Source organism: Pseudomonas sp. WS 5011 (assembly GCF_012985775.1).
GTDB classification, from domain to species: Bacteria; Pseudomonadota; Gammaproteobacteria; order Pseudomonadales; family Pseudomonadaceae; genus Aquipseudomonas; species Aquipseudomonas peli.
Genome location: NZ_JAAQXA010000012.1, coordinates 1 through 55,847, shown reverse-complemented (window position 1 = coordinate 55,847; position 55,847 = coordinate 1). Strand labels below are relative to the sequence as shown.

The 55,847-nt window shown below is 61.1% G+C and carries 55 protein-coding genes and 2 pseudogenes (1 of these 57 running past the window's edge); 27 read left to right on the top strand and 30 right to left on the bottom strand.

Annotation, left to right across the window (positions count from 1 at the left end):
• Positions 1 to 31 carry the end of a TIGR02444 family protein gene (locus HBN63_RS14105; RefSeq protein WP_170049863.1) on the top strand. The gene continues 434 nt to the left of window position 1, outside the view, so 31 of the gene's 465 nt are visible here — the last part of the coding sequence; the start codon falls outside the window, past its left edge; its stop codon occupies positions 29 to 31.
• Here HBN63_RS14105 and HBN63_RS14100 read toward each other — a convergent pair.
• Positions 28 to 933: an AlgP family protein gene (locus HBN63_RS14100; protein ID WP_170049862.1), complete on the bottom strand. Its 906-nt coding sequence runs from the start codon at positions 931 to 933 to the stop codon at positions 28 to 30. The two genes, HBN63_RS14105 and HBN63_RS14100, sit on opposite strands and share 4 nt — an antisense overlap.
• 112 nt (positions 934 to 1,045) lie before the next feature.
• Here HBN63_RS14100 and HBN63_RS14095 point away from each other — a divergent pair, with 112 nt between their 5' ends.
• Positions 1,046 to 1,690, top strand: a complete 645-nt coding sequence (locus HBN63_RS14095; RefSeq protein WP_170049861.1) for an FKBP-type peptidyl-prolyl cis-trans isomerase — start codon at positions 1,046 to 1,048, stop codon at positions 1,688 to 1,690.
• Between the two features lie 12 nt (positions 1,691 to 1,702).
• On the opposite strand, the gene rsd is transcribed toward HBN63_RS14095, so the two are convergent.
• From rsd to HBN63_RS14060, 8 genes and pseudogenes are all read right to left on the bottom strand, one after another.
• A complete protein-coding gene (rsd, locus tag HBN63_RS14090; RefSeq protein ID WP_090254640.1) occupies positions 1,703 to 2,176 on the bottom strand; it encodes a sigma D regulator in 474 nt (157 codons plus the stop codon).
• A 196-nt stretch (positions 2,177 to 2,372) separates the two neighbouring features.
• Positions 2,373 to 2,915, bottom strand: a complete 543-nt coding sequence (locus HBN63_RS14085; RefSeq protein WP_160086695.1) for a DUF3833 domain-containing protein — start codon at positions 2,913 to 2,915, stop codon at positions 2,373 to 2,375.
• Between the two features lie 22 nt (positions 2,916 to 2,937).
• Positions 2,938 to 4,188 carry a heme biosynthesis HemY N-terminal domain-containing protein gene (locus HBN63_RS14080; RefSeq protein ID WP_170049860.1) on the bottom strand — a complete coding sequence of 417 codons (1,251 nt, stop codon included), beginning with the start codon at positions 4,186 to 4,188 and terminating at the stop codon, positions 2,938 to 2,940.
• Entirely contained in the window at positions 4,185 to 5,390 is a 1,206-nt protein-coding gene (locus tag HBN63_RS21930; RefSeq protein ID WP_345940489.1) for a uroporphyrinogen-III C-methyltransferase, read from the bottom strand. Before HBN63_RS21930 ends, HBN63_RS14080 begins: the two co-directional genes overlap by 4 nt.
• A gap of 33 nt (positions 5,391 to 5,423) precedes the next feature.
• Positions 5,424 to 6,179, bottom strand: a pseudogene (locus tag HBN63_RS21925) (uroporphyrinogen-III synthase); the annotation flags it as partial.
• Positions 6,176 to 7,114 carry a hydroxymethylbilane synthase gene (gene hemC / locus HBN63_RS14070; RefSeq protein ID WP_090254630.1) on the bottom strand — a complete coding sequence of 313 codons (939 nt, stop codon included), beginning with the start codon at positions 7,112 to 7,114 and terminating at the stop codon, positions 6,176 to 6,178. The pseudogene HBN63_RS21925 and the gene hemC, both read right to left, overlap by 4 nt.
• A 223-nt stretch (positions 7,115 to 7,337) precedes the next feature.
• Complete coding sequence (locus HBN63_RS14065) at positions 7,338 to 8,084, bottom strand: LytTR family DNA-binding domain-containing protein (protein ID WP_090254627.1); 747 nt, start codon at positions 8,082 to 8,084, stop codon at positions 7,338 to 7,340.
• The gene (locus HBN63_RS14060; protein WP_170049858.1) at positions 8,081 to 9,163 is read right to left on the bottom strand and encodes a sensor histidine kinase; all 1,083 of its coding nucleotides are present in this window, start codon (positions 9,161 to 9,163) and stop codon (positions 8,081 to 8,083) included. Before HBN63_RS14060 ends, HBN63_RS14065 begins: the two co-directional genes overlap by 4 nt.
• Positions 9,164 to 9,417: 254 nt before the next feature.
• On the opposite strand from HBN63_RS14060, the gene argH reads away from it, so the two are divergent.
• The 5 genes from argH (at position 9,418) to HBN63_RS14035 (ending at position 15,729) form a co-directional block, all read left to right on the top strand.
• Entirely contained in the window at positions 9,418 to 10,812 is a 1,395-nt protein-coding gene (gene argH, locus HBN63_RS14055; RefSeq protein ID WP_170049857.1) for an argininosuccinate lyase, read from the top strand.
• Positions 10,813 to 11,014: 202 nt separating this feature from the next.
• Positions 11,015 to 11,779 (top strand): endo alpha-1,4 polygalactosaminidase, encoded by a 765-nt coding sequence (locus HBN63_RS14050; RefSeq protein WP_170049856.1) that lies wholly within the window; start codon positions 11,015 to 11,017, stop codon positions 11,777 to 11,779.
• A gap of 227 nt (positions 11,780 to 12,006) precedes the next feature.
• Positions 12,007 to 12,276: a hypothetical protein gene (locus tag HBN63_RS14045; RefSeq protein ID WP_170049855.1), complete on the top strand. Its 270-nt coding sequence runs from the start codon at positions 12,007 to 12,009 to the stop codon at positions 12,274 to 12,276.
• Positions 12,277 to 12,452: 176 nt separating this feature from the next.
• Positions 12,453 to 12,698 carry a TIGR02647 family protein gene (locus HBN63_RS14040; protein WP_090254617.1) on the top strand — a complete coding sequence of 82 codons (246 nt, stop codon included), beginning with the start codon at positions 12,453 to 12,455 and terminating at the stop codon, positions 12,696 to 12,698.
• A 175-nt stretch (positions 12,699 to 12,873) separates the two neighbouring features.
• The gene (locus tag HBN63_RS14035; RefSeq protein WP_170049854.1) at positions 12,874 to 15,729 is read left to right on the top strand and encodes a class I adenylate cyclase; all 2,856 of its coding nucleotides are present in this window, start codon (positions 12,874 to 12,876) and stop codon (positions 15,727 to 15,729) included.
• Positions 15,730 to 15,738: 9 nt separating this feature from the next.
• Here the strand turns inward: HBN63_RS14035 and rnk are convergent, their stop codons facing one another.
• The 4 genes from rnk to HBN63_RS14015 form a co-directional block, all read right to left on the bottom strand.
• Entirely contained in the window at positions 15,739 to 16,149 is a 411-nt protein-coding gene (gene rnk / locus HBN63_RS14030; protein WP_090254613.1) for a nucleoside diphosphate kinase regulator, read from the bottom strand.
• Between the two features lie 118 nt (positions 16,150 to 16,267).
• On the bottom strand, positions 16,268 to 16,438 hold the full coding sequence (locus HBN63_RS14025) for a DUF1289 domain-containing protein (protein ID WP_170049908.1): 171 nt from the start codon (positions 16,436 to 16,438) through the stop codon (positions 16,268 to 16,270).
• 16 nt (positions 16,439 to 16,454) lie between these two features.
• The gene (gene cyaY, locus HBN63_RS14020; protein WP_090254611.1) at positions 16,455 to 16,787 is read right to left on the bottom strand and encodes an iron donor protein CyaY; all 333 of its coding nucleotides are present in this window, start codon (positions 16,785 to 16,787) and stop codon (positions 16,455 to 16,457) included.
• Positions 16,788 to 16,839: 52 nt separating this feature from the next.
• The gene (locus HBN63_RS14015) at positions 16,840 to 17,880 is read right to left on the bottom strand and encodes an AraC family transcriptional regulator (protein ID WP_170049853.1); all 1,041 of its coding nucleotides are present in this window, start codon (positions 17,878 to 17,880) and stop codon (positions 16,840 to 16,842) included.
• 413 nt (positions 17,881 to 18,293) lie between these two features.
• Between HBN63_RS14015 and HBN63_RS14010 the strand changes: the two genes are divergently transcribed.
• Genes HBN63_RS14010 through HBN63_RS13985 form a run of 6 tightly spaced genes read left to right on the top strand, consistent with a single transcriptional unit; the run spans position 18,294 to position 22,834 of the window.
• Positions 18,294 to 18,419 (top strand): lipoprotein, encoded by a 126-nt coding sequence (locus tag HBN63_RS14010; protein WP_090387640.1) that lies wholly within the window; start codon positions 18,294 to 18,296, stop codon positions 18,417 to 18,419.
• A gap of 9 nt (positions 18,420 to 18,428) precedes the next feature.
• Positions 18,429 to 19,676 (top strand): diaminopimelate decarboxylase, encoded by a 1,248-nt coding sequence (gene lysA, locus HBN63_RS14005; RefSeq protein WP_170049852.1) that lies wholly within the window; start codon positions 18,429 to 18,431, stop codon positions 19,674 to 19,676.
• Between the two features lie 5 nt (positions 19,677 to 19,681).
• Positions 19,682 to 20,512, top strand: a complete 831-nt coding sequence (dapF, locus tag HBN63_RS14000; RefSeq protein WP_170049851.1) for a diaminopimelate epimerase — start codon at positions 19,682 to 19,684, stop codon at positions 20,510 to 20,512.
• On the top strand, positions 20,509 to 21,207 hold the full coding sequence (locus HBN63_RS13995; protein WP_160086671.1) for a DUF484 family protein: 699 nt from the start codon (positions 20,509 to 20,511) through the stop codon (positions 21,205 to 21,207). Before dapF ends, HBN63_RS13995 begins: the two co-directional genes overlap by 4 nt.
• A gap of 38 nt (positions 21,208 to 21,245) precedes the next feature.
• Positions 21,246 to 22,142: a tyrosine recombinase XerC gene (gene xerC, locus HBN63_RS13990; protein WP_160086669.1), complete on the top strand. Its 897-nt coding sequence runs from the start codon at positions 21,246 to 21,248 to the stop codon at positions 22,140 to 22,142.
• Entirely contained in the window at positions 22,139 to 22,834 is a 696-nt protein-coding gene (locus tag HBN63_RS13985; RefSeq protein ID WP_170049850.1) for an HAD-IA family hydrolase, read from the top strand. Before xerC ends, HBN63_RS13985 begins: the two co-directional genes overlap by 4 nt.
• 152 nt (positions 22,835 to 22,986) lie before the next feature.
• Here HBN63_RS13985 and sutA read toward each other — a convergent pair whose 3' ends face one another.
• The 4 genes from sutA to glnK form a co-directional block, all read right to left on the bottom strand.
• Positions 22,987 to 23,316, bottom strand: coding sequence for a transcriptional regulator SutA (gene sutA, locus HBN63_RS13980; protein ID WP_160014953.1), 330 nt, complete (start codon positions 23,314 to 23,316; stop codon positions 22,987 to 22,989).
• A gap of 258 nt (positions 23,317 to 23,574) precedes the next feature.
• Positions 23,575 to 24,825, bottom strand: coding sequence for an ammonium transporter (locus tag HBN63_RS13975; protein ID WP_160086665.1), 1,251 nt, complete (start codon positions 24,823 to 24,825; stop codon positions 23,575 to 23,577).
• Positions 24,826 to 24,903: 78 nt separating this feature from the next.
• A complete protein-coding gene (locus HBN63_RS13970; RefSeq protein ID WP_160086663.1) occupies positions 24,904 to 26,217 on the bottom strand; it encodes an ammonium transporter in 1,314 nt (437 codons plus the stop codon).
• Positions 26,218 to 26,253: 36 nt separating this feature from the next.
• Complete coding sequence (glnK, locus tag HBN63_RS13965; RefSeq protein WP_021700071.1) at positions 26,254 to 26,592, bottom strand: P-II family nitrogen regulator; 339 nt, start codon at positions 26,590 to 26,592, stop codon at positions 26,254 to 26,256.
• Between the two features lie 426 nt (positions 26,593 to 27,018).
• Between glnK and HBN63_RS13960 the strand changes: the two genes are divergently transcribed.
• Both HBN63_RS13960 and HBN63_RS13955 read left to right on the top strand, forming a co-directional pair.
• A complete protein-coding gene (locus tag HBN63_RS13960; RefSeq protein WP_170049849.1) occupies positions 27,019 to 27,288 on the top strand; it encodes an accessory factor UbiK family protein in 270 nt (89 codons plus the stop codon).
• A 39-nt stretch (positions 27,289 to 27,327) separates the two neighbouring features.
• A pseudogene (locus HBN63_RS13955) lies at positions 27,328 to 28,825 on the top strand (YifB family Mg chelatase-like AAA ATPase).
• 56 nt (positions 28,826 to 28,881) lie between these two features.
• On the opposite strand, the gene HBN63_RS13950 reads toward HBN63_RS13955, so the two are convergent.
• Both HBN63_RS13950 and HBN63_RS13945 read right to left on the bottom strand, forming a co-directional pair.
• The gene (locus tag HBN63_RS13950; RefSeq protein WP_090254586.1) at positions 28,882 to 29,670 is read right to left on the bottom strand and encodes a gamma-glutamyl-gamma-aminobutyrate hydrolase family protein; all 789 of its coding nucleotides are present in this window, start codon (positions 29,668 to 29,670) and stop codon (positions 28,882 to 28,884) included.
• A gap of 338 nt (positions 29,671 to 30,008) precedes the next feature.
• Entirely contained in the window at positions 30,009 to 30,938 is a 930-nt protein-coding gene (locus HBN63_RS13945; protein WP_170049848.1) for a LysR substrate-binding domain-containing protein, read from the bottom strand.
• 138 nt (positions 30,939 to 31,076) lie between these two features.
• Between HBN63_RS13945 and HBN63_RS13940 the strand changes: the two genes are divergently transcribed.
• Positions 31,077 to 32,474, top strand: coding sequence for a NorM family multidrug efflux MATE transporter (locus HBN63_RS13940; protein WP_170049847.1), 1,398 nt, complete (start codon positions 31,077 to 31,079; stop codon positions 32,472 to 32,474).
• Here the strand turns inward: HBN63_RS13940 and HBN63_RS13935 are convergent.
• The 5 genes from HBN63_RS13935 to HBN63_RS13915 form a co-directional block, all read right to left on the bottom strand.
• Entirely contained in the window at positions 32,455 to 33,375 is a 921-nt protein-coding gene (locus HBN63_RS13935; protein WP_160086653.1) for an SdiA-regulated domain-containing protein, read from the bottom strand. The two genes, HBN63_RS13940 and HBN63_RS13935, sit on opposite strands and share 20 nt — an antisense overlap.
• An 88-nt stretch (positions 33,376 to 33,463) precedes the next feature.
• A complete protein-coding gene (locus HBN63_RS13930; protein WP_160086651.1) occupies positions 33,464 to 33,811 on the bottom strand; it encodes a NirD/YgiW/YdeI family stress tolerance protein in 348 nt (115 codons plus the stop codon).
• Between the two features lie 84 nt (positions 33,812 to 33,895).
• Entirely contained in the window at positions 33,896 to 34,831 is a 936-nt protein-coding gene (locus tag HBN63_RS13925; RefSeq protein WP_170049846.1) for an SdiA-regulated domain-containing protein, read from the bottom strand.
• Positions 34,832 to 34,944: 113 nt separating this feature from the next.
• Entirely contained in the window at positions 34,945 to 35,610 is a 666-nt protein-coding gene (locus HBN63_RS13920; RefSeq protein ID WP_170049845.1) for a fumarylacetoacetate hydrolase family protein, read from the bottom strand.
• A gap of 279 nt (positions 35,611 to 35,889) precedes the next feature.
• Complete coding sequence (locus HBN63_RS13915) at positions 35,890 to 37,284, bottom strand: FAD-binding oxidoreductase (RefSeq protein ID WP_170049844.1); 1,395 nt, start codon at positions 37,282 to 37,284, stop codon at positions 35,890 to 35,892.
• Between the two features lie 185 nt (positions 37,285 to 37,469).
• On the opposite strand from HBN63_RS13915, the gene serA reads away from it, so the two are divergent.
• A complete protein-coding gene (gene serA, locus HBN63_RS13910) occupies positions 37,470 to 38,699 on the top strand; it encodes a phosphoglycerate dehydrogenase (RefSeq protein ID WP_167146271.1) in 1,230 nt (409 codons plus the stop codon).
• Positions 38,700 to 38,835: 136 nt separating this feature from the next.
• Here the strand turns inward: serA and HBN63_RS13905 are convergent, their stop codons facing one another.
• On the bottom strand, positions 38,836 to 39,324 hold the full coding sequence (locus tag HBN63_RS13905) for a DUF523 domain-containing protein (protein ID WP_170049843.1): 489 nt from the start codon (positions 39,322 to 39,324) through the stop codon (positions 38,836 to 38,838).
• A gap of 221 nt (positions 39,325 to 39,545) precedes the next feature.
• Here HBN63_RS13905 and HBN63_RS13900 point away from each other — a divergent pair, with 221 nt between their 5' ends.
• Complete coding sequence (locus HBN63_RS13900; protein WP_345940488.1) at positions 39,546 to 40,103, top strand: DUF6160 family protein; 558 nt, start codon at positions 39,546 to 39,548, stop codon at positions 40,101 to 40,103.
• A 152-nt stretch (positions 40,104 to 40,255) separates the two neighbouring features.
• Here the strand turns inward: HBN63_RS13900 and HBN63_RS13895 are convergent, their stop codons facing one another.
• Positions 40,256 to 40,879 carry a 2OG-Fe(II) oxygenase gene (locus HBN63_RS13895; RefSeq protein ID WP_170049842.1) on the bottom strand — a complete coding sequence of 208 codons (624 nt, stop codon included), beginning with the start codon at positions 40,877 to 40,879 and terminating at the stop codon, positions 40,256 to 40,258.
• 84 nt (positions 40,880 to 40,963) lie between these two features.
• Between HBN63_RS13895 and HBN63_RS13890 the strand changes: the two genes are divergently transcribed.
• A complete protein-coding gene (locus HBN63_RS13890) occupies positions 40,964 to 41,731 on the top strand; it encodes a hypothetical protein (protein WP_170049841.1) in 768 nt (255 codons plus the stop codon).
• Here HBN63_RS13890 and HBN63_RS13885 read toward each other — a convergent pair whose 3' ends face one another.
• Positions 41,732 to 42,664, bottom strand: coding sequence for an alpha/beta hydrolase (locus HBN63_RS13885; RefSeq protein WP_170049840.1), 933 nt, complete (start codon positions 42,662 to 42,664; stop codon positions 41,732 to 41,734). It abuts the gene before it with no gap.
• 85 nt (positions 42,665 to 42,749) lie between these two features.
• Between HBN63_RS13885 and HBN63_RS13880 the strand changes: the two genes are divergently transcribed.
• Together HBN63_RS13880 and HBN63_RS13875 are read left to right on the top strand one after the other, a co-directional pair.
• Entirely contained in the window at positions 42,750 to 43,358 is a 609-nt protein-coding gene (locus HBN63_RS13880; RefSeq protein ID WP_170049839.1) for a DUF6436 domain-containing protein, read from the top strand.
• 155 nt (positions 43,359 to 43,513) lie between these two features.
• Positions 43,514 to 45,013, top strand: a complete 1,500-nt coding sequence (locus tag HBN63_RS13875; RefSeq protein WP_090254556.1) for a methyl-accepting chemotaxis protein — start codon at positions 43,514 to 43,516, stop codon at positions 45,011 to 45,013.
• Here the strand turns inward: HBN63_RS13875 and HBN63_RS13870 are convergent.
• Positions 45,003 to 46,031, bottom strand: coding sequence for an AraC family transcriptional regulator (locus tag HBN63_RS13870; protein ID WP_170049838.1), 1,029 nt, complete (start codon positions 46,029 to 46,031; stop codon positions 45,003 to 45,005). The two genes, HBN63_RS13875 and HBN63_RS13870, sit on opposite strands and share 11 nt — an antisense overlap.
• Positions 46,032 to 46,146: 115 nt before the next feature.
• Here HBN63_RS13870 and HBN63_RS13865 point away from each other — a divergent pair, with 115 nt between their 5' ends.
• From HBN63_RS13865 to HBN63_RS13840, 6 genes are all read left to right on the top strand, one after another.
• Entirely contained in the window at positions 46,147 to 48,522 is a 2,376-nt protein-coding gene (locus HBN63_RS13865) for a penicillin acylase family protein (RefSeq protein WP_170049837.1), read from the top strand.
• 16 nt (positions 48,523 to 48,538) lie between these two features.
• The gene (locus HBN63_RS13860) at positions 48,539 to 50,032 is read left to right on the top strand and encodes a M20 family peptidase (protein WP_170049836.1); all 1,494 of its coding nucleotides are present in this window, start codon (positions 48,539 to 48,541) and stop codon (positions 50,030 to 50,032) included.
• A 143-nt stretch (positions 50,033 to 50,175) separates the two neighbouring features.
• On the top strand, positions 50,176 to 50,319 hold the full coding sequence (locus HBN63_RS13855; RefSeq protein ID WP_170049835.1) for a hypothetical protein: 144 nt from the start codon (positions 50,176 to 50,178) through the stop codon (positions 50,317 to 50,319).
• 646 nt (positions 50,320 to 50,965) lie between these two features.
• Complete coding sequence (locus HBN63_RS13850) at positions 50,966 to 51,220, top strand: hypothetical protein (protein WP_170049834.1); 255 nt, start codon at positions 50,966 to 50,968, stop codon at positions 51,218 to 51,220.
• A 946-nt stretch (positions 51,221 to 52,166) separates the two neighbouring features.
• On the top strand, positions 52,167 to 54,365 hold the full coding sequence (locus HBN63_RS13845; RefSeq protein ID WP_170049833.1) for an OsmC domain/YcaO domain-containing protein: 2,199 nt from the start codon (positions 52,167 to 52,169) through the stop codon (positions 54,363 to 54,365).
• Between the two features lie 71 nt (positions 54,366 to 54,436).
• The gene (locus HBN63_RS13840; RefSeq protein WP_170049832.1) at positions 54,437 to 54,688 is read left to right on the top strand and encodes a TIGR03643 family protein; all 252 of its coding nucleotides are present in this window, start codon (positions 54,437 to 54,439) and stop codon (positions 54,686 to 54,688) included.
• Positions 54,689 to 54,704: 16 nt separating this feature from the next.
• Here HBN63_RS13840 and HBN63_RS13835 read toward each other — a convergent pair whose 3' ends face one another.
• On the bottom strand, positions 54,705 to 55,643 hold the full coding sequence (locus HBN63_RS13835) for a sensor domain-containing diguanylate cyclase (protein ID WP_170049831.1): 939 nt from the start codon (positions 55,641 to 55,643) through the stop codon (positions 54,705 to 54,707).
• The coding region (locus HBN63_RS21695; RefSeq protein ID WP_223181879.1) for a hypothetical protein at positions 55,640 to 55,847 on the bottom strand (208 nt) is incomplete at its 5' end. The genes HBN63_RS21695 and HBN63_RS13835, both read right to left, overlap by 4 nt.

Below are 55,847 nucleotides of genomic sequence, written 5' to 3'. Positions count from 1 at the left end.
GCGCATCGCGGCGGCACACCTCAGCGCTTAAACAGCGCTGGGCGGAGTGCTGCCATTGCTGCCATTGCTGCCGGCAGGTGCGGCAGGCGCTTCGGCAACCACTGGTTTGGCAGCAGCGGGCTTAGCGGCCGCTTTCTTCACAACCGGCTTGGCTGCAGGTTTTGCAGCAGGCTTGCTGGCAGGTTTAGCCGCCGGAGCCTTTTTCACCGCAGGTTTAGCAGTTGCCTTGGCAGGCTGTACCACCGGCTTGCTCGCTTCAGGCTTGGCCGCGCTGGCTGCTGGTTTTTTTGCCGCAGGTTTGGCGGGTGCCTTGGCTGCTGGCTTAGCCGCGACGGGAGCCTTGCTGACAGCCTTGGCCTGGGCTTTCGCAGCAGGTTTGGCGGGCGCTTTAGCCGGGGCCTTGGCAGCTGGCGCAGCAGCTTTAGTAGCACGTTTAGCCGCTGGCTTGCTGGCTGCGGGTTTGGCCGGAGCTTTAGTTGCGGCTGGCTTGGCAGCCGGTTTGACCAGAGCGGCCTTAGCCGAACGGCTATCGAGCGCTTTGCCTACGGCTTCTTTAACCTTACCAACGCCCTGGGCCAGCTTCAGGCTTTCCTGTGCGTCGCGCTTAAGGCTGGCGATGTAGGTACGGGTTTCACTTTGGCGGTCTTTCAGGGTATCGAGCAATTGCTCCAGCTCAGCCACGGCTTCTTTACCTTTGGCCTGCGCCTTGGCTTTGCCGGCTACCGCTGAATCCTGCATTTTACTGCGGGCTTTATGCAGTTTTTCCTGGGCCTTGCCGCGTTGCTTTTCCAACTTGGCGAGCAACTTCTCGGCATCAACCAAAGCACGCGTGCAGGCATCTTCAAGATGCTCAAGCAGGCTGCTGGAAAGTTGCTGCAGCAGGTGCAGCGGGGTACTCACTGATTTCTTCTTTGCATTCTTTGTTGCCGACATGACACGCCTCCTGGCGGATGAAGATGGCGTCATACTAGACCTCCTTTTGTCCGCCTTGCCACCTCGCCGCACCTGGCTGGCATAATCGGCGCATCTTCGCCGGAGAACCCCCATGCCACGTTTTGCCCTGTTATTGCTCTGCCTGCTCGCGCCCTTGTCTCAAGCAGACGAGCACGCCCACGACCTGGCTTACAGCTTGGGGGTAAAACTCGGCGAGCGACTGCGCGACGAAGTACCGGATCTGGAACTGCAAGCGCTGCTCGATGGCCTGCGCCAGGCTTACCGCAATGAGCCGCTGGCAGTGGATGCCAAACGCATCGAAAGCCTGCTGGCCGAGCATGAAGCGCAACTGGCTAACGCGCCTGAGCGCGTTGAAAAAGCCAAGACGGCCGAACAGCGCTTTCTCGCCATGGAAAAAGCCAAGGCCGGTGTACGCGTACTGCAGGATGGCGTATTGATGCAGGAGCTGCGCGCCGGCAATGGCCGCAAACCAGGCCCGAAGGATCGTATTCAGGTGCGCTATATTGGCTTCTTGGCGGATGGCAGCCAGTTTGATGAAAGTCAGACTGCGCAGTGGTTTCGCTTAGACAGCGTGATCGCAGGATGGCGCAGTGCGCTGCAGCAGATGCCAGTCGGCGCACAATGGCGTTTGGTGATTCCATCGGCGCAAGCGTATGGCGAAGAAGGTGCGGGGGATTTGATTCCACCCTACTCGCCCCTGGTGTTCGAGCTGGAATTGCTCGACACCAAGGAGTAACGCGTCGGCGTATCAGAGGGCAGGCGTGGCCTGTTCCTGATGGGCGTTATGCAGGACTTCGATCAAGCAGTCCTCCAGCTCAAACCGCTCGTGCAACAACTGCCCCAAGCGTTTCAGCTCGTCGATCAGCGAGACCGAGTCATGGCAATCGCCATTGTCACAACGGTCGTTGAACGCCAGCGCCACTTCGGTGATGACCTCAATGCGCGGGTAAATCTGCTTGGCCAAATCGAGGCCACGCTGGTCACCAAAGGCCTTGGCTTCGCTGGTCAACTGTTCGTACACCTCGAAATGGCCAGCGGACACATAGTCAACCAGGATTTCGCAGAAGTGCTGCAGCGGCTCTGCGTTGGCGCTTGGAGCTTGCGGTGAACTGTTGATGGCCGCGTAGGCACTCACCAATTCCTTGCGCTCTTGCAGCCAGCGGTCGATCAGCAGGTGAACTCCACCCCAACGTTCCTGGGCGTTCTGACAACTCTCGAGCATGATGACCTCTACTTCCCTATTGCTATTAGTGTTGTACGCCCGCATCGAGACAGTTTTTTGTCAGTCCGTGCAAGGTCTGGGAAGACAGCCGCGAAACGGCAACTTTCCGGCGGTATCTGTGAGCCAGATTATTCCCGCCGGCCTGGGCCTTCAAGGTAGCGCCGGAGAAAATTTCATACAAGCGTTTAACCGGCGACTATTCGGCTTTACCCGCCACGGCGGGCTTGTAAAAGCTCAGGGTGACCTGACCCAGATCGATCCCCCACTTCGACATCCGTGCGCGGTTGAGCATCACCTGACCATCCATCAGGAACATCCAGTCATCAAAATCAACCACATAGGTTGAGTCATCGACCTTTAGCCGCAGTTTGTAACGCCAGTGCAAGGCGTTGCCGGCCACTTCACCGATAGCCTCGCCAACCACATCGTCTGCCGTGCCACGCCAGCTGCCGTCAGCCTGTTTTTTAAGGGTCCAGACGCGCCGCTCGGTGCTGCCATCGCTGTAGGTAAAGCGCTCATCCAGCACGCCTACATCGCCATCCCAGGTGCCGGTCATGGCCACATGGAAGCGCTTGACCACTTCGCCGGAGCGGTTCTGGAACATCCCCCAGGCCTGCATATCACCCTTGAAGTAATCGCTCAGCTCTAGGCGCGGCTGCTCATTGGCGTAATCACTCACCTGCGGGCCGGCGCACCCTAGCAACAGTGCCATCAGACAACCCATCAACAACGTTCGCATAAGCACCTCGGGCAACAGTTATTCAGTTCTCAACGGACAAGGCCGGCGTGCACAAACGTGCGTCGAGCAAGCGCAGGCCTTCCTGATACAGGCTATTGCTGCGCTCCAGCTCACCCAGTTGCGCCAAGAGACGAGCCAGCTCGGCACATGTTTCCGGGTGACGCTGAAAGGCCAGACTGGTTTCCAGATAATCCTTGGCCTTGCCCCATAATTGACTGTGCAGGCACAACCGCCCCAACGTCAGCAACAACCCGGCATCCTGCGGGTGTTGCTTCAGCCATGCTTCGGCGGCTTGCAGCTGCTTGCCCAAATCACTGCCTCGCAGCAAGCCGTACAGGCGCACCAGAGCGGTGTCGTAGTGCTGTTTCAAGTAAGAGCGCAGCAGCGCTTCAGCCTCAGCTTCCGCACCCAACAGGCGCAGTTGCTCGGCGTAAATCGCCAGCAGTTCGGGCTCCTGATGCTGTGCGGTTGGCATGGCCTGCCATGCGTGCTGCAACGCCAGCAGTGCGGCAGGCGCCTCGCCATCAGCCGTCTGCGCAGCTTGCAACAAGCGGCCACGCCAGGCCTGACGCTCAAGCTCGCTCAACTCGGCATTGCCCAGGGCTTTCTCCTTGCGCAACTCTGGCAGCAGGCCGAGCAACGCTGACCAATCGCCCGCCTGCAGATACAGCTGCTGCAGCTGACGCAAGACTAGGTGATGGTGCGGATGACGCGAGCGCATGACCTGCAGGGTATCCAGCGCATCCGCCGTCTGGCCGCGCGCCAGCTGTAATTCGGCGTGCTGCAGCGCAATCGCCAGCTCAGCCTGCGGCTGGCGATTGAGCGCCTGCTCCAACAAGTCATCGCTATCACTGTGATGCCCCAGCTGATGCGCAGCCTGCGCGGCGCCGAGGTAGTAGCTCAACGGTTGCGGCGAGTCGTTGGCCGCCTGTTTAAGATGACGCAAAGCACGTGCCCAGCGACCTTCGGCAAGATCGAGAAAGCCCTGCTCAGACGCCAGCCGCACGCGACGACGTTTGTGCAAGCGTGACCACGGGTTGAGCAGGCCCCCCGATGTCACCAGCAACCTCACGCTCAATCGCAGCAGATAAACCAGCAGCCAGAGCGCCAGCGCAAGAGCGACAAATGCCCACAGGCTGGACTCATATCGAAAGCCCTGGAAAGCAATCAGTACATAGCCCTTGTGCTCCGCCAGCGGCAGACCGAACAGCACCAGGCTGGCGACACCAACAACCAGCGCCAGGATCAGCAGCAACCAATAGAAGCGCTTCATTGCAGCGCCTCCTGCAGTTGCGCCTCAACATCATCGGTGGCAGCAGCGGCGGGCTCAGCATCGACCTGCTGCTGGCTGCGCGCGGCCTGCTTGGCCTGGAGATAGGCTTGCACGGCATTCAGCGTCTGGCTGAGGTCCGGTGGCGTCACTGCAATCGGGCGCTCAGCTAATTCATCAATGCGCGCACGCAGGGCGCGGCTGTTGGGGTTGTCCACATCGAAGTGCGCGTCCAGCACCTCACGCGCCTGCTGCAGGGCTTGCTGGTACACCGCCGTCTGACCGTGCAGTGCGCCCCACTGCGCCTGCTCCAGTGCCAGACTGAGAGCCAGACGCACTTGGGTCAGGCTCTGCCCGGCGAGCACAGGGCGGATATTGCGGTCGGCGTTGAAATCGATACGGAAGTATTCCGACAAGGTCTGCAGGCCGCGCTGCCACCACTGCGGCTCCATGACACCTTCGTCAGCCAGCTCGCTGAGCACACCGCCCTCACCGCTGAAACTCGGGGTCAGGGCATTGAGTTGTGCCACCTGATCGCGCAGAGCGCCCAGTTGCAGAAACAGCCCGGTACGGTCTGGGTTGGCGGTCGAACGCAACGCTTGCAGGCTCTTGGCTAATTGCTCGCGGGCAGCAAATGCGGCGGGATCATCCTGTTCGTGGAGGATTTCATCGGCAGCCTGCACCAGCGCGGTGGCGCTGTTGATGTCCTGCAACGCTGACAGGCGCAGGCTGGCCAGGCGCAGCAGATGCTCGGCCTCGGCCAGGCGCCAATCCTGCCGGCTGGCACCCAGCACGGTTTCCAAGCGCTGGTTGAGCAGCTGCTGGTCGCCCTGCAGCTGTGCCAACAGGCGGCGACGGGTTTCCAGCTCCTCGACACTGGGCAGCTGATCGAGGCGAGCCTCTAATTGCTTACCCGTCTGCGCCAGGCTTTGCGCTTCACTGCGCGCGTCCTGCAACTGGCCTTGCTGTTGTTGCTCGCGAGCGTCCAGCGCCTGCAACTGCCAAAGCCCCCAACCGCCTGCACCGGCACCGGCCGCCGCAACCAGTAAAGCCAGCAGTGCCAGGCCGTTGCCACGCGAAGCGGGTTTGCCCGCAACCGCTGTGGGTGTAACGGGTTTCGCCGCAGCCTGCACAGGCTCGGACGGCTGTTGGCTCACATCGTGATCCTGCGGGGCTTGCTCTTTCGGAGTAGTTGCTTCGCTCACGTATCCATCCTTTGCGTCAGAGATCGGGGCAGGTTGCGCCTGCAAGGCTGCCAGCAACGCCGCGGCACTCGCGCCGCGGCAGTCCACAACAAATTGTGCACCTGCCGCACGGGCCATTTCGGCCACTCGCGGGCTGGGTACAAACAAGGGTAGCTGGGTCAGCTCGGCCCAAGCTTCAGCGGCCAGCTCGCGCAAATGCACAAAGCCCTGCCCACTGCTGACCACCAGCGCGTTCAGGCGTTCAGCTTGAATGCGTTCGGCGAGCGCAGCCGGCGGATAATCCGGCAGCACCCGGCGATACAGTGGCAGATAGTCCACCTGCACGCCTTGGCCGCGCAAGCGCTCGGCAAGTAACTCTCGGCCACCCTCGCCACGCAGGATCAACACCCGTGGACTGGCGGTCGCCGTCAACGCCTGCTGCAGTTGCGGCAGGGCGAGCAGCGCCTCGCTGTCATCGGCCTGCTCTGGATAGTGCACCTGCAGGCTTCGCTCGCGGAGAATTTGCGCAGTGGCTGCACCGACGCTGAACCAGGGCTGCTCGGCAGACACTGGCGTTTGGTAGCGATCCAACAGATCAAGCACCAGCCGCGCCGCCGGCTTGCTCACCACGATCACCGCGCTATAGCGCTGCAGATCGACAAGCGTGGCGCGCTGCTCGGCACTCTCGCTCAGCGCCTCAATGGCCAACAACGGCAAGCTGCTGCTGTAGATGCCCTGCTCGGCCAAGGTTGCCGCCAGCGCGGCCGACTCCTGGGCCGGTCGCGTCAGCAGCAAACGCCAGCCCGTCACTCGGCAGCGGCCTCGCCGTAAACGGCTTGCAGAATGGCCGCAGCTCCCTGGGCCAGCAGGGCTTCAGCCACCTGCACACCCAGCTGTTCGGCTTGCGCTAGCGGGGCACGGTTTTCCGCCCGCAGCAGCAAACCGCCATCCGGCTGGCCGACCAGGCCGCGCAACCACAGCTGCTCGCCCTCGAGCACCGCGTAGCAGGCGATTGGCACTTGGCAGCCGCCGTTCAGATGCTTGTTCAGTGCGCGCTCGGCGGTCACCCGCAGTGCGGTATCACGGTGATGCAGAGGCGCCAGCAGGGCATGGATCTCGCTGTCGGCCGTGCGGCACTCGATGCCCACCGCGCCCTGACCACCCGCTGGCAGGCTGTCTTCAGCGCTGATCGAGGAACGGATGCGCGCTTCGAACCCAAGGCGAATCAGGCCGGCTGCAGCAAGGATAATGGCGTCGTACTCGCCGGCATCCAGCTTGGCCAGACGGGTGTTGACGTTGCCACGCAGGAACTGGATTTTCAGATCCGGGCGGCGCGCCAGCAGCTGGGCCTGACGGCGCAGACTGGAGGTGCCGACCACGCTGCCTGCGGGCAAGGCATCGAGGCTGGCATAGGTGTTGGAAACGAAGGCATCGCGCGGATCTTCACGCTCGCAGATGCAGTACAGGCCCAGGCCTTCGGGGAAGTCCATCGGCACATCCTTCATCGAATGCACGGCGATGTCGGCCTGGTTCTCCAGCATCGCGGTTTCCAGCTCTTTGACAAACAAGCCCTTGCCGCCAATTTTCGCCAGCGGCGCGTCGAGCAGCTTGTCGCCACGGCTGACCATGGGCACCAGGCTGACCTTGAGGCCAGGATGCGCCTGTTCCAAGCGGGCTTTGACGTGTTCGGCCTGCCACAGGGCCAGGGCACTTTTACGGGTGGCGATGCGGATTTCGCGAGACATGGGCAATTCCAGAAAACGAACTGCCGGGGATAATAACAGGCTGGCCCAGATCAGGCCTGCGACCCTAGCTGCTAAAGCTCCTTAGCAACCAGTATCGGATCTGGCGAGCTAGAGTGAGACAAGGCGGAAACAGGCGAGGAAGCGGAGTTTACTGTTGTAAATGAGCATTCCGAGCCTGTTTCCAACGTAGGATCGCCGACGCGCAGCAGATCCAGCAAGAACGCTAAAGGTTGTGCATCAGCTTGCGCACCCCGGCCACATGCCGGCGGCTGACAATCAGCGCTTCCTCGTTCATGCCCTTGAGGAACAGCTGGAAATGCCCAAGCGGCGTGCGTTGCAGACGTTCAATGCGCTCACGAGCAACCAGCGCATTGCGGTGAATGCGCACAAAGCGATCACCAAACTCGTCTTCCAAGGCTTTCAGCGGCTCATCCAGCAGCACTTCACCGCCCGCATGACGCAGGGTTACGTATTTATGGTCGGCAATAAAGTAGATCACCTGATCCAGCGGAATCAGCTCGATGCCTTTGCGGGTGCGTGCACTGATGTGGCTGCGCGGGCCGCCACCGCTGTCTACTGCAGGACGGGTCAGGGCGGCGAGTTGCACTCGGTTGGGCCGCTCGGCTTTCTTCAGCGCCTCACTGAGGCTTTCTGCGCGCACCGGTTTGACCAGATAGCCAACGGCGCTGACCTGAAAGGCTTCCAAGGCAAATTCATCATGAGCGGTGCAGAAAATCACGGCTGGCGGCGCCTCGCGCTCACATAGCCTTGCTGCCACCTGCAAGCCATCCAGGCCCGGCATGCGGATATCCAGCAACACCACATCCGGCCTCAGGCTGTCGATCAGGCTCAGGGCCTCCTCGCCGTTGCTGGCTGCGGGTTCAAGCACGCGATAGCCATCGAGTTCGCCCACCATGCGGCTTAGGCGCTCTCGGGCCAGGGGTTCATCATCGACAATCAGGACATTCATAATGCACGGGCTTCCTGCTTGGGTCTCGCACAAGGATAGCGTAGACAAGTGAAGTGGCGTCCGTCACGGCGCTCTACGCTGAGACTGGCCCGCGGCCCGAAAAGTGCCACCAGCCGCGCATCGATATTGGTCAGCGCCTGATGGGTACCGCGCGACGGCGGCTCCTCGCCTAGTTGTTCGTATGGATTGCTCACGCACAGCTGGAATACCCCATCGTGATAACTTGCTTCGACCCGCACCAGGCCACCCTCAATGCGCGGCTGAATGCCGTAGATCAAGGCGTTTTCCAGTAAAGGCTGCAACGTCAGTTGTGGAATCGGCAGATCGTCCGGCACATCAACAATCTCCCACTGCAACTGTAGACGCTCGCCGAGCCGATAGCGCTCAATCGATAAATATCGTTGCGCCAGCTCCAGCTCTTCACGCCAGGGCACCAGACTACCGGGCTTGGCCAGGCTGGCACGGAACAAGTCGGAGAGATCGAGCACCGCCTGCTCGGCCTTGTACGGATCGACCACCACCAGGCTGGCGATGCTGTTCAGGCTGTTGAACAGAAAGTGCGGGCGGATGCGCGCCTGCAACGATTCGATGCGCGCGCGCAGCTCGGCCTGCTCCTGCTTGCGCCACTGGCTCTGCAGGTAGAAATAGCGCAGCAGCAACGCCGACATGATCAGGCTGATCAAGGCATGGCGCAGATACAGGTTGACCTCGCCGGTACGCGGCAACGGCCCACCCAGCTCGTAATAGTCCGCCACGGCAGTACAGATCAGACTCAGGGTGACCACAATCGCGCAGCACAAGGCGCCGGCCGTAGCTGCCGGCATGCGCGCCATCAACGGGCGCAGGCGGCACAGCACGGCAGCCGAGAGCAGCACAATCCACTGCACAAACAGCGACGTCAGCGCCAGGCGCACCCAATCGAAGCCCGGCAGCATCGGCTCGGACAACACCAGCACCAGCACCAACAACTCAGCCAGCAGCACCATGCTCAGCAGCGCTTCTGGCTGGCAAAGCTCGGGCACAAAGAAGTCATCGACCAGTGGTGGTTGTTTTTCTGATGAAGCGCTTTTTATTTTCATCGCCGCAGTTTCCGCGTGAGCCACGCCAGCAGCAAGATAGACAGCTGCGACCGGGCAAAATAAAGCACCGAAATGCGCCCGCCGCGATAAAACTGTGAACGGCGCAACATTGCTCTAGTGCAGCCTAGCTGCGCCCACCGACAAAGCGACGCGGCGAATTTGCCGGCCAGCCTGTTATTATCGGCGCACTTTTCCGTCTTGCCGGCCGCCCCAGCGCGGCCAGCCCGTTTTAGCGCACCAGCCGAGCGAAGCCCATGAGCACTGAAAAAACCAACCAATCCTGGGGCGGCCGCTTCAGCGAGCCAGTCGATGCCTTTGTTGCCCGCTTTACCGCCTCCGTCGAATTCGACAAGCGCCTGTATCGCCACGACATCATGGGTTCCATCGCCCACGCCACCATGCTGGCCAAGGTCGGCGTGCTGAATGATGCCGAGCGCGACGCCATCGTCGACGGTCTAACGCAGATTCAGGGCGAGATCGAAGCCGGCCAGTTCGACTGGCGCGTCGACCTGGAAGATGTGCACATGAACATCGAAGCGCGCCTGACCGACCGCATCGGCGTGACCGGTAAAAAACTGCACACCGGGCGGAGCCGCAACGACCAAGTAGCTACCGATATCCGCCTGTGGCTGCGCGACGAGATCGACCTGATCCTGGCCGAGATCACCCGCCTGCAGCAGGGTTTGCTGGAGCAGGCCGAGCGTGAAGCCGAGACCATCATGCCCGGCTTCACCCACCTGCAAACCGCCCAGCCAGTGACCTTCGGCCACCACCTGCTGGCCTGGTTCGAAATGCTCAGCCGCGACTACGAGCGCCTGGTCGATTGCCGCAAACGCACCAACCGCATGCCGCTCGGCTCGGCGGCGCTGGCCGGCACCACTTACCCGATTCAGCGCGAAGTCACTGCTCAGTTGCTGGGTTTCGACGCCGTTGGCGGCAACTCGCTGGATGGCGTGTCGGATCGCGACTTCGCCATCGAATTCTGCGCTGCAGCCTCGATTGCCATGATGCACCTGTCGCGCTTCTCCGAAGAGCTGGTGCTCTGGACCAGCGCGCAGTTCCAGTTTATTGATCTGCCGGACCGTTTCTGCACCGGCAGCTCAATCATGCCGCAGAAGAAAAACCCCGACGTACCGGAGCTGGTGCGCGGCAAGACTGGCCGGGTATTCGGCGCGCTGATGGGCCTGCTGACCCTGATGAAAGGCCAGCCGCTGGCCTACAACAAGGACAACCAGGAAGACAAAGAACCGCTGTTCGACGCCGCCGACACCCTGCGCGACTCGCTACGCGCCTTTGCCGACATGATCCCGGCGATCAAACCCAAGCACGCGATCATGCGTGAAGCTGCACTGCGCGGCTTCTCCACCGCCACCGATCTGGCCGACTACTTGGTACGCAAGGGCCTGCCGTTCCGCGATTGCCACGAAATCGTCGGTCATGCGGTGAAATACGGCGTCGAGTCCGGCAAGGATCTGGCCGAGATGAGCCTGGAAGAACTGCGCCAGTTCAGCGAACAGATCGAACAGGACGTGTTTGCCGTGCTGACGCTGGAAGGCTCGGTCAATGCTCGCAACCATATCGGCGGCACCGCACCGAATCAGGTAAGAGCAGCGGTGGCGCGCGGCCAGGCGCTACTCGCCTTGCGCTAAACCCTACGGGCGCGACCCCGTCGCGCCCTTATTCGCTGCCGGCATAAGACCTGAACTGACAATGCCAAAAAAACAGCGTCAATTTGCAAACAGCCCTGCAAAATGCGAACAAACCCGCCGCCAGCCGCTGGCGTACTCTTTCCTGCAGGCCAAATACTTTCCTCCACGCCACCAGACACTCGTCTGCGCACTGGAGAAAGCCATGAAAATCTTCCAACGCTTACTCGCAAGCATCGGCACGCTCACCCTCGCCGCCTGCGTCAGCGCTACACCCATCGTTATTCCCAGCCAGGCAAGCTGGCACTGGCAACTCAGTGGCAAACTGAAAACCCCCGAGCGCCAGGTTTACGACATTGACCTGTTCGACACCTCAACAACCACCATCACCAACCTGAAAGGCCAGGGTCGTATCGTGGTCTGCTATTTCAGCGCAGGGAGCTGGGAAGACTGGCGCAGTGATGCCGCCCAATACCCTAAAGAAGCGCTGGGTGCACAACTGGACGGCTGGCCGGGCGAACGCTGGCTGGATATCCGCCATCCCGCTGTTCGCACACTCATGGCCAAACGCATACGTTTGGCGGCCGAAAAAGGTTGTGATGCTGTCGAACCGGACAATGTGGACGGCTACAGCAACGGCAATGGCCTGGGGTTGAGTGAGGCAAACCAGATCGACTACAACCGCTGGTTAAGCCAGCAAGCGCATGAGCATAACCTGGCAATTGCATTGAAAAATGCAGTTGAGTTGATCCCCGCCCTGGTCGATGACTTTGACTTTGCCCTCAACGAAAGTTGCTATGCCTACAAGGAGTGCGAGGCGTACCGTTTATTCAGGCAGCAGGGCAAAGCTGTTTTCATCGCGGAATACCGCTCTCACAACAGCAACATGTGCAGCAAAGCTTCCGCCTCTGGTTACCAGTTGCAGTTCTTCAAGCGCGCCTTGAACGCCGTGGGCTCACCCTGCAAGTAATAGTCCCGCGCGAAAAACAGCGTACTGGCGTCTAGCGCTGCACACCCGTATGCGGTGATCGCCCGATCACCGCAACCCACCGCGCTGAATGTGCGTGCACCCGTGCATCAGCATTGACGCTGGCGATGCCTGCCCGCAAAAGCAATTCATCCACGCTCTGCCTGCACCCGGTCACTCGCCTTTACGCCCACACATGGCACACTGTAGGCCCCACCAAGGAGCCGCACATGAGCGAGCAAGAAGACGAAGATTTTGCCCAGGACACCCTGATCCAGGCCATCGAAAACCAGCTGGAAGCCGGCGAACCGGCCTTCGTCCAGGCGGTGCTGAACAAGCTGAGTCTGGTCGGTTACGAGCGCGACGAGATTATCGAGCTGATGGCCCTGGTGCTGGCCGATGAAATTGACGTCATGCTGCGCGATGACCGCCCCTTCGATCTCGCCCGCTATGAGCAAGGCCTGCGCGCCCTGCCCGAGTTGCCCGAACAGGCACCGTAATCAGCGCCGAAAAATTTACCCCACAGCACGCCAACTTCTGGCAGCATCAGGTCACAGCAGACTGCCTGGCGCTTCACTACACTGCTTCGCAGGCTGCCTGTTGTTTCAGCCGATTTACCGCAGCGGGTGCTGCAGCCGCCGGCCGCAGCTCACTAAAACAAGAAGCTGGAGTACTTATGGCCTTTACCCCTGAACTGATTGCCGAACTGGAAATCCTCGCGCTGTTTAACCTGGGCACCACTCAGGAAGGAATCAAGGTTCACCACACTGCCACCCCCTCGGCGATTGCCGCTGCCCAACGCCTGCATGACAAAGGCCTGATCAACCAGCCAGACGGCGGTTATCTGACCAGCCTGGGGCTCGACGCCGCCGAACACGCGCAAGTTCTGCTGACCATTCTCAATGTGACTGAAGCGGCCTAAGAAGCACCTGAAAACCTCGCTCACTGGCCCAACCGAAACGGCTTCTAAGACAACCCAGCCTGCGTCGCAACGGCTTTCTCAAGCTGCCCGTGACGCAGGCGATAACCCTGTATCCGCCGCCGTCCGCCAGCCGCCTGGCCAGGCATGATCACGCACCGCCCTGCAGAGCCTGAGCATGAGCCGTACCGAGGAAATTCGCCCAGACATTGAAGACGGTATCGACCGCAAGGTACTGACGCAGCTGCGTGCGCGCTTCCTCAAACTCAACCAAGGCCGCCTGCAACGCGCCATGCAGGCGCTGTCGACGCGCCAGCAACTGGTGCTGAAGCTGTTACCACTGCTGTTCCACGTCAATCACCCGTTGCTGCCCGGCTACGTTTCCGGCCTGACCCCAGCCGGCCTAAGCGGCTTTGAACCGGATGACGAACTGTTGTCCGAAGTGCAGCGCCTGACCCGCTCGTTCGCCTACAAGCCCTACCGCGGCAAACAGACACTGCCAATCCACGGCCTGTTTTTGATGGGCAGCCTGGGTACCGTGGCTCAGGCTGAGCAAAGCGACATGGACCTATGGGTGTGCCACGCCAGCGACCTCAGCCCGCAACAGCTGCATGAGCTGAACAAAAAGTGCGCGCTGCTGGAAAGCTGGGCGGCCACCTTCGGCGCAGAAGCGCATTTCTTCCTGATTGATCCCGCGCGTTTCACCCAAGGCGAACGCGAGGCGCAGTTGACCTCGGACGACTGCGGCACCACCCAGCACTATCTGCTACTCGACGAGTTCTACCGCACTGCCATCTGGCTCGGCGGGCGTACGCCGCTGTGGTGGCTGGTTCCGGTATATGAAGAACAGCGCTATCAGCACTACACCAGCACCCTGCTAGCCAAGCGCTTTATCCGCGCCGAGGACGTGCTCGACCTCGGCCATCTGGCGCGCATTCCGCCGGAAGAATTTATCGGCGCCGGCATGTGGCAATTGTTCAAGGGCATCGAGTCGCCCTACAAGTCGGTGCTCAAGCTGCTGCTTACAGAGGTTTACGCCAGCGAACACCCAAAGGTCGAGTGCCTGTCGCTGCGCTTCAAGCAGGCGGTGTTCGCCAATCGCCTGGATGTCGATGAGCTAGACCCCTATATCGTGGTCTACCGGCGCCTGGAGGAATACCTCAAGGCCCGTGGCGAGCATGAGCGCCTGGAGCTGATCCGCCGCTGCCTGTACCTCAAGGTCGATAAGAAGCTCAGCCGCCCACCGCGCAATAACCGCAAAAGCTGGCAACGTCTGCTGCTGGAGCGCCTGACCCGCGACTGGAACTGGGACAGCCGCCAACTGGCGATGCTCGACAGCCGCAGCCAGTGGAAGGTGCGCCAAGTCAGTGCCGAGCGGCGCATGCTGGTCAACGAGCTGACCTACAGCTACCGCTTTCTCTCCGAGTTCGCCCGCAGCGAACACGCGGGCAGCTCGCTCAACAGCCGCGACCTGGGCATCCTCGGCCGCCGCCTGTATGCCGCCTTCGAGCGCAAGGCGGGCAAGATCGAATTTATCAATCCAGGCATTGCCCCGGACCTCGCCGAAGACACCCTGACCCTGGCGCAGAACCCCAGCCCGGACGAGCCCAATGAAACGCTGTGGGCGCTCTACAGCGGCAGCGTCAACGCTCAGGACCTGGAAGACTTTTCACCGCTCAAACGCTCGCGCGAGCTGGTTGAACTGCTCGCCTGGTGCCAGCGCAATGGCGTAATCGACAACAGCACACGGCTGTCTTTGCACCCAGGCGCCAGTGACCTGACCGAGTATGAGCTGTCCAACCTGCTCAACAGCTTGCAGCAGGTGGTGCCATTGCCCTTGCCGGCTGTCGATGAGGCGGCGCTGCTCAGCGCCAGTGTAGCCAGCGAGGTGCTGCTGCTGGTCAACGTTGGCGTCGACCCGCTCAGGCAGTTCAGCCAGATGAACATGCACATGACCACCGAGCGCACCGATGCACTGGGCTATTCCGGGGTGCGCGAGAACCTGATTCTGACCATCGACCAGGTCACCCTGAACAGCTGGAACGAGCTGCTGGTGACCCGCTATGACGGCCCACATGCGCTGCTCGACTGCCTGCGCGACTTCCTCAACGCCCTGCCCGCCCGCGGTAGGAAGCCGAACCTGCGCGTACGCTGTTTCTGCCGCAACCGCGCCACGGCGATTGCCGAGCGGGTGGAAGAGCTGTTCCGCGAAACCCTGGGTAGTTTCAGCAGCGATCAGGCCAACCGCTACCTGCTGCAGATCAAACAGCAGTATCACCTGCTCGAATTGAAACCTGGCCATGTCAGCCACACCAGCCTGAAAGACCTACCCACCCTGATCGAGCACCTGGGTGAGGAGCTGCCCGGCTACAGCGAACTGCACCTGGACCGCAGCGCCCTGGAAGGGGAAGACCTGGCGCTGATTCTGCCCGTGGGACGGCCGCAGTGCATTCAAGTGTTCTACCGGTTGAATGAAGCCAGCGCCACGGCTGAGCTGAGCGTGCTCGATGAACACAACGCCCTGTGGCGCCAGCAGATGCCGTTCCGCGATGAGCAGAGCCTGCTGACCCCGCTGCAACGTTTTCTGCAATCGGTGCTGTACCGGCGCAACGCCTTGCTGCCGCTGGATAACCTGCCGGCGCATCAGCCGCTGGAGGTGCTGTATTACCAGGTGCTACCGGACGCACCTTTGCGCGCCCAGCGTTTGGAACGCCGGCCGCCGCCACTGTCACCGATCAGCCACCCATTCTATGACGTACAGGCCATCGTCGAACCTGGCGATGGCAAGCGCTCACACGTCACCCTGTACTGTAATCACCGCGAATTTTCCGAGCTGGAGTACGCTGGCGACCTATACGCCGCCGTGGCCCAGCACATCCTCGCGCAGCGCCGCGATGGTGCGCGCTACCCCTGCTACATCACCGACCTTGATCTGTCGGCAGTGCTGGGCGAAGGGCACATGCAGAGCGTGCATTACCTACGCTACAAGAGCCGCTTGGAGGCGGCACTCAATCAAGCCCTGCAAAAGGCCTGACCGGCCTACTCAAGCGCGGCTGTATTCACCCGCCGCTTCCGGCTGATATTCCACCGCCAGCAGGGTCAGCTTGAGCACTTTGCCGCCGGGCGCGGCCCAGTCGATATGCTGACCCACGGACAGCCCCAGCAGGGCCGTGCCGACCGGCGCCAGCACCGACACACAGCCTTCGCCGCCGGCGTCCTGCGGGTAAACCAGGGTCAGGTGGTAATCCTTGCCGCTGCTTTCCTCACGGCAATGCACCCGCGAATTCATGGTCACCACCCCGGCCGGCACCTCGTCGTGGCCAACCACATCGGCGCGGTCCAGTTCGGCCTGCAACGCGATGGCACTGGGGCCGAAGTCGTCCAGGCTGTCGAGCAGATGCTCCAGGCGCTGCAGGTCAAGACGGGTGATGGTGAGCGAAGGTGCGCTGGTCATGGTGCGGGTATGTCCCCTTTACGGATCGTGAAAAAAGCAAAACCCCATCACTAAGACGGGGTTTTGCAAGGCTTGGGCTGACCGTACCACAGCTAGTCAAATAAACAAGACCGCCCGGTCAAGGTGCCGCGCTACGCTGTTGCAAGCGCGCTTCAGCAGCCGCGCAGATGCTGCGTTTGCCCGCCATATCGGCTTTGCCCCAGTCGAGAATCTCTTGCAGCGAACGGCCACAGCCCAGGCAGATATCCTGATCATCCAGACAACACTGGCGACGGCAGGGCGAGGCGATCTCCTGGCCCGCGCCGTCAGAGTTCTTCGAACTCAAGGTCGGCACCGGATTGTTCCAGGGTGATACGCGCCAGCATTTCGCCCAGCTGCTCGTCGCTGCTGTCGCAGATCCAGCGCTCGCTGGCCTGGTCGTAATCGAAGTGGAAGCCGCCCGAACGCGCCGCCAGCCACAGCTGACGCAGCGGCTCCTGACGACTGAAGATCAGCTGAGTGCCGTTTTCAAAACGCACAGTCAGCACCCCGGCGGAGTTTTCCAGGTCGAGGTCCAGGTCGCTGTCATCGAAGATATCTTCCACCGCCTGCTGGGTGGCATCGACCAGATCGTGAAAGCGGGCTTCGGTCAAACTCATTACGACTTACCTCAAAAAATTCAGCGACTGCAAAAGTCTTGGGCTGCGGTGATTAATGTTCTTTCAAGCTACGGCGATATTCGCCCGGGCTTTGCCCGGTCCAACGACGAAACGCGCGGGCCAGTGAACCGGGCTCACTGAAGCCAACCAGGAAGGCGATTTCTGCCAGTTCCAGCGCCGGGTCGCGCAGGTAATGCAACACCAGTTGCTGACGGGTTTCATCCACCAACTGATTGAAGGATAACCCGGCTTCGCGCAAACGCCGCTGCAGGGTACGCGGACTGAGCGCCAAACGCGCGGCGATTTGCTGCAGGTCGGCGCCCACTTCCGGCAGCTGGCGGGACAATTCCAGGCGCGCGCGATCGAGCACGCTATGGCCCTGCTGAATCTCGCCAAGCAGGCGATCAGCATAGGCATCGAGCATCAAGCGCACCTGCGCATCGGCCTGACCGAGCGGCGTGGCGAGCAGGCGCTTAGGGAATACCAGGGCGTTATCGGCCTGATCGAACAGCACCGGACAACGGAAGATCCGCTGGTACTCGGAGCTATCCGCCGGGGCCGAATGCTGGAAACGCACCTCGGTCGGAGGAATATCCAGGCCGCTGATCCAGTGGCCGAAGGTTACCCAACCGGCCAGAGTTTCCTCGCTGAGCTGACGTTTCTGTTGCGGCAATAGCGGCTGCCAGCTGTGCGCCACCTGCGGCTCCAGCCCTGCACGCGGCGGCTCATCGGCAAGATCAACCTGGCCCAGGTTACCGACCAGCGCGGCATAGCGCGCTTGGCGATGCAACGCGTCGGCGAGGGTCGCGCAGCTCATGATCAGATAACCCAACACGCCGTAATAACCGGGACGCACCGCCTCACCCAAATGCAGGCCCAGCTGCTCATCGCCGGTCAACCGCACGCCATGGCCGAGCAGCTCTAGATAAGTGCTGGCGGCAATGCGCTGATCTCGCTGAGCAAGAATCTGCGGGCTGAGCTGCACCCGTTCCAGCAGCTCTGCACTGTCGACACCGTGGCGCGTCAGGTAATCGAGCAAACCTTGCAGGTAAGCAACGGAAACCGAGCTGCTCACGGGTACGGGGTTGTCCATCCAGTCTCCTGATCGCTGGCGATGGGTGCAAAGCGAGGGTCTGTTCCCGTTTCGTTCGCGGCCGCGCCGGAGCTAGTTTTAGCGCGAGGCAAGGCACGAGACACGAAGTTTGGTTGTTCCAAATGAGTGTCGAGAAACGCAGCATCGCGCTAAAACTAGCCCGGCCCTTCGGGTTGCGCGAAAAATCTCGCCATGCGGTGTTGGAGGACTTGGCAAGGGAACACCATTACCTGCGTCCTCCGCCTAGCCTGGCGAGATTTTTCGTGGCAACGCGGCTCGTGACGAAATGGGAACAGACCCTAGCGCCAAAGATACAGGCAAAGCCCCGCCCGACGGGAACCCCGGCGCATAGGCAAGGCGCCGGGGGGTCGGTATACTCCGGCGCAATCATGCTTTATTACAAGGATTCCACCATGAAGCGGTTATTTACTGCCTTTGTCGCGATGCTTGCCGTCAGCGCCCTGCTCGCTGGCTGCGGCCAGAAAGGCCCGCTGTACCTGCCGGAAGAAAGCCAGCCAGCGCCTGCGCAAACCGAATAAGGACAGCTCATGAACGCCTTCAACTACCGCGACGGTGCGCTGTTCGCGGAAGGCGTGGCGTTGTCCGCCATCGCCCAACGCTTCGGTACGCCGACCTACGTTTACTCGCGTGCGCACATCGAAGCGCAGTACCGCGCCTATGCCGATGCCCTGCAGGGCATGCCGCATCTGGTGTGCTTTGCGGTTAAAGCCAACTCCAATATCGGCGTGCTGAATGTCCTGGCGCGCCTAGGTGCCGGTTTCGACATCGTCTCCCGTGGCGAGCTGGAACGCGTACTCAGCGCCGGCGGCGAGCCGAGCAAGATCGTCTTCTCCGGCGTTGGCAAGAGTCGTGACGACATGCGCCGCGCCCTGGAAGTGGGCGTGCACTGCTTCAACGTCGAGTCCACTGACGAGCTGGAGCGCCTGCAAGTGGTGGCCGCCGAGTTGGGCAAGACTGCGGCGATCTCGCTGCGGGTCAACCCGGACGTCGACGCCGGCACCCACCCGTATATCTCCACGGGCCTGAAAGAAAACAAATTCGGCATCGATATCGAGCAGGCCCCGGCCGTTTACGCCCGCGCCGCTGCGCTGCCGAACCTGCAGGTGGTTGGCGTCGATTGCCATATCGGCTCGCAGCTGACCACGTTGCCGCCGTTTCTCGATGCCCTCGACCGTTTGCTCGCGCTGATTGATCAGCTCGCCACTGACGGCATCCACATCAAGCACCTTGATCTGGGTGGCGGTCTCGGCGTGCAATACCGCGACGAGCAGCCGCCACTGGCTGGCGACTACATCAAGGCCGTGCGTGAGCGCATTGCCGGTCGCGACCTGGCCCTGGTGTTCGAGCCGGGCCGCTCGATCGTCGCCAACGCCGGCGTACTGCTGACCCAGGTCGAATACCTCAAGCACACCGAACACAAGGACTTCGCCATCGTCGATGCGGCGATGAACGACCTGATCCGCCCAGCCCTGTACCAGGCCTGGATGGACGTGGTCGCAGTTCAGCCGCGCGACAGTGCGCCGCGCAACTATGACATCGTCGGGCCGATCTGCGAGACTGGCGATTTCCTCGCCAAAGATCGCCAGCTGGCCCTGGCCGAAGGTGACCTGCTGGCTGTGCGCTCCGCGGGTGCCTATGGTTTTGTCATGAGCTCCAACTACAACACCCGCGGCCGCGCCGCCGAGGTGATGGTGGATGGCGATCAAGCCTTTGAAGTGCGTCGCCGTGAGACGCTCAGCGAACTCTTTGCGGGCGAAAGCCGCCTGCCGGAGTAGTGGCGATGTTATTGCGCTTTACCAAGATGCACGGCCTCGGCAATGACTTTATGGTCCTCGACCTGGTCAGCCAGCACGCGCATATCCAGCCGAAGAACGCCAAGCAGTGGGGCGACCGCCACACCGGCGTGGGCTTCGATCAGCTGTTGCTGGTCGAGCCGCCAAGCAACCCGGACGTGGACTTCCGCTACCGCATCTTCAATGCCGACGGTTCGGAAGTGGAGCAATGCGGTAACGGTGCGCGCTGCTTCGCCCGCTTCGTGCTGGACAAGCGCCTGACGGTGAAAAAGCAGATGCGCGTGGAAACAAAGGGCGGCATCATCGAACTGGACGTGCGCAACGACGGGCAGATCAGCGTCAACATGGGCGCACCGCGCCTGGTGCCAGCCGACATCCCGTTCCAGGCCGAACAGCAAGCACTGAGCTACAGCGTGGCCGTCGACGGTCAGACCGTTGAGCTGGCTGCCGTATCCATGGGCAACCCGCATGCCGTACTGCGCGTCGACAACGTCGACAACGCGCCCGTGCACAGCCTGGGGGCAAAACTCGAACACCATTCGCGCTTTCCGCAGCGGGTGAACGTCGGTTTCCTGCAAGTGGTCGACCGCCAACGCGCCAAGCTGCGTGTCTGGGAACGTGGCGCCGGGGAAACCCAGGCCTGCGGTACCGGCGCCTGTGCAGCGGCAGTGGCGGCAATCAGCCAGGGCTGGATGGACTCACCGGTGCAGATCGAACTGCCCGGCGGCAAACTGAGCATCGAGTGGGCAGGTCCTGGCCAGCCCGTTATGATGACCGGACCCGCAGTACGTGTGTACGAAGGACAGGTTCGCCTATGACCGACAAGCAGGATTCACCCAAGCCATTGGATTCGGAAACGGTTGCCGCTTATCTGCGTCTGCATCCGGAATTCTTTATCGACCACGACGAGTTGATCCCCGAGCTGCGCATTCCGCACCAGCGCGGCGACACCGTATCGTTGGTCGAGCGCCAGGTGAAACTGCTGCGCGAGCGCAATATCGAAATGCGCCACCGCCTCTCGCAACTGATGGACGTGGCCCGCGACAACGATCGTTTGTTCGACAAGACCCGCCGCCTGGTGCTCGATCTACTCGACGCCAGTAGCCTGGAAGAAGTGGTCAGTTGCGTGGAAGACAGCCTGCGCCGCGAGTTTCAGGTGCCTTTTGTCAGCTTGATTCTGTTCAGCGATACGCCCATACCGGTCGGCCGTTCAGTCAGCAGCGCTGAAGCGCATCAAGCCATCGGCGGCCTGCTGGCGGGTGGCAAAACCATTTGCGGCGTGCTGCGCGAGCATGAACTGAACTTCCTGTTCGGCAACGAAGACGGTGCCCAGGTGGGCTCAGCGGCGGTGGTCAGCATCAGCCATCAGGGCCTGCATGGCGTGCTGGCGATTGGCAGCGCCGATCCGCAGCATTACAAAAGCTCGCTGGGCACGCTGTTCCTCGGTTACATCGCCGAAGTACTGGCACGCGTCGCTCCAGGCTTTGCCACACCTTTGCGCTCGGTGCGCTAGCGCTAAACATTGCACCGACCGCACCGCAGGGAGCTTCCATGCAAGACCTCTTGGACGCCTACCTTGAACACCTGCGCAGCGAACGTCAGCTATCCCCGCACACCCTGATTGGCTATCGCCACGACCTCAGCACGCTGTTGGCGCTCTGCACCCAAGAGCAGATCGACAGCTGGCGTACGCTCGATACCCCACGCCTACGCCGCATGGTCGGTCGCCTGCACATGCAGGGCCAGTCCAGCCGCAGCCTGGCGCGCCTGCTCTCGGCCACCCGTGGCCTCTATCGTTATCTGATTCGTGAGGGCCACTGCGACAGCGATCCAGCCAGCGGGCTGACGCCGCCCAAGGGCGAGCGCCGCTTGCCAAAGACCCTGGACGCTGACCGCACCGCACAACTGCTCGACGGCGCCTTGGAAGATGACTTTATCGCCCGCCGCGATCAGGCCATGCTAGAGCTGTTCTACTCGTCAGGCTTGCGTCTGTCGGAGCTGGTGAGCCTCAACCTCGACGGCCTCGACCTGCCCGCCGGATTGGTAAGGGTTATCGGCAAGGGCAACAAGACCCGCGAGCTGCCGCTTGGGCGCATGGCACGTGAAGCGATGCAGCAGTGGCTGCCACTGCGTGCGCTGGCGAACCCGAGCGACGGCGCGGTATTTATCAGCCAGCAGGGTCGGCGCATCGGTCCCCGCGCGGTGCAACTGCGCGTGCGCCAGGCCGGTGTACGCGAGCTGGGGCAGCACCTGCACCCACATATGCTGCGCCACAGCTTCGCCAGTCATATGCTCGAATCATCCCAGGACCTGCGCGCCGTGCAGGAGCTGCTCGGCCATGCCGACATCGCCACCACCCAGGTTTATACCCACCTGGATTTCCAGCACCTGGCCACTGTTTATGACCAGGCCCACCCAAGGGCTAAACGCAAAGGCAACACAGAATGAGCATTCAGCTGATCACTTTCGACCTCGACGACACTCTGTGGGATGTCACCCCGGTGATGCAGGACGCCGAAGCGGCGCTGCGCAACTGGCTGGCAATGCACGCGCCGCGCCTGGGTGCGGTGCCGGTGGAGCATCTGTGGTCGATTCGCGCCACCTTGCTACAGGCCGAGCCGATGCTGAAGCATCGCCTCAGCGAACTGCGCCGGCGCATTCTGCTGCATGCCCTAGCAGACGCTGGCTATGCGCACGCGGATGCGCAGGCGCTGGCCGAAGCGGGCTTTCAGGTATTTCTCGCCGCGCGCCATCAGGTCGAACTGTTTGCCGAGGTGCATCCAACCCTTGAAGCCTTGGCCAATCGTTTCCAGCTCGGGGTCATCACCAACGGCAATGCCGACGTGCGCCGCCTGGGTCTGGCCGACTACTTCCAGTTCGCCCTGTGCGCCGAGGAGCTGGGAGTCGGTAAGCCCGATCCGAAACCTTTTACCGAAGCCCTGAAACGCGCTGGAATCGCCGCCGAACACGCGGTACATATCGGCGACCACCCCAGCGATGACATCGCCGGAGCCAAGGCCGCCGGGCTGCGGGCGATCTGGTTCAACCCGCAGGCTAAGACCTGGAGCGACGCGATTACGCCTGATGGCGAGATCCGCAGCCTGGCCGAACTGCCGGCGCTGCTGCACAGCTGGGCATAGGCTGCAGACGCGCGGCGCTGGCCGACGATGAACGGTGGATGGATAAAGCGCCATCCACCCTACAAAGCCATCTGCCTGCCTTAACAAGGCATCGCGCAAAAAAAAAGCCCGCACGCGGATGGCATGCGGGCTTTTTGTTTTACAGCAGGCCCTTAGATAGGGCGGCTGCCGTACTTGCTGTCCGGCTTTTTGGGCGGATCAGAGACCACATTCGGCTCGACTTCCTGCACCTTGCCACCACGGGAGAGGAACTCTTCCATGGCGCGGGCCAGTGCATCACGCTCTTTCTGCTTGGCTTCGATGCTCGGCAGTTCTTCTACGTCGACGGCGGCTTTGGCTTTTTTGCCTTTGCTGGCGGGTACGACTTCGTCGTCACCATCGCCATCATCGCTGCTGTCGCCATCATCGGCGGCAGCCAGCTCCTCGCCTTCGTCTTCGTCTGCGCCTTCTAATTCGTCGTGTTCCAGATCTTCGTCGCTCATGTTCCAACCTCATGACTTGCGAAAAGCAGAGTAGTTATAGCCCAGCTGCGTCAGCTTTCTAACGTCGCTGATAAAAAATCCCGTGGCCTTGCCTAGGGCTGAGCGCCGCGCATCGGCGAACTGCGCTCAACGGCGCGCATTCTAGGGTCTGTTGCCGCTCCATCACAACCGCGCACACGCTGAAAAACCACAACCTTTAATGGGCATTCAGAAAAAACAAAGGGCGCCCTAAGGCGCCCTTGTCGAAACCAGAGGAAATCAACGCTTGGTGAATTCCGGGTAGGCTTCCATACCGCATTCGGCGATGTCTACGCCTTCGTACTCTTCTTCCTCGCTGACGCGCAGACCAATCACCAACTTGATGATGGACCAGACAATCAGGCTGCAGACGAAGACCCAAGCGAAGATCGAACCGATACCCAGCAGCTGTGCGCCGAGAGTAGCGTCGCTATTGGTCAGGCAGACCGCCAGCAGGCCCCAGATACCGACCACGCCGTGTACGGAGATGGCACCGACTGGATCGTCGAGCTTGAGTTTGTCCAGACCGAGGATCGAGAACACCACCAGCACGCCACCCACGCCACCGATCAGGGTTGCTTGCAGGGCAGTCGGGGTCAGCGGCTCGGCAGTGATTGCCACCAGGCCAGCCAGGGCACCGTTGAGGGCCATGGTCAGGTCAGCCTTGCCGAACAGGATGCGTGCCACGATCAGCGCAGCGATCAGGCCACCGGCAGCCGCCATGTTGGTGTTAACAAACACGTTAGCCACGGCGTTGGCGTCTTCGATGGTGCTCATCTTCAGCTGCGAGCCACCGTTGAAGCCGAACCAGCCCATCCACAGGATGAAAGTACCCAGCGCTGCCATCGGCAGGTTGGCACCCGGAATGGCGTTGACCTGGCCATTCGGGCCGTACTTGCCTTTACGGGCGCCGAGCAGCAGTACGCCAGCCAGGGCAGCCGTAGCGCCAGCCATGTGCACTACACCAGAACCAGCGAAGTCGAGGAAGCCAGCTTCGTTGAGGAAGCCCGAACCCCATTTCCAGAAGCCCTGTACCGGGTAGATGAAACCGGTCATGACCACGGCGAACGCCAGGAAGGCGAACAGCTTCATGCGCTCAGCCACGGCACCGGAAACGATCGACATGCAGGTCGCGGCAAACACCACCTGGAAGAAGAAGTCCGAACGGGCCGAGTAGTAAGGGGCATCGTCACCGCCGGCCAGAACCGACTCAACGCTGTTCTCTTCTCCCAGCAGGAAACCCAGGCTTGGCAGGATGCCGCCTTCCGGGCTGGAGTACATGATGTGGTAACCGATCACCAGGTACATGATGCTCGCCACTGCGTACAGGGCGATGTTCTTGGTGAGAATTTCAGTGGTGTTCTTGGCTCGCACCAGACCGGATTCGAGCATGGCAAAACCCGCTGCCATCCACATTACCAGGGCGCCGCAAACCAAAAAGTAGAAGGTATCAAAACCGTACTGCAATGCAGTCAATGCTGTGTTGTCCATGGTTCACCTCTTGCCGTGCGCTTTTTAGCGCTATTCGGTTAAGACGTCCGGGGTTGGCTCCGGACGCGCTCCGTGTGCTTACAGGTTGTAGCCGCGCTCGTTATGCAGGGCGAGATCGAGACCGATGGTCTCTTCCTCTTCGCTGACACGCAGGCCCATTACTAGGTCGATCACTTTCAGAATCACGAAGGTCACCACTGCGGTGTACACCACCGTGAAGGCCACCCCCTCGAACTGGATCCACAGCTGCGCCGGAATATTTTCCACCGTGCCGAAGCCACCCAAGGCCGGTGCGGCGAACGCCCCGGTGAGAATGGCGCCGACAATGCCGCCCACGGCGTGCACGCCAAACACGTCGAGGGAATCGTCATAACCCAGCTTGCGTTTCAGGCTGGTGGCGCAGAAGAAGCAGATCGCCCCACTTGCCAGACCAATCGCCAGAGCGCCCATCGGCCCCGCCGTACCGGATGCTGGCGTAATCGCCACCAGACCCGCCACAGCGCCCGAGGCAATGCCCAGAACGCTTGGTTTGCGGTGAGTGATCCACTCGGCGAACATCCAGCTCAGCGCCGCTGTAGCGGTGGCAATCTGGGTTACCAGCATGGCCATACCGGCGCTACCGTTGGCTGCCAGCGCAGAACCTGCGTTGAAGCCGAACCAGCCGACCCAGAGCATGCTTGCGCCGATCAGGGTGTAGCCGAGGTTGTGCGGCGGCATGGCGGTCGTTGGGAAACCCTTGCGCTTGCCCAGCACCAGGCAGGCCACCAGACCGGCGATACCGGCGTTGATGTGCACCACGGTGCCGCCCGCAAAGTCGAGCACGCCCCAGTCCCACATCAGCGCCCCGTTGCCGCCCCAGACCATGTGCGCGATAGGCGCATATACCAGGGTGAACCACACGGCCATGAAGATCAGCATGGCCGAGAACTTCATGCGCTCAGCGAAGGCACCGACGATCAGCGCCGGGGTGATGATGGCGAAGGTCATCTGAAAGGTGATGAACACGCTCTCTGGAATCCCAGCCACCAAGCTGTCCAGGGTCAAACCAGATAGGAAGGCTTTGGAGAAACCGCCGACGAAGGAGTTGAAGTTGACGACTCCCTGCTCCATGCCAGTGGTATCAAAGGCCAGGCTGTAGCCGTAAACGACCCACAGAATGCTGATCAACCCGGTTACTGCAAAACACTGCATCAACACCGACAGCACGTTCTTCGAACGCACCATACCAGCGTAGAAAAGCGCCAGACCGGGGATGGTCATAAACAGCACCAGTACAGTGGCGACCAACATCCAAGCGGTGTCGCCGCTGTTCAGGCTTGCCTCTTCGGCCATGGCAAAGCCAGGAACGAGAGACAAAAGGGCTCCTAGCCCTGCGATTTTTCGCAGAGTCATGGTTTAACTCCTGGGGCGTGGGGTTCGTTCGGAGGCTTAAACTGCGTCGGTGCCGGTTTCGCCGGTACGGATGCGGATCGCCTGTTCCAGGTTTACAACGAAAATCTTGCCGTCACCGATCTTGCCGGTGTTAGCAGCTTTGGTGATGGCCTCGATGACGCGATCGAGTTGATCGTCAGCGATGGCCACGTCGATTTTCACTTTTGGCAAGAAATCGACCACGTATTCAGCACCGCGATACAGCTCGGTATGGCCTTTCTGGCGACCGAAGCCTTTGACTTCAGTGACGGTGATACCCTGCACGCCGATCTCCGACAGTGACTCACGGACGTCGTCCAGCTTGAACGGCTTGATGATGGCAGTGACTAGCTTCATGTAACTCTCTCCCGTGTAAGGTGGACATGCCCCAGGAATTGCGAACCCGGACCAAGTCTAAGCGCAGTGCCTGGCTTTTGTAATGCATCGCCGCCCTGATCCAGCAGCACCGATACTCACCAACCGCTCCCGACGAAGCACTTCCCCGCTTCGCCTGACGCACCGGAACTGCATCGGTGCATGCGTCGTAAGAGACAAAGCAGAAAGCTTGCCAGATCAGGTAAAACCGATTTATTTCATGCAGTTACCCGGCAAACGGGCGTTTTAGCCCGGTAATAGCCAACCGCCAGCGCACAACAACGGTGCAACAGCCTGCCAAGCAGCGCGCGAAAATCGTGCAGAAGCCGCCAACCCGTTCCGGACCCGGCCGGCAAGCCCGATAAAGCTGCGTGCTACACTGCCGCCATCTGTAAACGGAACCTCATCATGCTGCCACCTAAAGCCCTACTAGACGCCTTGACCACCCACGCCTCGCGCCTATTCAACGGTGACGCGCCCTTGCCGCGCGGCGAGTTCGAAGCCCAGTTCAAAGTGCTGCTGCAAAGCGCCTTCAGCAAACTCGACTTGGTCAGCCGCGACGAATTCGACAGCCAGATGGTCGTGCTCGCCCGCACCCGCGCCCGCCTGGAAGCTCTCGAAGCCAAGGTCGCCGAAATGGAAGCACGCAGCGCAGACACCCCAGCCACCCGCGAGTAACACCCGCAGCGGATGCATCAGCCGATCAAGGAGTGATCGATGTCCCTGGCCATAGTCCACAGCCGCGCCCAAGTGGGTGTTGAAGCCCCCGCCGTCACCGTCGAAGCCCACTTGGCCAACGGCCTGCCCTCGCTTGCTCTGGTCGGTTTGCCGGAAACCGCCGTCAAGGAAAGCAAGGACCGGGTGCGCAGCGCCATCCTCAACTGCGCCTTCGAGTTCCCGCCCAGGCGGATTACCTTGAATCTGGCACCGGCCGATTTACCCAAGGACGGCGGGCGCTTCGACCTGGCGATTGCCCTCGGCATTCTCGCCGCCAGCGGACAGGTGCCAAGCAGCGCACTGGAGCCGCTTGAGTGCCTGGGTGAACTGGCGCTGTCCGGGGCGATTCGCCCGGTACAAGGCGTCTTGCCCGCCGCGCTAGCCGCCCGCGCCGCCGGACGCACCTTAGTAGTGCCCAAGGCCAATGCCGAGGAAGCCAGCCTGGCGTCCGGCCTCACGGTGATTGCCGTCGAGCACCTGCTGGAAGTCGCCGCCCACCTCAATGGCCAAACGCCGATTGCGCCCTATCAGGCCCAGGGCTTGCTGCGCCAAGTGCTGCCCTACCCCGATCTAGCCGAGGTGCAAGGGCAAATTGCCGCCAAGCGCGCACTGCTGGTAGCAGCGGCTGGTTCGCACAACCTTTTATTTACCGGGCCACCCGGTACGGGAAAAACCCTGCTGGCCAGCCGCCTACCCGGCTTGTTGCCGCCACTGGATGAACAGGAAGCATTGGAAGTCGCTGCAATTCATTCCGTGGCCAGCCACGTTCCGCTTAGCGCCTGGCCGCAACGCCCCTTCAGAACCCCGCACCACAGTGCCTCCGGTCCCGCGCTGGTCGGTGGCGGCAGTCGCCCGCAACCGGGTGAAATCACGTTGGCTCATCACGGCGTTTTATTCCTCGATGAGCTCCCCGAATTTGATCGCAAGGTTTTGGAGGTGCTGCGCGAGCCCCTGGAAAGTGGCCAGATCGTGATTGCTCGGGCACGCGACAAAGTGCGTTTTCCTGCGCGCTTTCAGCTGGTGGCGGCTGAATCCGTGCCCCTGCGGGCATTTGGGCGATCCATCCGGGCGCTGCCGCTGTTCCACTGAACAGATCCAGCGCTACCGCGGCAAGCTCTCCGGCCCGTTGCTCGACCGCATCGATCTGCACCTCAGCGTGCCGCGGGAAACTACCCGACTGAACGCTGACGCCGAGCCCGGCCCAAGCAGCGCCGAACTGGCCGAGCAGGTGGTGCAGGCACGCCAGCAGCAACTGGCTCGCCAGGGCTGCGCCAATGCCCACCTCGATCTCAATGGCGTGCAGCAACATTGCAGCCTGCAGGGCGAAGACCGCCAGTGGCTGGAAAATGCCTGCGAGCGCCTGGGACTGAGCCTGCGTGCAGCACACCGCGTATTGAAAGTGGCACGCACCCTGGCCGACTTGGACAGTGCTGCACATATTCGCCGCAGCCACTTGGGTGAAGCCCTGCAGTACCGACCCAGCATCAGCGGGGCCTGAATCGCAGCCATAAAAAAGCCCCGCATGCGGGGCTTCTTAATGTGCAGTTGGAACGCTTACTGGTCGCGGCGGGCTACCTGCTCACGACAGGCCTCACCGAACGCCTTGAAGATTTTCACCGAATGCGGGTTCTGCGCCGCCTGCCACTCCGGGTGCCATTGCACCGCCAGAGTGAACTGCTCGGCGCCCGGCAGGTGAATCGCCTCAACCAGGCCATCCTCGGCATGGGCTAGCGCCTCGACGCCCTCACCCAGTTGATCCAACGCCTGGCCGTGCAGCGAGTTGACCGGGAATTCGGCCTCACCCATCAGCTCGGCAAACCAGCTACCCGGCAGCGCGCGCACGCTGTGGCTGTCGGCGTATTGCACCTCCACCGGAGCACTGGTGTCTTCGCGGTGGTCATTCATGCCCGGGACTTCGTAGACCTTCTGGTGGATATTGCCGCCCAGGGCCACGTTGATTTCCTGCATGCCACGGCAGATCGCGAACAGCGGCAGACCACGGGCCAATGCACCGCGAATCAGTGGAATATCAAACAGATCACGGTCCTTATCCTGGCCCTTAGTCGGGGTCAGGTTTTCCTGGCCGTAGAGGGCCGGATCGATATTGCTGCCCGCACCGGTCAGGTACACGCCATCGACCATCGACAGGTACTGCTCGATGTCATCCGCGCCGCAGCAGCTGGGCGCCAGCAGCGGCACACAGCCTGACAGTTCGACCAGCGGGGTTATGTATTTGTGGGTCATGACTTGATAGGCATGTCCTTTGCGCTCTTGAGCGCCCATGGACATCAGGACAACCGGTTTACGCGCGCCTGGGCGCTGTTTCGTATTGTTGTTGGACATACATCACCTTGGGGCAGCCGGGATTGGCTGCCGTTGTTGTGCAGAAGGGCTGACGGTTGTCGCGCACCTTCTGTTTTACGGCTGATTGCGCCTGTCTAGATGCCCGCCGCAGCGGCATCAGATGCGCGAGAAGCGCTCATCTGGCAGCCACAATCCTGAAGCCAGTCTGCCAAAGCCGTAAAATATGTCAAACGAATACGCTCGGATCGTCAATAAATCAGACCACAAGCAGCAGACAGCTCAATCTAAAATCGCATTAACCCTATGTTTTAAAAGCGTTAATACGAATAAGCCAACAAACGATAGTCCAATATTTTTTACGCTCTACGCGTACCCCGCTAACGTGCCCGACTTCCCACCCGCTCAACAACCGGCAGCTGCATAGCCGCCACATCGGCTACCAGATAATCGCGCAAACGGCGAAAGCGCTCCTGGCCTCGGCGCGCTTTTGGCCATACCAGGTAGTAGCTGCAGCCACTGGGCACCGCGCTGGGCCAGGGTAAGCCGAGCCGGCCCTGCGCGACATCCTCGGCGACCATCACCAGATCACCAATCGATACGCCATAGCCACGCGCCGCCGCCACCATGCCCAGCTCCAGGGTGTCGAAGACCTGGCCGCCTTTGAGCGGCACCTGATCCGCCAGGCACATGGCCTGCAACCACTGTCGCCAGTCGCGGCGATCCGGGGTCGGGTGCAGCAGTTCGGCGGCCTGCAGACGTGCCAGATCCCAAGGTTGTTCGCTCAAGGCTTCTGGCGCGCAGACCGGAATCAACCATTCGGCAAACAGCTCGGTGCTTTCCCATTCCTCCGGGAAATCGCCCTGACTCAGCAGGACGGCGCAGTCGAATGGCTCATGCAGAAAGTCCACCTTGTCCACGTCCATCCAGGCGCTGGTCAGTTGCACCTCACTGGCGCTGAGCAGGCGATAGCGCGACAGGCGCGCCAGCAACCAGCGCATGGTCAGCGTCGACGGGGCTTTCAGGCGCAGCACCGCGTCGTCGACACGCAGGGTGTTACAGGCGCGTTCCAACGCCTCGAAGCCATCGCGCAGCCCCGGCAGCAAGATGCGCGCCGTTTCGGTGAGTTGCAGGCTGCGGCCACGACGCTCGAACAGGCGGCAGGCAAAGTGTTCCTCCAGGGTGCGCACGTGACGGCTGACCGCACTCTGGGTAATCGCCAGTTCTTCGGCGGCGCGGGTAAAGGAGCTGTGCCGTGCCGCCGCCTCGAAGGCGCGCAGGGCATAGAGCGGGGGCAAGCGCTGACTCACGACCGCGCTCCATGAGTAATAGTCATGCCCGTCATCGCTATTATCCTTTTGTGCTGCCACGGCTGGCTTAAGAGAATAGGCGCATTCTCTGCCTGCGCGGATCACCCGAGCAAGCCTTCTAACTGAGTAGAACTCATCATGCTGCATCCGCTTCGTGGCGAACTGCGCGCCATCCTGAAACTTGCCGGACCGCTGATTGCTGCGCAACTGGCGCATGTGCTGATGGTGTTTACCGACACCGTGATGATGGGCCTGCTCGGCCCCGCCACCCTGGCGGCCGGCGGGCTGGGCGCGGCCAGCTATTCCTTCGTATCGATCTTCTGCGTCGGGGTGATTGCCTCGGTTGGCAACCTGGTGGCCATCCGCCACGGCGCGCAGGACGCGGCCGGCGTCACCCGGCTGACGCAGAACGGCCTGTGGCTCGGCTGGGGTCTGGCGTTGTTGGCTGGCCTGGCGCTGTGGAACCTGGGCCCAGCATTGCTGTACTTCGGCCAGAAGCCGGAGAACGTCAGCGGCGGCATGCAGTTTCTCTCCACCCTGGTGTTTGCCCTGCCTGGCTATATGAGCTTTATGGCGCTGCGTGGCTTTACCAGCGCCATCGGCCGCCCTGGCCCGGTAATGGCCATCAGCATTGGCGGCGCGCTGGCCAACTTCGTCCTCAACTATGCACTGATCAAGGGCTGGTTCGGCCTGCCGCCACTGGGCCTGGCCGGAATTGGCTTGGTGACCGCCGTGGTGATGAATGTCATGGCGCTGCTGCTGGCCTGGCATGTGTTGCACCACAGCGCCTACAGCCCTTATCCGCTGTGGCGCGGCTTGTTGCGGCCGGTGTGGGCCGAGCTGAAAGAGCTGCTGCGCCTGGGCCTGCCGATTGGCGGCACCTATGCGGTGGAATCCGGGCTGTTTGCCTTTGCCGCGCTGTGCATGGGCGCGCTGGGCAGCACGCAACTGGCGGCGCACCAGATCGCAATCATGTCGGTGTATGTGGCGTTTATGGTGCCGGTGGGGATTTCCTACGCGGTGACCTTCCGTATCGGTCAGCACTTTGGTGCCGGCCGCCTGCAGCAGGCACGCCAAGCCGGTCGCCTGGGCCTTGGCCTCGGTGCGCTGTGCATGCTCGGTTTCGCCTGCCTGTTCTGGCTGGCGCCGCATTGGGTAGTGGGGCTGTTTCTCGACCACAACGACAGCGCCTATGCCGAGGTGGTGAGCCTGGCCGTGGCACTGCTGGCGATTGCTGCCTGGTTCGAGTTCTTCGATGGCATCCAGACCATCGCCATGGGCGCAATTCGCGGCCTCAAGGACGCCAAGACCACCTTCTGGGTTGGCCTCGGCTGCTACTGGGCAGTTGGCGCGCCACTGGCCTGGGCTCTAGCCTTCCCGCTGGGCTGGGGCGCAGAAGGCGTTTGGTGGGGATTAGCCGGCGGCCTGGCCTGCGCCGCCATCTGCCTGACCCTGGGCTTTGAATGGAAAACCGCGCGCCTGCTGCAACCGGCGGCCGCAGCCTTTACGCCACAGCCTAAGCGCCTGGTTTCTTGAAGCGATAGAACAGATTCGGCTCGCTAACCAGATAGAGCACGCCCTGGTTATCCATGGCGATGCCTTCGCCCTGCGGTACGCTGCGTTTGAGGCCGTTACGTCCACCAAGCAGCGACAGGCTGCTGATCGGTTTGCCCTCGACATTCAGCTCCAGCACCAGGCGTGACTCGTCGGACAGCGCCAGCAAATGCCCGCTGCGCTCATCAAATTGCAGGCTGGAGAGGTCACGTACAAATAGCCCAGCGTCACGCTGCTGATCATCCACCACGTGCACGGCAAAGGGGCTCTGTGGGTCTCGCTGAGGAAAACCGTGAATCTCATAGATGCGCATCGGATCGCGCTCTTTGGCAACAAACAGACGCTGCCCAGCCGAATCGTAGGCCAAGCCCTCAAACCCCTTGTTGCCATTCAGGCCAATGCTCAACGAGAACTGCTGAGCCTGGTCGGCATGCAACTCGGTGGTGGCATCATCCACCCGCACCTTGATCAGACGCTGCTTACGCTCATCAGTGATCACATACAGGCCTGGGCTGATGTACTCAACCGCTTCAGCATCGCCAAAACCGTGCAAATCGATACGCCGTAGCAGCTCACCATCCAGCGATAACTCAAGCAGCTGCGGCTTCTGGTTGGTCACGGTGAACAGGCTGTTGCGGTCTGGGTCGAAGGTCAGCGCCGAGACATCATCGTTCAGACCCTCGATCACGCGGGCCTCAAGGTCCACCTGATAATCCGCCAACAGCATGGAGCCCTGCTGCCCGCTACCGGCTTTCTGCCACTGCTGCACATTGAACCAAGCCCGCTCGAACAAACGGTACTCCTGCGCAAACAAGCCCAGCAGCAGCAAGGACAGCGCGACAAGGCTCAGCAGCAGACGTTTCAGGGTGAAATGATCTCGCATGACGCTTCACTCTCAACAATAACGGGTGACACAACGGCGTCAGCCCGAAGCAGGGCTTCGGGCTGACATGGGCGCATGATCGAGTGATTTACTTGACCAGTTCGAGGTACTCGACATCGATTTCGCGGCTGGTCAGGTCACGATCCACTTCACCACTGATCTTGACCACGGCCTTTTCAGAAATGGCCTGGGCCGGCCAATGCTCGTCGTCGATTTCGACATTGATGGTGCCGCTGGCATCTTTGAACTCATAGAGCTCATCCTGCAGACGCTTGACGATCTGCCCTTGCAGCACCACCGGTGTATCGTCGGCAGCATCCAGCGCCGCAGCTACCGTAGTGACCTGAGCAGTGGCGCCTGGGCCCGTATAACCGGTGGCCATAGCGGCGGTGGAGAACAGTGGAGCCAGCAGCAGAGCCAAGGTGAAACGCTTCATGGGGTAACCCTCTAATCAGTTAGGTGATGGGGCAAGATTAGAGGGCCTAGCTGAAGCCAGGCTTAATCGGTGCTTAAGCCAAACTTAATCCGCAACAGCGGGCTGTTCGGCCACCGGGTCCTTGCGCAGGACGTAGAACAGGTTGGGCTCGCTGACAATATAGATATTGCCTGCCGCATCCATGGTCACCCCTTCGGCCTGCTCAATGCCGCCACGCAGGCCATTCATGCCGCGACTCAGGCTGATAAAGCTGACGGGCTCGCCCAGAGCATCCACCTCCAGCAGCAGGCCGGATTCATCGGAAAGCACCAAGGCATGCCCAGTCCGAGGATCGTAGGTCAGTGAGGAAATATCACGCAGAAACAGGTGCCCGGAACTCATCGGCTCAAGGGTGCCCGTGGCACCGTCCTCGCCTGGAAACGGCAGACTGAACAACCCCAGCGGACCACGCTCCTTACCCAGCAGCACGCGCTCGTTGCGCGAATCCCAGGCAATACCCTCGAAGCCCTTATTGCCGGCATCAATAAAGCCCAGGTCGAACGACGGTAGATCGGCAAACTCCAGGCGGCGTGTCAGAGCGCTGAGTTTGAAGGTGGTCAAGGTGCGCTTGCGCTCATCGATAATCGCCAGGCGGCCGTCGGACAGCATCTCGACCCCTTCGGGATTGGCGAAGCCGAGCAGATCGATACGCCGGAGCACCTGACCATCCAGGGTCAGCTCGATCAACTGTGGGTATTTCCCGGTCACGGTAAACAGGGTGTCGCTTTCCGCGCTGTAGGTCAGCCCGGACACCTCGTCGTCTTCCAACCCTTGCAGTGGTTTGCCTTGCAGCACGGCCCGGTAACCCGGCAGCCAGATGCTCTGCTGTTGCTCGGCAACGCCCACCTGTTGCTGCTGAACCCAGAAGGACAGGCGATCGTCCCAATGGCGGTAATTCATCGCCAGTAATGTCACCACCAGCAGGCACAACACCCCAACCAACCAGCGCACACGCACCAGCCGAGCAATCCAGATCGACATCGCACACAACTCAGCAGAACGATGGCTATCAGACTAGAGAGCAACCCTTAAGTTTCTATGACGCCAACCGACCAACAGGCACCTCCAGGTGCCTGCGTACACGGCCAGATGACCTAGAGCGCGCGACTGGCGAAGCGGCTGTGGCCGACCAGTTCCAGCACCAGCTCATCACCCTTGTGCAGCGGGCCAACACCCACTGGCGTACCGGTGAGGATCACATCACCCGGCTGCAGGCTGAAGTGGCCGCAGATGTGCTGGATCATCGGCAGAATCGGGTTAAGCATGTCGCGGCTGTTGCCGTCCTGACGCACTTCACCGTTGATCGCCAGGCGAATGCCAATGTCAGTGAGGTCTTCGACTGCATCGCCCGGCACAAACGGCGCCATCACGCAGGCACCGTCGAAGGATTTGGCAGTTTCCCAGGGGTAACCCTTGGCTTTGAGCGTGGCCTGCAGGTCGCGCAGCGTCAGGTCCAACGCCGGGGCGAAGCCGGAAATGGCATCACATACTTCTTCAGCGTTCGGCGTGCGCGACAGCGGCTTGCCGATCAGCACGGCGATTTCTGCCTCGTAATGCACGTCACCCTTACCTTCAACCAGGGTAAAACCGTCATCCAGCGGCACCACGCAACTGCCCGCTTTGATAAACAGCAAGGGCTCGGTCGGCACCGGGTTATTCAGTTCTTTGGCATGCTCGGCGTAGTTACGGCCGATGCACACAACCTTGCCCATGGGAAAGTGGATATGGGTGCCATCGACATACTGATGCTGGTAGCTCATAAGCAACTCCTGATGGGAATGCATGACGCCGCTCGTTGTGCGAGCAGACGGCGTAGAGCGGTAGCCCCGCCCTACGCTCTGAATCGTTGATCGCCCATGGTGGACGACCTTTCACGGGCTGTCGTTTCGACTAAAGACTTAATTCAGCTTGCTGAAAGCGTTGCGAGCGAAGGCCAGGCAGGGCGGCGGAGTCGGGAAAAAAGCGGAGTTGGCTTGTGCCAATGAGCATTTTTCCTGACTTCGCCAACGCAGCATGGCGCGCGTAGCCCGCAGCAGCTTTCAGAGCGGGAAGATCTTGCCCGGGTTCATGATGCCGTTGGGGTCAAACACTGCCTTGATAGCCTTCATATAGCCAATCTCGGCTTCCGAACGGCTGTAGGTCAGGTAATCGCGCTTGGTCATGCCCACACCGTGTTCAGCGCTGATCGAGCCGTTGTACTTCTGCACGGTCTCAAACACCCACTTGTTGACGGTGGCGCACTTGGCGAAGAACTCGTCCTTGGACAGGTTCTCCGGCTTCAGGATATTCAGGTGCAGGTTGCCGTCACCGATATGGCCGAACCAGACGATTTCAAAGTCCGGGTAGTGTTTGCCGACAATGCGGTCAATATCGTGCAGGAAGGCTGGCACCTTGGAGACGGTGACCGAAATATCGTTCTTGTACGGCGTCCAGTGGCTGATGGTCTCGGAGATGTATTCGCGCAGCTTCCACAGGTTCTGCAGCTGCTGCTCGCTCTGGCTCATCACGCCGTCCAGCACCCAGCCCTGCTCGACGCAATGCTCGAAGGTGGCCAGAGCCGCTTCGGCGACTTCCTCGGTAGTGGCTTCGAATTCCAGCAAGGCGTAGAACGGGCAATCGGTTTCAAACGCCGCCGGCACGTCACCACGGGCCATGATTTTGGCCAGGGCCTTGTCGGAGAAGAACTCGAAGGCGGTCAGGTCCAGCTTGTTCTGGAAGGCATGCAGCACCGGCATGATCGAGTCGAAGTCCGGGGTGCCGAGCACCATCGCGGTGAGGTTCTTCGGCGCACGGTCCAGGCGCATGGTGGCCTCGACGACGAAGCCCAGGGTGCCTTCAGCGCCGATAAACAGCTGACGCATGTCGTAGCCGGTGGCGTTCTTGATCAGGTCCTTATTCAGTTCCAGCAGCTCGCCGGTGCCGGTGACGACCTTCAGCCCAGCCACCCAGTTGCGGGTCATGCCGTAGCGAATCACCTTGATGCCACCGGCATTAGTGCCGATGTTGCCGCCAATCTGGCTGGAACCCGCCGAGGCGAAGTCCACCGGGTAATACAGGCCCTTGTCCTCAGCGAACATCTGCAGCTGCTTGGTCACCACGCCGGGCTGGCATACCGCCGTGCGATCGAATTCGTTGAAGTCGAGAATCTGGTTCATGTAGTCGAAGGCCACAACCACTTCACCATTGGCCGCCACCGCGCCGGCGGACAAACCGGTGCGGCCACCCGACGGCACCAGCGCGACCTTGTGCTGATTGGCCCAGCGAACGATGGCCTGCACCTGCTCGATGCTCTTGGGGAAGGCAATCGCCAGCGGCGCTGGGGCGAAGTGCTTGGTCCAGTCCTTGCCGTAAGTATTGAGGGAATCGGCATCGGTCAGCACCTTGCCGGGCTCAACCAGGGTCTTCAGCTCTTCGATCAGCGCAGGGTTGGTCATCTACGGAACTCTCAAACGATTCATGGTCACCCTGAGCACGCTTCATCTGTCAGGGTAGGTGTTTCGCGGGGCTCGTATGCTAGCATACGCCCCCCGTGAATCGTGCCCCCGAGCCGATCTGCGGGCTGCGGCCGGCGGCGTTCGGCCTCTTCCCTGACACTATTTGTGGGACAACAGGTACTCCGATGAGCAAGACCTCTCTCGACAAGAGCAAGATCAAGTTCCTTCTTCTTGAAGGCGTCCACCAGAATGCAGTGGACACCCTGAAGGCCGCTGGTTACACCAACATCGAGTACCTCAAGGGCGCACTCTCCGACGACGAGCTGAAAGAAAAGATCGCCGATGCGCACTTTATCGGTATCCGCTCGCGCACCCAGCTGACTGCCGAAGTCTTCGACTGCGCCAAGCGCCTTGTAGCTGTAGGCTGCTTCTGCATCGGCACCAACCAGGTTGACCTCGACGCCGCCCGCGAGCGCGGTATCGCCGTGTTCAACGCACCCTACTCGAACACCCGCTCGGTGGCCGAACTGGTGCTGGCTCAGGCCATCCTGCTGCTGCGCGGCATCCCCGAGAAGAACGCTTCCTGCCACCGTGGCGGCTGGATCAAATCGGCAGCCAACTCCTTCGAAATCCGCGGCAAAAAGCTGGGTATCGTCGGTTACGGCTCGATCGGCACCCAGCTCTCGGTACTGGCTGAAGCCATGGGCATGCAGGTGTTCTTCTACGACACCGTGACCAAGCTGCCGCTGGGCAACGCCACCCAAATCGCCAAACTGCACGACCTGCTGGGCATGTGCGACATCGTGTCGCTGCACGTGCCTGAGCTGCCATCCACACAGTGGATGATCGGCGAGAAAGAAATCCGCGCCATGAAAAAGGGCGGCATTCTGATCAACGCCGCACGTGGCACCGTGGTTGAGCTGGATCATCTGGCCGCCGCGATCAAGGATGAGCACCTGATTGGCGCCGCCATCGACGTGTTCCCGGTCGAGCCGAAATCCAACGATGAAGAGTTCGAAAGCCCGCTGCGTGGCCTGGACCGCGTGATCCTGACCCCGCACATCGGTGGCTCCACCGCCGAAGCGCAGGCCAACATCGGCCTGGAAGTGGCCGAGAAACTGGTCAAGTACAGCGACAACGGGACCTCGGTGTCCTCGGTCAATTTCCCCGAAGTGGCCCTGCCCGCGCACCCGGGCAAGCATCGCCTGCTGCACATCCACGCCAACATCCCGGGCGTGATGAGCGAGATCAACAACGTGTTCGCCGAAAACGGCATCAACATCTCTGGCCAGTTCCTGCAGACCAACGACAAGGTCGGCTACGTGGTCATCGACGTCGACGCCGATTACTCCGACCTAGCGCTGGAGAAGCTGCAGCACGTTAAAGGCACCATCCGTAGCCGCGTACTGTTCTAAGCGCTACCGCGACACGAAAAAGGGAAGCTTCGGCTTCCCTTTTTTATATGGCCTGCCATCCATGGCGGCCACCCTTCGGGCCGTCGCTACGCGACGTTAAAAATGGCTCCCGGCCATTTTTTGCACGCGGGGCTGACTATCCTTCCAGCTCTCGCAACGCCGCTTCCGCAGCCGGCAGCTCCTCTTCGCTAAACACCTGCACCCCAGCTCGACGCAACGCCGCAGCGGTTACGCCTTCACCGGCGACCTTGGTGCCGCTGAAGCTGCCGTCATAGTTTTCCCGGTTACCGCACGAGGGGCTTCGCGCCTTGAGCAGTGCCAGTCGGATGCCATGCTGCGCCACCAAGGCCAGAGCCTGCTGTGCGCCGTCAACAAAAGCCGCCGTGACATCCTCGCCAGTCACCGTCAGCACAGGCAATTGCCCATCAAGTACTTTTGCCCCCTGACCGCCAGCTATTTCCGCTGGCGCGCGCGGAGTTGGCAGGCCACCGGCGACTTCCGGGCACAGCGGCACAATGCGCCCCTCCTGCTGCCAGCGCTCCAGCAGGCTGAACGGGCCATGGGCGCCGCCGTCATAACGTACGCGCTGGCCCAACAGGCAACGGCTCACCAGAATCTTCTGCATCACTCTCTCTCATTAGTCACCCGCCGTAACACCGTCAGGTTACTGCGCTTGCTGGCCGCCGACCAAAGGGACGGGCTGCCGAGCAGATTGCCAATCACATCACGCTGGCAGCGCCATTCGCGCGCAACGCCGGCCTATCCTTCGGCGGGAAGCAACGCGGCCCGATGGCGCGCGCGCCAGGCCCGGCACAGACTCTCGGCACTCTCGTTGAGGAAACTTCCATGCATCGCCCACTTCGCACCCTTGCCCTATCACTCGCTGCCAGCTTTATGGCCTACGCCCTGCCGAGCCAGGCGGCCTTGCTGCCGATGGATAACCAGAGCTTGAGCGAGATCAGCGGTCAGGCCGGCATCAGCATCCGTGCCGACGTGCTGGCGACGATCAACCGGATCAGCTGGAATGACGATGGCGGCAGTGCGTCTCTGCGCAACGTGAAAATCGACAACGGCTGTCTCACCCCCGCCAGCTGCCCGAACGGCTCTGGCGGCAGCTTCGCCTTCGGCGCGGCGCAACTGGGGCTGACCCTGCCAATCTTCGGCGTCAACCTGCCCACTTTGAAAATCGATGTGGTGTCCAATGGCAGCGGCCAACAGCAACTGCAACTAACCCTGCCCGACCTCACCACCATCAACGAACAGTTGGTGGCCAGCGGCATCCCGGCGCAGCGCATCCGCGTACGGGTAGCGGCCGATATGTACGTCGGCGAAAGCCGTCTGGGCAGTATCGAGATGCGCGACATCACTGATCTGCGGGGGACCTTCAAGGTCTGGGGCCACTAAGAACCTCCTCACGATCTGCTGCGCGTCGGCCCTGCTGCGTTAAAAACAGGCTCGGAATGCTCATGTACAAAAGTACACTCCGCTTCCTCGCCTGTTTTTGCCTTGCATGGCTCTAGCTCGCGAGATCGTGAACAGGTTCTAGCCAATCTTGACTAGAACGGCCCATTGCCCCGCCGGCGAAACCAGCCGGTCAGCGACAGTCGATCACGGCTGGCCGGCAAGACCTCATGGGGCATGTCGGCGGATAGAAACAGCAGCAGGCTGCCCGCTTGCGGCAATACGTCGCGAGTCTCGCCATTCGGTAGATACAAACGCAGCGCGCCGCCTTGTTCGGCCTGCCAATCCTCATTGAGGTAGAACACCGCGGACACCGCGCGGCGGTCGTCATCACGAAAGCGGTCCACGTGCTTCTGGTAGAACGCACCCGGTGGATACAGGGCGAAATGCCCCTCGAAATCCTCCAGCCCCAGGTACAAGCCCTGGTTCAGCGCCACGCGCAGCTCATCAAGCGCCTGTAGATATTGATCACAGGCCTCAGCCTGACCGGCCTCCAGCCACTGGATATGATCGCCGCGCACCCCTTCGCGGATCTGCTGCTGCACGCCACGGCCGACGCCGGCGGGTGCCAATGCACCGTGTGCGGCACGTTTACGGCACTCTTCGGCCAGTTCGAGGGTCAGAGAGGGGGCAATAAACTGCGGCTGCAGCGACCACCCCTGTTCGGCCAGGTCGTCAACGATGCGGGTCAGGAGCGCGGTATGGGTATCGGTCGTCATGCCGGCGATTCTACCAGCGCCCTGCCGAGCCTCGACAAGCGTCAGCATGCCGCAGAAAATAGCCGCCCCTGATTGGAGTCCCTAATGCGCGCCCTTTCCGTTGTACTGACCCTGCTGCTCAGCCTGCCCGCCCTGGCCGACGATTACCTGCAGCTGTATCAGGCGGCCGGCTGGCCGCAACAGCGCATGCACTTCAGCGATGCCTTGCAGGCCGCCCAGGAGCGCTACCGCAGCAGCCTACCGCCGGCGGTGCATCAAGCATTGGTGAACAACAGCAACCAGCGCTTTGCCGCTGCGGCCGTGGATCAGCGCGCGCAACAAGGCCTGCGTGACAACCTCGGTAACCCGACCACCGCGCTGCAGTTTTTCCAGTCGTCACTGGGGCGCAAGATTGTCGATGCCGAATTGCTCGCCACCCGCAGCGATCAACTGGCGCGCTACGCCAACGGCCTGCCACGCAGTGAGGCCAGCGCCACCCGCCGCTTGCTGATTCGCCACCTGGCCCAGGCCCTGCCGGCGCGGGAAGCCGGTGCCGAAGTCAGCCTGGCCCTGGCCGGTGTAGCCGCCGACAGCCTCAGCCAGATGCTCCCAGGTCTGCTCGGGGGCGACAGCGCCCAGGCCATGCTTAATGGCCAGCGCCAGCGGTTGATGGAGCAAATCGGGGCGGATCTGGATAACACCCTGCTGCACGTCTACCGCGAGCTGAGCGACCCGGAGCTGGAAGAATTCGTCAGTTTCGCCCAGTCCGATGCCGGCAAGGCTTACTACCAGGCTGCCCTGGCCGCCATCCGCAGCGGCCTGGCGGTTGGCCAGAGCAGCGCAGCGCTGGCTCCGGCGCCGCGCGGTATCTGATTAGCTCAACCGCTGGCTAAGAAACTCGAAATAGCGCTGGCGCAAGGCCGGCGTTTCGTTGGCCAGGTGGTGCCGCGCCTCGGGCAGACGCAGCATCTGCGGGTCAGCGAACTTGTCCTGCAGCACCCGCAGGTTGTAGCGCCAGGCCACCGTCATGTCGGCTTCCCCCTGAATGATCAGAGGGCTGCGCGCACTGCGCGGCGCGGCTTCGATGTGCGGCACCCACCGGCTGAGCGCCCCAACCCAGGCGGTCGGCAAATTGCGCGGCTGCAGCGGATCCTGGTGGTGAACGAAATCGATAAACTCGGCATCGCTGGAATTGACGCTGAAACGCCGAGGAATCTCGCTGACAAAGCGCTTCATGATGCGGTAACTGAACTGTGACCAGCCCCAGGCGCGTGGCCGCACCAGCGGTGCCAGCAGAATGGTTTCACCGATGTCCGGCCCCGGTGCGCCGGTCAGCAGGTAATCAATCAGAATCGCCCCACCCGTACTCTGCCCGCACAGGTGCAAGGGCTGCGGCAACGCCAGGGCTGCCGCTTCGGCCAGCACCGCGCGCAACACCGTTTGATACTCGCTGAACGCACCGATGCTCGCCCGCGCACCGCTGGACAAGCCATGCCCCGGCAAGTCGAAGGCCAGTACGGCAAAACCCATTCCAAGAGCCCATTCGATCACATGGCGATACAGGCCAACGTGGTCGTAATAGCCATGCAGCAGCACCAGCGTGGCGCGCGGCTGCTCAGGCCACCAAGCCTGCACAGCAATCTGGTAACCGGCGGCCTGCAGCGTACCCATGCGGGTGTGCGTCGCCCAAGTATCGCTGAAGCCGTAAAACTGCCGGTAGGCCTGTTCGGCCGGTAAAAGCGCAGCGGCTGCGGCCAAGGGTCGCAGAGTGGCAAGCAGGTTTTCGGGCTGAAACGGCTCTGGCATAGGGCTTCCATCAAACTTACGGGGTAATCACAGGCCATCCTGGGCCGCGCAATCAGGTTGCGGATATTCAGCTGTCGCGCCAGTCATGGCAAGCTGCGCGCCTGTTTGCCGAAGGCTGCTCATGACTCGACCCACGCGCAAGACCCTACTCGCCAGCCTACTGATTCTGTTCTGGGCAGCCGCCATGCTGGCCGCCTACTGGTGGTACGAAGCACGCTACCTGCGCAGCTTCAGTGAACAAACCGCGCTGTTCTATGGCGAACAACTGCGTCTGCCCAACGAACTGGCCGGCCCTGGGCCAATTCGCCTGGTGCATTTTTGGGACCCCGCCTGCCCGTGCAATGTTGGCAATCAACAGCACCTGGCCGAATTGATCGAACGCTTCGGCGCCCAGGGCGTTACCTTCTATGCCGTGCAAAAAACCGGCACCAACGGTCAACTGCCCAGCACCCTGAGCGCCCTGCAACCCCTGGCTGAACTGGCTGGCAGCGCGCAAATCCCCGCCAGCCCGGCGGTGGCGATCTGGGACCGCAATGGCCAATTGGCCTACTTCGGCCCCTACAGCGAAGGCGCTACCTGCACCTCCAGCAACAGTTTTATCGAGCCGATTCTCGACGCCTTGGTCGCCAATCGCCCGGTCAACGCCAGCAACACCCTGGCGGTGGGCTGTTTCTGCGACTGGCAACGCCACTGACCGCCGGCGACATGCACTGAGCCCTGCATGTTTACCGAATAAAATTGTACAAATGACATACCATGTACAACTTATCACCATAGAAAAGCCCTGCGCACCCACGGACGGCTGCCATACTTGATCCGAATATCACGCTACTTTTTAGGTCTTTTGCCATGCCTAGCCGTCTTTCACCCTTAGAGCTGCACTACCGTAAAGCGGACCGCATCATGCTGATGGTGCTGTGGCTGATGTTTCTTTACTCGCTGGGTCTGGCGCTCTGGCACGGTACTTGGGGCCAAGCCTTGCTGGTGGGCGGTGGAACAGCGGCGGTGATGACCGTACTGCAGCAGCTGATTGCCGGGCGCCGTCTGCTGCGCTGCGCGATTGGTGCAGCGTTTATGGTGATGTCCGCACTGCACATCAACCAGGCGGGCGGCATGCTGGAAATGCACTTCGGTATTTTCGTGTTGCTGGCGTTTCTGGTGTATTACCGCGACTGGCTGCCGATCGTGGTGGCGGCTGCAGTGATTGCGGTTCACCACCTGGGCTTCTATGCCCTGCAAACCCAAGGGTTCAGCGTCACGGTGGTGGCGCAAGGCAGCTGGCCGATCATCTTCCTGCATGCGTTCTACGTGGTGCTGGAAAGCGCGATCCTGATTTACCTGGCCCTGCAAACCCATGCCGAAGCCGTGGAGGGGGCCGCCCTGATGCAAACCGCCGAACAACTCACCGAAAATGACGACGCCATTGACCTGAGCTACCGCAGCAATGCTGAAGGCAAGGTCAGCAAGCGCTTTAACCGCTTCCTCGACACACTGGATGAGCTGGTTGGCGAAGTAATCAAAGACACCCAGGGCCTGCAAACGATGGGCGACAACCTGGCGCAAGCCACTGGTCATCTGCGCAGTGGCGCCGATCGCCAGCAGGGTGAAATCGTCTACATGAGCTCAGCCATGCAGCAGATGAGCAGCGCCATTGATGAAGTGGCCGGGCATGCCGATGGGGCTGCCAGTGCCGCGCAAACGGCCAACCAGCAAGCCGCCGAGGGCAGCCGTTCGGTCAATCACGTACGCAGCGAGATCGGCAAGCTGGCCGCTCAGATCGACGTCACCGAAGGTGAAGTGCAGGCGTTGGCCAACCAATCTGAACAGATCGGTAAGGTGCTGGAAGTGATCCGTTCGATTGCCGAACAGACCAACCTGCTGGCCCTCAACGCCGCGATCGAAGCCGCTCGCGCCGGTGATCAGGGCCGTGGCTTTGCTGTGGTCGCCGACGAGGTGCGTAACCTGGCGCAGAAGACCGCCCTGTCCACCGCTGAAATTCAGCAGATCATCAGCCGCTTGCAACAAGGCAGCCGTCAGGCCGCCGAAGCCATGCAGCAGAGCCGCGACAGCGTGCGCAGTTGCGTACAGGACAGCCAGGCCACTGCCGACCTGCTCGGCGCCGTGGCGCAGGACATCAGTTCGATCACTCAGATGAACGAGCTGATTGCCGCCGCCACCCACCAGCAGGCGGCCGTCAGCGCGGAGGTCAGCCAGCACCTGACAAGCGTGCAACAGGTCGCGGAACAAAACCTCAGTGATGCCGAAGCCCTGAGTCACGATGGCCAGCAACTCAGCCACTTGTCTGAGCGATTGAGCGACCTGAGCCGGCGCTTCCGCGTCAGCCGCTAGTGCGGTAAGCCTGCGGGGTCGCGCCCTGCCAGCGCTTGAACGCCCGATAGAACGGTGACAGCTCGGCAAAGCCGCAGGCGCGGGCCACTTCACGGATGGCCAGGCCGCTGTCGAGCAGGGTCTGTGCACGCAAGCGACGCACCTCATCGTGCAGCTGGCGAAAGCTCTGCTGCTGTTCGGTCAACGCCCGCTGCAGCCCGCTGACGCTGTAACCCAGCGCGGTGGCGCAGCGGGGCAGGTCGCACAGCTGCACGCCCAGGTTGACCTCCAGCCAGTAACGCACGCGGTTGAGCAGCTGGTTTTCTTCCAGCTCGGCCAGTTCCACTTCCGCCTGCGCCCAGAGCACCGCAAACAAGCGTGGGTTGGCGCTGCGCGAGGGCCGGCTGAGCCAGGCGCGCGGGAAGATCAACGCATCATGCGCCTGGGCAAAGCGCGGCAGCAGGTCAAACAGCCGCCGGTGCTCACTCAGCCGACGCGGGGCCGGGTGGCGAAACTCCACGCCATCGAGCGCAAAGCCGCCGTCGTTGACGCTGGCGAGCATCTTCTGCAGCAGCAGCGCCAGGCACTCCATCTGCTGGCGCAACGAACCCACGCCACGGTAATTGAGGTCGAAGATCAGCCGCGCCTGCTCGCCCTCCAGCTCCAGCCGCGCGGCAAAACCACCGGAGAGGATGTGCTGAAAGCGCACAAAACTCTCCAATGCCTGGCCCAGGTCGCGGCTGGCCAGCAGCAGGTAACCCACCACATCCATCGGCCGTGGCTGCATGGTTTCGCCCAGGTGCAGACCGATGTCAGGATCACCGCTGATGCCCGCCAGCGCCTGCCAGAAGCGCGGCGCATTGTCGTGATCCTCACGGGCATTGAGCAGCGGCGGCGCCAGTACTACGCCCTGATACGCCTGGCGATAGGTGTCGGTGGGGTCCAGCCCCAACCCCGCCAAGGCTTCGTAGAGCAGGCGGCGCAAAGTTGAAGAATGGGTCAACGCGCTGGCAATGCTGTTGTGCGGATCGTGTGGCATAGCGGCCTCTTGGATTGACCAAAGACTTTCACTCTTGCTGTTTTTGGTCAATGCCTGCACAACCGGCAGTGCGCACAATGGCCAGGCTGATAAAACCTATAACAAGGAAAACCCCATGAAACGCACCCTGACTGCCCTGGCCCTGATCGTCGCGGCCTCTGCCGCCGGCGCTTACTGGTACATCGACAGCAAGCAGCCGCAGCGCGACGGCGAGCTGCAACTGAGTCACCTGCAGGCCGCAGTCACGGTGGATTACGACGAGCGCGGCGTGCCGCATATCCAGGCGCAGAACGAGGCCGATATGTACCGCGCACTGGGCTATGTACATGCTCAGGATCGCCTATTCCAGATGGAAATCCTCCGCCGCCTGGCCCGTGGCGAGCTGGCCGAAGTGCTCGGCAGCAAGCTGGTCGACACCGACCGCCTGTTCCGCACCCTGGGCATACGCGAACACGCCGACCGTTACGCCGCGAAGATGGACATGAACGCCCCGGCCAGCAAAGCGCTGGAGGCTTATCTGGACGGCATCAACCAGTACCAGGCCAGCCATCCGGCGCCGATCGAGTTCGATGTGCTGGGCATCGAAAAGCGCCCGTTCAACGTCGCCGACACCCTCAGCGTCGCCGGCTATATGGCCTACAGCTTCGCTGCGGCCTTCCGCACCGAGCCAGTGCTGACGCACATCCGCGATCAGCTGGGCGCCGATTACCTCAAAGCCTTTGACCTCGATTGGCACCCAGAGGGCGTGGTCGGCCAGCACCTCGCCGCTGGCGACTGGCAGGACCTCAACGCCATCGCCGAACTGAGCCACGCCGCGCTGCTGGATGCCGGCCTGCCGCAGTTCGAGGGCAGCAACGCCTGGGCGATCTCCGGCAGCCGCACCGCCAGCGGCAAACCGCTGCTGGCCGGCGACCCGCATATCCGCTTCGCCGTGCCGTCGGTGTGGTACGAGGCCAACCTGAGTTACCCCGGTTTCAGCCTGTACGGCCATCACCAAGCGCTTAACCCAGTGGCCTCGCTGGGCCACAACCGCGACTTTGCCTGGAGTATCACCATGTTCCAGAACGACGACCTCGACCTGATCGCCGAGAAAACCAACCCGGACAACCCCAACCAGGTCTGGTACCGCGGCCAATGGGTCGATCTGCAAAGCCGCGAAGAGCTGATCAGCGTCAAAGATGCCGAGCCAGTGCGCCTGACCATCCGCCGCTCGCCGCACGGCCCGATCATCAACAGCGCTTTGGGTGAAACCGTCGGCAGCACGCCGATTGCCATGTGGTGGGCGTTCCTCGAGACCGAGAACCCAATCCTCGATGGTTTCTACCAACTCAACCGCGCAGCCAGCCTGGACAAAGCCCGCGCCGCCGTGGAGCACATCGAAGCACCGGGACTGAACGTGGTATGGGCCAATGCCACAGGTGATATCGGCTGGTGGGCGGCGGCGAAACTGCCGCGTCGCCCGGCCGGGGTCAACCCGAGCTTTATCCTCGATGGCAGTAACGGCGAGGCGGACAAAGACGGCTACTACCCGTTCAGCGCCAACCCCCAGGAGGAGAACCCGGAGCGCGGCTATATCCTCTCCGCCAACTACCAGCCCGTGTCACCGACCGGCATGGCGATTCCGGGTTACTACAACCTGGCCGATCGCGGCCAGCGCCTGGACGAACGCCTGCGCGACACCAGCGTGAAGTGGGATGTGCACAACAGCCAGGCGCTGCAACTGGAGCCCGGCACCGGCTACCCGCAACGTCTGCTCGCCCCGCTGGCAGCTGATCTGCGGGCTGCCGCCACTGGCAGCGAAGAGCAGGCGCTGGTCGAGCAGCTGCTCAACTGGGATGGCCAGCATCAGGTCGAGAACACTGCGGCTACGCTGTTCAACCAGCTGGTTTACCAACTGGCACGTGAAGCCATGGCCGACGAGCTGAGCGAAGCCTTCTTCACTAACCTGCTGCAAACCCGCGTGCTCGACAGCGCCCTGCCGCGTCTGGCCGCCGATGCCAGCTCGCCCTGGTGGGACAAGCGCGGCAGCGAAGCCGTGGAAAGCCGCGCCGCCACCGTCAAGGCCGCCTGGCAGGCCAGCCTCGCTCATCTGCGCAGCACCCTCGGTGACGACAGCGCGAAATGGGCCTGGGGCAGCGCACACACCCTCACTCACAGCCACCCGCTGGGCCAGCAAAAACCGCTGGATAAGCTGTTCAACGTCGGCGCGTTTGCCGCACCGGGCGGCCATGAAACACCGAACAACCTCTCGCAACCGGTCGGCCCGGCGCCCTGGTCGGTGGTCTACGGCCCCTCGACCCGTCGCCTGATCGATCTGGCCGATGCCGGCAGCGCCCTGGGCATCAACCCGGTGGGCCAGAGCGGCGTATTGTTCGATCGGCATTACAAGGATCAGGCCGATGCCTATATGCGCGGCGAGTACGTGCCGATGCACCTGGATGCCGAAGCGATCAAAGCCAACAGTCGCAGCCAGCTGATTCTGCGCCCATAAGCCAAGGAGAACGGCGATGAAACGTCTGTTACTGCTTCTGCTGCTCATCCTGCTCGGCCTGGTAGCCGTGGTGGTCGGCCGCACCCTGCTGCTACCGGCTGCCGCATTCAACAGCGCGCCGGTCAGTCTGCCCGAAGGGCTGGATGGTCAACGCGCTGCCGAAAGCCTGGCGGCTGCGATTCGTCTGCCGACCCTGTCGCATCAGGTCGGCGCACCGGCCAGCCAACTGGCCGCCAGCGACGCCGCGTTCGCCAAGCTGCGCGAATGGATGGCACTGCGCTACCCACAGGTCACCGCCAACACTGAGCCGCTCGCCACTGGCAGCCCGAGCATCCTGCTGCGCTGGCCGGGCAAGGACGCGCAATTACCCGCTGCCCTGCTGATGGCGCACCAGGACGTGGTGCCCGTCGCACCGGGCACCGAAGCGCTGTGGACTCATCCGCCATTCTCCGGGGCGATTGCCGAGGGTTTTGTCTGGGGCCGTGGCGCCATCGACAGCAAAGGCTCGATGGTGGCGATTCTCGAAGCGGTGGAAACCCTGATCGCCCAGGGCTTCCAGCCACAACGCGATGTGCTACTGGCCTTCGGTCACGATGAAGAAATCGGCGGCCACCAGGGCAACCGACGCATCGCCGCGCAGTTGCAGGAACAGGGCAAACGCCTGGCCTGGGTCAGCGATGAAGGCGGCTTTGTGGTGCGCGGACAGATCCCCGGCGTCAGCCAGGACGTAGCTGTGGTCGGCATTGCGGAAAAGGGCTACGTCAGCCTGACCCTGCAAGCCAACGCCCAGGGTGGTCATTCCTCACAGCCGCCCGCCTTTGATGAAACCGCCATCGGCCGTCTCAGCCAGGCCCTGCAACGGGTGGGCGATGCGCCCTTCCAACGCGGCTTCGACGGCCCCACTGGCGACCTGCTGGCCAGCTTCACCCCAGCGCAATCCTTCGGCTACCGGCTGATCTTCGCCAACCTCTGGCTGTTCGGCCCGCTGGTGGAACAGCAACTGGCCGCATCGCCAGCCGGTGCAGCGCAACTGCAAACCTCACTATCGCCGACCCTGCTGCGCGCCGGGATCAAGGAAAACGTACTGCCGCCCAGCGCCCGCGCCACCCTCAACCTGCGCATCCACCCGCGCGACAGCATCGCCAGCGTGGCCGAACATGTTCGCAGCGCCGTGGCGGATGAACAGATTCAAGTCAAAGTCATGCCCGGCGGGCGCGAGCCATCGGCGGTATCCGATGTCAGGGGCGAGGCCTATCAGCAGTTCGCCGATGTGATCCGCCAGAGCTTCAGCAATACCCTGGTCAGCCCCAACCTCACCGTCGGCGGCACTGATTCGCGCTATTACGAGCCGCTGACCGACAACGTCTTCCGCTTCAGCCCACTGCTGATGGAGCGCGACGACCTGCCGCGTATGCACGGCACCAACGAGCGCGTAGCGATCGATACGTTGGCCAATGCCAGCGGCTTCTACTACCGCCTGCTGCAAAGCCTGAACACCTCGGCCAACTAGACCGAGACCACACAAGGGGCGCAATGCCCCTTGCCCGCACGGTAGGGTGGACAATGCGAAGCGAGTCCACCTTATGCTCACTTGAGCCCCCCAATGCATACAGGCAGACTGCCAGCAGGACACTGCCACCCCACGGGCACGATATGGACGTTGTAAAAAGCCTCAAGTCAGGCAAGAACGGCAGCAAACGCTTTGTCGAAGGCAACGACGCCGAACAACAGATCAGCTACACCACCGTCGAACTGATCGTCGAACGCAAACACAAACCACCCAAAATCCGCACCTAACCGCTCAAATAACCAACGGCGCTGATATTCGCGCGCGTCGGCTATGACGAGAAAGAAATGCAGCAGGCGTAAAACCAGGCCGGTAGTAAGTTGCAGCCTGAACAGAAAGCCTGGTTGCTGAGTTGCAAAGCAGCAGTCGAGCTTGGGCTGAAAGAACGGATCATCAATCGCTGATGGTCAGATACGGATACAAGATGGCAAGATTTGGATACTTATTGCCAGCAATGGCAACAGTGTGCAGATATGGATATGTCGTCTAATTATATTTATATCTCACATGAACATGACTGAGTCCGAACGTTTAATCTAGGAAATACTCTCTGACAGAGCCATTCCTCACAATAAAATTCCCGATTCAACTACCAGAACACCGGACTACGAGGTAGTACTTGGTGGCACAAATAGCTACTGGGAAGTCAAGGAGCTTGCAGAAAACCCCACCGAAAAGCAGATTTTAGATAACGTCGACTCTGGAATTATCGAAATTTACAGCATAGATTCTAAGCGGATATCTGAAAGCATTAAATCCGCATCCGGTCAACTCAGGGTTCATGGCAATGCGGGCAATATATGTATTGTGGTTTTATTTGACGCTCGCAATTTCGCAACAAAAGACTTTCTTTTTGAAATGTACTTGAGAAGCTCAATGCTTGGCAGTGCTGAATACATGCAAATGCAGGACGGACATTTCAAGGAAATCAAGAGAAATGGTGGGCTATTAACCAATAGGATGAGATATATAAGCGCGATAGCAGTAATGTATAAGGAAGCTAAAGAATTGGTTTTCTATCACAATCCAAATGCTGAAAATAAAATTGAGCATGAAGATTTTTACAAAAAATTCACCAACCATTTCCATGCCGTTCAAACAAAATTAGGTCTGGAGTGGATAAAGATATAACAAGGCGCTCAGATCGTTCGCCTCGCTCACTGGGACGGGCTAAAGCCCGCCCCTTAGCTTAATCGTTAGGAAAAAACTACTTCATACTTTGACAAGGGGAAAGCATGCATTGGTACTTTACAACCTTAAGCTATTGCTTGTTTGCACTCGCCATATATTTATTATTTTATAGATTATACATTTTATTTACAGGCAACAGAGTTTCTGGTGTAGTTACTAACTTCATCATTAGAAACAGAACCCTTACTGACACAGCCAAGTCAACCCTCATAGAGATTTCTTACAAGAATTCAAGTGGGGTTGACTGCAAGTTTGAAGCTGATAATGGGCTATTAATTTACATCTATGAAATAGGCGACTCAGTGAGTCTGTCAGAGAGAAATGGAAAAATAATCGTTAATTCATTATTCAACATTCTCACTGCGCCAATTTTTTTATTTACAATGAGCTGTGTGATTTTTAATTTTCTTGCCTAATGAAGCAAATAAATGCGACGCGTAGAAAATTGCGGATATTAATCGGTTAAAACTGTATATCTCTCATCAAAGGCATTCGGCGTATTTGAAATCGTGGGCGGGGCAAGAAGTCTTGGCTCCGCAATGTGCTATACGCCAACAGTGATATCGCGCCGGCGCTGAGGCACTCCAAAATCGCCGAGCAGAAAAAGCACATAAATCAGCACAACATCATGAAAATCCATTTAAAGCAAAAGCACTGTTGGCTATCGCGGCACAACCACTTGTAACGCCCGGATCAAGTCCGCGCCTAACAAGTGGTTCAAATCACTCACTTCGCTCGCTGGGACGGGCTAAAGCTCGTCCCCTTAACCAAACGTACAGCGCGTACGCTTGACCGATCAGCAGTACAGGCTGCAGCCACCACCACTTCCCGCAGAAAACCCGGATAATGGCCGCCATTCGTTTAGCCCGTATTCTGGTAATCCCGCATGGAAATCAAGGTCAAGTTTCTCGACAACCTCCGACTTGAAGCCAAGTTCGATGACTTCACGGTGGTGGCTGACCAGCCCATCCGCTACAAGGGCGATGGCTCGGCGCCGGGGCCGTTTGATTACTTCCTGGCCTCCTCGGCGCTGTGTGCGGCGTACTTTGTGAAGCTGTATTGCGACACGCGCAATATCCCCACCGACAACATCCGCCTGTCGCAGAACAATATCGTTGACCCGGAAAACCGCTACCAGCAGATCTTCAAGATTCAGGTCGAGCTGCCGGCGGATATCTCCGAGAAGGACCGCCTGGGCATTCTGCGTTCCATCGACCGTTGTACGGTGAAGAAGGTGGTGCAGGCCGGGCCAGAATTCGTGATCGAGGAGGTGGACAACCTCGATGCTGATGCCCAGGCATTGTTGATCCCGGCGCTGACGGCCGGCGAAGGTACGCGCATCCTCGGCAAGGACCTGCCGCTGGAAGAAACCATCGCCAATATGTCGGGCATCATGGCCAAGCTCGGCATGAAGATTGAGATCGCCTCGTGGCGCAATATCGTGCCCAACGTGTGGTCGCTGCATATCCGCGATGCGCATTCGCCGATGTGTTTTACCAACGGCAAGGGCGCGACCAAGGAAGGCGCGCTGGCGTCGGCACTGGGCGAGTTTATCGAGCGGCTGAACTGCAACTTCTTCTACAACGATCAGTTCTGGGGTGAAGAAATCGCCAATGCGGCGTTCGTGCATTACCCGGACGAGCGCTGGTTCAAACCGGGGCCCAAGGATGCGTTGCCAGCGGAGATTCTCGACGATTACTGCCTGGCGATTTACAACCCGGACGACGAGCTGCGCGGCTCGCACCTGTACGACACCAACTCGGGCAATACGCTGCGCGGCATCTGCTCGCTGCCGTTTGTACGTCAGTCCGATGGCGAGGTGGTGTACTTCCCGTCCAACCTGATCGAGAACCTGTTCCTGAGCAACGGCATGAGCGCCGGCAACACCCTGGCCGAGGCGCAGGTGCAGTGCCTGTCGGAGATTTTCGAGCGTGCGGTTAAACGCGAAATTCTCGAAGGTGAGCTGTGCCTGCCTGACGTGCCAGCTGAGGTGTTGGCCAAGTATCCGGCCATCCTCGCCGGTATTCAGGGCCTCGAAGCTCAGGGCTTCCCGGTATTGGTGAAGGACGCTTCCCTGGGCGGCGAATTCCCGGTGATGTGTGTGACCCTGATGAACCCGCGCACTGGCGGCGTATTCGCCTCGTTCGGCGCGCACCCAAGCTTTGAAGTGGCGCTGGAGCGCAGCCTCACCGAACTGCTGCAAGGGCGCAGTTTCGAGGGTTTGAATGATCTGCCGCCGCCGACCTTTGAAAGCCAGGCGCTGATGGAGCCGAACAACTTCGTCGAGCATTTCATCGACTCCAGCGGCGTGGTGTCGTGGCGCTTCTTCAGCGCTAAAGCCGATTACGAATTCGTCGAGTGGGACTTCTCCAGCGAAGGCGAACAGGCCAACGCCGAGGAAGCCGCGACCCTGTTCGGTATTCTCGAGGCCATGGGTAAAGAAGCCTATATGGCGGTGTACGAGCACCTGGGAGCCACGGCCTGCCGCATCCTGGTGCCGGGCTATTCGGAGATCTACCCGGTTGAGGACCTGATCTGGGACAACACCAACAAGGCGCTGCTGTTCCGCGCGGACATCCTCAACCTGCACAGCCTGAATGATCGCGGCCTGAAATCCCTGCTGCGCAATCTGGAAAACAGCGATGTGGATGATTACACCGATATCACCACGCTGATCGGCGTCGAGTTCGACGACAACACGGTGTGGGGCCAGCTGACCATTCTTGAGCTGAAACTGCTGATCCACCTGGCGCTGAAGAAGTACGACGACGCCAAGGAACTGACCGAGGCCTTCCTGCAGTACAACGACAACACCGTCGAGCGCGGCCTGTTCTATCAGGCGCTGAATGCCGCTTTGGAAGTACAGATGGACAGCGAGCTGGAGATGAGCGACTTCGAGCCTAACTTCCGCCGCATGTTTGGCAATGAGCGCATCGACGCGGTACTGGGCTCACTGGACGGCAGCGTGCGCTTCCATGGGCTGACGCCAACCAACATGCAGCTGGAAGGGCTGGAGCGCCATCTGCGCTTGATTGAGAGCTACAAGAAGCTGCATGCCGCGCGGGCCCAGACAGTGCTGGGCTAACAGCTTGAACAACCGTAAGGTGGGGCAGCTCGTGGGGCTGCCCGACGTGCTCAGACGGATTGAGGTGCAAGATGCTGCAATCAGCAGATGAGGTGTCACGGGTGATCGAGATGGCCTGGGAAGATCGCACCCCATTTGAGGCCATTGAGGTGCAGTTTGGCCTGCCCGAAGCGCAGGTGATCGCCTTGATGCGGCGCCACCTCAAACCGAGCAGCTTCAAGCTGTGGCGTGAACGGGTCAGTGGTCGGCAGACCAAGCACCTGCAGCTGCGTGACCCGCAGGTGTCACGGGCGTATTGCTCAAGCCAATACAAGCCGCGTTAACGCGTAACCAGGCGCCTTAAGGGGCTGCGGCCAGCATGGCCTGGTTACGCCCGGCGTGCTTGGCCTTGTAGAGCAGGCGATCAACCTGCTCGAGGAAGGCCTGAGGCGTGTCGAGCGGGCCCGGTGTCAGGGTGCCTACCCCGAGGCTCAGGGTCAGCCATGCACTGACGCGCGAATGCGCGTGGTGAATCTGTTGCTCATGAATCAGCTGGCGGCAGCGCTCGGCAACCTGGGCAGCCGCCTGGGCATCGGTTTCCGGCAGCAGCAGAACAAATTCCTCACCGCCATAGCGGGCCATCAGGTCACGCGGGCGCACGGCGGCGGCGCTCAAGGCCCGAGCAACGCCTTTCAGGCAATCATCGCCCTGGATATGCCCGTAGTGATCGTTGTATTCCTTGAAGTAGTCGATATCCAGCAGGATCAGTGACAGCGGCTGGCCGGTGCGCTGGGCGTTGCTCCACTCCACCTGTAAGCGGCTGTCGAACATGCGTCGGTTGGCCACGCCGGTGAGGCCGTCGAGGTATGACAGCTCTTCCAACTGTTGCTGCAATTGCTGCAGCTGCTGTTCGGTCTGCTTGCGCTCGCTGATGTCGAACATAAAGCCAATCAGCGACTCCACCTCGCCCGCTTCATTACGCAGCACGTGCACCACATCGCGAATCCACACATAACCGCCATCGCGGGTCAGGGCGCGGTAGTCGGCCTCATGGTCAGTGCCCGCCTGGGACTGCGACACACAGAAGGCCACAACGCTGTCGCGGTCTTCGGGATGCATACGCTCTGCCCAGTCGTTGGCGCTGACCCAGCTGGCCTGCGGCCAACCGAGCAGGGTTTCGATCTGCGGGCCGATGTAGGCGAAGGTCATGCTCGACCAGTCGATCTTCCAGGGGATGGCCTTGGTCGACTCCAACAGGGTCTTGTACACCGCGCTTTCGGTGCTGTTCGAGTCGGTCATGGCAGGCAATCCGGACGGCTGATGGCTGAGGTTGTAACCAAGATCAGCGGGCGGTGCAACACTGGCCGGGCTGACTGTGTTGGCGCTGATGGAAAATTGACCCACCCTGCCGATTGAAATTTGACCCAGGGCGGATTGCTGATTTTGTTACCAGCAACTGTGGATAAGTCTACCAGCGCAGCTGCTGTTGCCCCCACTCCTTCG

Bases quoted from the DNA above. Each gene is read 5' to 3' on its own strand.
- HBN63_RS14040 (WP_090254617.1), top strand. From the start codon at position 12,453: ATGGCCTTTACCCCTGAACTGATTGCCGAACTGGAAATCCTCGCGCTG.
- HBN63_RS14015 (WP_170049853.1), bottom strand. From the start codon at position 17,880: ATGGACAACCCCGTACCCGTGAGCAGCTCGGTTTCCGTTGCTTACCTG.
- serA (WP_167146271.1), top strand. From the start codon at position 37,470: ATGAGCAAGACCTCTCTCGACAAGAGCAAGATCAAGTTCCTTCTTCTT.
- HBN63_RS13970 (WP_160086663.1), bottom strand. From the start codon at position 26,217: ATGACTCTGCGAAAAATCGCAGGGCTAGGAGCCCTTTTGTCTCTCGTT.
- HBN63_RS14060 (WP_170049858.1), bottom strand. From the start codon at position 9,163: ATGAAAATAAAAAGCGCTTCATCAGAAAAACAACCACCACTGGTCGAT.
- HBN63_RS13895 (WP_170049842.1), bottom strand. From the start codon at position 40,879: ATGACGACCGATACCCATACCGCGCTCCTGACCCGCATCGTTGACGAC.
- argH (WP_170049857.1), top strand. From the start codon at position 9,418: ATGAGCACTGAAAAAACCAACCAATCCTGGGGCGGCCGCTTCAGCGAG.
- HBN63_RS14035 (WP_170049854.1), top strand. From the start codon at position 12,874: ATGAGCCGTACCGAGGAAATTCGCCCAGACATTGAAGACGGTATCGAC.
- HBN63_RS14050 (WP_170049856.1), top strand. From the start codon at position 11,015: ATGAAAATCTTCCAACGCTTACTCGCAAGCATCGGCACGCTCACCCTC.
- HBN63_RS13995 (WP_160086671.1), top strand. From the start codon at position 20,509: ATGACCGACAAGCAGGATTCACCCAAGCCATTGGATTCGGAAACGGTT.
- HBN63_RS13960 (WP_170049849.1), top strand. From the start codon at position 27,019: ATGCTGCCACCTAAAGCCCTACTAGACGCCTTGACCACCCACGCCTCG.
- HBN63_RS13915 (WP_170049844.1), bottom strand. From the start codon at position 37,284: ATGACCAACCCTGCGCTGATCGAAGAGCTGAAGACCCTGGTTGAGCCC.
- HBN63_RS13940 (WP_170049847.1), top strand. From the start codon at position 31,077: ATGCTGCATCCGCTTCGTGGCGAACTGCGCGCCATCCTGAAACTTGCC.
- HBN63_RS13985 (WP_170049850.1), top strand. From the start codon at position 22,139: ATGAGCATTCAGCTGATCACTTTCGACCTCGACGACACTCTGTGGGAT.
- glnK (WP_021700071.1), bottom strand. From the start codon at position 26,592: ATGAAGCTAGTCACTGCCATCATCAAGCCGTTCAAGCTGGACGACGTC.
- dapF (WP_170049851.1), top strand. From the start codon at position 19,682: ATGTTATTGCGCTTTACCAAGATGCACGGCCTCGGCAATGACTTTATG.
- sutA (WP_160014953.1), bottom strand. From the start codon at position 23,316: ATGAGCGACGAAGATCTGGAACACGACGAATTAGAAGGCGCAGACGAA.
- lysA (WP_170049852.1), top strand. From the start codon at position 18,429: ATGAACGCCTTCAACTACCGCGACGGTGCGCTGTTCGCGGAAGGCGTG.
- xerC (WP_160086669.1), top strand. From the start codon at position 21,246: ATGCAAGACCTCTTGGACGCCTACCTTGAACACCTGCGCAGCGAACGT.
- HBN63_RS13930 (WP_160086651.1), bottom strand. From the start codon at position 33,811: ATGAAGCGTTTCACCTTGGCTCTGCTGCTGGCTCCACTGTTCTCCACC.
- HBN63_RS13850 (WP_170049834.1), top strand. From the start codon at position 50,966: ATGCTTGGCAGTGCTGAATACATGCAAATGCAGGACGGACATTTCAAG.
- HBN63_RS13845 (WP_170049833.1), top strand. From the start codon at position 52,167: ATGGAAATCAAGGTCAAGTTTCTCGACAACCTCCGACTTGAAGCCAAG.
- HBN63_RS14100 (WP_170049862.1), bottom strand. From the start codon at position 933: ATGTCGGCAACAAAGAATGCAAAGAAGAAATCAGTGAGTACCCCGCTG.
- HBN63_RS14080 (WP_170049860.1), bottom strand. From the start codon at position 4,188: ATGAAGCGCTTCTATTGGTTGCTGCTGATCCTGGCGCTGGTTGTTGGT.
- HBN63_RS13900 (WP_345940488.1), top strand. From the start codon at position 39,546: ATGCATCGCCCACTTCGCACCCTTGCCCTATCACTCGCTGCCAGCTTT.
- HBN63_RS14085 (WP_160086695.1), bottom strand. From the start codon at position 2,915: ATGCGAACGTTGTTGATGGGTTGTCTGATGGCACTGTTGCTAGGGTGC.
- HBN63_RS13905 (WP_170049843.1), bottom strand. From the start codon at position 39,324: ATGCAGAAGATTCTGGTGAGCCGTTGCCTGTTGGGCCAGCGCGTACGT.
- HBN63_RS13925 (WP_170049846.1), bottom strand. From the start codon at position 34,831: ATGTCGATCTGGATTGCTCGGCTGGTGCGTGTGCGCTGGTTGGTTGGG.
- HBN63_RS13870 (WP_170049838.1), bottom strand. From the start codon at position 46,031: ATGCCACACGATCCGCACAACAGCATTGCCAGCGCGTTGACCCATTCT.
- HBN63_RS14065 (WP_090254627.1), bottom strand. From the start codon at position 8,084: ATGAATGTCCTGATTGTCGATGATGAACCCCTGGCCCGAGAGCGCCTA.
- rsd (WP_090254640.1), bottom strand. From the start codon at position 2,176: ATGCTCGAGAGTTGTCAGAACGCCCAGGAACGTTGGGGTGGAGTTCAC.
- HBN63_RS13880 (WP_170049839.1), top strand. From the start codon at position 42,750: ATGGCAAGCTGCGCGCCTGTTTGCCGAAGGCTGCTCATGACTCGACCC.
- HBN63_RS13920 (WP_170049845.1), bottom strand. From the start codon at position 35,610: ATGAGCTACCAGCATCAGTATGTCGATGGCACCCATATCCACTTTCCC.
- HBN63_RS14010 (WP_090387640.1), top strand. From the start codon at position 18,294: ATGAAGCGGTTATTTACTGCCTTTGTCGCGATGCTTGCCGTCAGCGCC.
- HBN63_RS13935 (WP_160086653.1), bottom strand. From the start codon at position 33,375: ATGCGAGATCATTTCACCCTGAAACGTCTGCTGCTGAGCCTTGTCGCG.
- HBN63_RS14045 (WP_170049855.1), top strand. From the start codon at position 12,007: ATGAGCGAGCAAGAAGACGAAGATTTTGCCCAGGACACCCTGATCCAG.
- HBN63_RS13855 (WP_170049835.1), top strand. From the start codon at position 50,176: ATGGACGTTGTAAAAAGCCTCAAGTCAGGCAAGAACGGCAGCAAACGC.
- HBN63_RS13865 (WP_170049837.1), top strand. From the start codon at position 46,147: ATGAAACGCACCCTGACTGCCCTGGCCCTGATCGTCGCGGCCTCTGCC.
- HBN63_RS13885 (WP_170049840.1), bottom strand. From the start codon at position 42,664: ATGCCAGAGCCGTTTCAGCCCGAAAACCTGCTTGCCACTCTGCGACCC.
- HBN63_RS13860 (WP_170049836.1), top strand. From the start codon at position 48,539: ATGAAACGTCTGTTACTGCTTCTGCTGCTCATCCTGCTCGGCCTGGTA.
- HBN63_RS13890 (WP_170049841.1), top strand. From the start codon at position 40,964: ATGCGCGCCCTTTCCGTTGTACTGACCCTGCTGCTCAGCCTGCCCGCC.
- HBN63_RS13975 (WP_160086665.1), bottom strand. From the start codon at position 24,825: ATGGACAACACAGCATTGACTGCATTGCAGTACGGTTTTGATACCTTC.
- HBN63_RS13875 (WP_090254556.1), top strand. From the start codon at position 43,514: ATGCCTAGCCGTCTTTCACCCTTAGAGCTGCACTACCGTAAAGCGGAC.
- HBN63_RS14095 (WP_170049861.1), top strand. From the start codon at position 1,046: ATGCCACGTTTTGCCCTGTTATTGCTCTGCCTGCTCGCGCCCTTGTCT.
- hemC (WP_090254630.1), bottom strand. From the start codon at position 7,114: ATGTCTCGCGAAATCCGCATCGCCACCCGTAAAAGTGCCCTGGCCCTG.
- HBN63_RS13840 (WP_170049832.1), top strand. From the start codon at position 54,437: ATGCTGCAATCAGCAGATGAGGTGTCACGGGTGATCGAGATGGCCTGG.
- HBN63_RS13835 (WP_170049831.1), bottom strand. From the start codon at position 55,643: ATGACCGACTCGAACAGCACCGAAAGCGCGGTGTACAAGACCCTGTTG.
- cyaY (WP_090254611.1), bottom strand. From the start codon at position 16,787: ATGAGTTTGACCGAAGCCCGCTTTCACGATCTGGTCGATGCCACCCAG.
- HBN63_RS13950 (WP_090254586.1), bottom strand. From the start codon at position 29,670: ATGTCCAACAACAATACGAAACAGCGCCCAGGCGCGCGTAAACCGGTT.
- rnk (WP_090254613.1), bottom strand. From the start codon at position 16,149: ATGACCAGCGCACCTTCGCTCACCATCACCCGTCTTGACCTGCAGCGC.